We start from the raw sequence: 55,729 nt of genomic DNA, 5'->3' as shown, positions 1-55,729 counted from the left end.
GACGCTGAGCAACACCAAGCGTTTGGCATTCAGGTTGACCAGCGAAGTCTGCAAGCCATATAAGTGTTGCGCCATCTTGTAGACCAGGTACGGCGCCGCCGCCGAAGCGATTCCGCCCGCGAAGGAGCGCAAGGGATCATCGGGAAAGAAATAGAAAACGCAGGTAATCCAGGAGGCGAGCAACACGCCGATGGCGCCGGCGCCGCCGAACAGCAGCGTGCAAAGCAGGCGCATGCCGGCAGGAAGATAAATCCAGTTCACGCCCCGGACCAATTCAAACCGGTCACTATTGAACAGCCATTCATTGGCCAGGAAGACAAGAAGAAAAACAATGGCTGAACCGGCAGCCATCGACGCATTAAGCTTCAGCGATGAATTCATGACAGCATTTTTTCACGTAAAATGTTCTCAATTCATTGACTACCAGCCATGAATGATTTGCGCTGGCGGCATCGCCAGCCAAGACATTAACACTGTTCTACCGTGGAATGAAAAAAAACACGCGCCCTGCCGATATCTATTTGCGCTTCTTGCAATTGGCCGAAGCCATTCGCGGCCTGCCCTCGCTACCGCCGCTCGATCCTCTCGAAGAACGCATCCTTGCGCTGGTTGCGCGCATGTCGCAGGATAAGGAAAGACTGTCCGTGCGCGACATGATGGCAAAGGATGAGTTCGGCTCGCCGGCGACAATACACAGCCGGCTCAAGTCCATGCGCGAAAAAGGCTGGATCGTGCTGACGGATACCGAAGATACGCGCCGCAAGCAAATCGACCTGACGCAGGCTGCCCTGAGCCATTTCGACAAGCTGTCGAAATGCATGGTGAAGGCAACTCAGGGATAATTCCACCACCAGCCGCCTGCCGTCGGAAAGGCAACCCTGCCTGGGATGCCGCGACTGGCATGGAGAAGACGGCCCCGATCAACGGGCATGGCAGCTATAATCCTGCTCTTTCCCGTATTTTCGAATTGCCGCCATCATGCTTCGCGCTCCTGAATTGCTCCTGCCAGCCGGTTCGCTGGCAAAAATGCACGCCGCCTTCGACTTTGGCGCCGACGCCGTCTACGCCGGCCAGCCACGCTACAGCCTGCGCGCCCGCAATAATGAATTTTCCCGGATCGAGACACTGGCAGCCGGCATCGAGCAAGCCCATGCGCGTGGCAAGAAATTTTTCGTCGCCAGCAATATCTTCGCGCACAACGCCAAGCTGAAAACCTATCTGCGCGACATGGAACCCGTGATCGCCATGAAACCCGACGCCCTCATCATGGCCGACCCGGGTTTGATCATGATGGTGCGCGAGAAATGGCCGGAAGTGCCAATCCATTTGTCGGTGCAGGCGAACGCGGTGAACTGGGCGGACGTGAAGTTCTGGCACAAGATCGGCCTGACCCGCGTGATCCTCTCGCGCGAACTGTCGCTGGACGAGATCGAGGAAATCCGCCAGACCTGCCCTGAGATGGAACTGGAAGTGTTCGTCCATGGCGCACTGTGCATTGCCTATTCCGGCCGTTGCCTGTTGTCGGGTTACTTCAATCATCGCGACGCCAATCAGGGCACCTGCACCAATGCTTGCCGCTGGGATTACAAGGTCATGGATGCGAACGAGGATGCCAGCGGCGACATCGCGCGCATTCCGGTCGAAACCATCAAGTTCAATTACCAGCAGGCGCTGGAAGACGCGAATCAATCCTTTTCCGCGCTGGGCGACATGGCGCGCCATCCGCTGGCCGACCAGCCTTACCTGATCGAAGAAGCCGGCCGCCCGGGCGAGCTGATGCCTATCCTCGAAGACGAGCATGGCACCTACATCATGAATTCGAAGGACTTGCGCGCCGTCGAGCACGTGGAGCGACTCGTGAAGATCGGCGTCGATTCGCTCAAGATCGAGGGACGCACCAAGTCGCTGTATTACGTCGCGCGCACGGCGCAGGTATACCGCCAGGCCATCGACGATGCGGTCGCTGGCCGGCCATTCGACATCAAGCTGCTGGGTGAACTGCAGGGCCTGGCCAACCGCGGCTATACCGACGGCTTCTATCAGCGCCACCATACGCAGGAACACCAGAACTACATGAAAGGCGCTTCCGAACTCCATCGCAGTCATTACGTCGGCGATGTGCAGGCGATTGTCGATGGCTGGGCCGAAGTGGAAGTCAAAAACCGCTTCGCCGTGGGCGACCGGCTGGAAGTGCTGCATCCGAGCGGCAACCAGGTCGTCACGCTGGAACAGATGCGCACGCTCGATGGCGATGCCGTCGATGTGGCGCCAGGTGCCGGACACCGGGTGCGCATCCCGCTCGATGCGCGGTATGACAAGGCCCTGTTGTCCCGACTGCTGTAATTTACTTTAAACAAAAACTTCTGAAGCAGTTGATGCCATACAGGCATCTACTGCTTCATTGCCTGCCTGCTATTCACCGATCCCTCTCAGCGCATGAAATCGCATGATTGCTCTTTTATGCCGTTTCTTGTTCGTACCCGCAAATGCCTACCATCTTAATGGAAACATGCGGCAGATCATGAGATTTGCGCTTATTCATGGGAACGGCGGAAAAAATCATGCATCAAATTCAATTAAATACGGGAAGTAACGATTGAAGAAAAGTGGATGGATTCTTTCTGTATGCCTTCAGGAAGAAACTCATTCTTGATGTTTGATTTGTCAAAAAGGAGCTGTCATGAAAAAACTGTTTGCCTGCCTTTCCATCATCCTGACTTTGGGCCTTGCCGCTTGCGCCCCGACCAAGACCTCGCGCGGCACTGGCGAATTCATTGATGACGCTTCGCTCACCGCCCGCGTGAAAACCGAGATTGCCCAGACTCAGGGTATCGGTGAAGCTGCCGCCATCAACGTCGACACCTACCGTGGCGAAGTATCGCTGGCCGGATTTGTCGATAATCAGGAACAGGCCAACAAGGCAGTCGAAGCAGCCCGCAAGGTATCTGGCGTCACTTCGGTGAAAAACAATCTGCAAGTTAAACCGCGTAGCAGCAAGTAATAAGTCCCTTATCGAGTAAGCGGCAAGCAGCGTCCTCCACAGTCGGCGCTGCTTGCCGGCCACGACGCCAAGCGCGCGGCGTGGGCAACTCATTTTCAAATCCTTTCAGTGCGCGCACATTTACTGTGTCATTGCACTTTCGGGTAGAGCTGATAGATCGCCCCGGCGTAATCATCCGAAATCAATATATTTCCATTTGCATCCGGTATGACATCCACCGGCCTTCCCCATAGGCTTCGTGCCACCGGATCCGTGACAAATCCTGTGACCAGGTCGATTTCGCTGCCGGCATTGCCTTCCGCATCAAAGGAAAAATACACGACCTTGTATCCGGCGCTTAAAGTGGTGCAATTCCAGCAACCATGCAAGGCAATCGCTGCCCCGCTGCGGTAAGCCTCCGGCACCGTGCTTCCCTGCAAAAAGCTTAGGCCAAGCGGCGCGGAATGGGCGCGAATGCCTTTCGAGGCGCGATCTGCCGTGGTGCAGTCGAATTGCGACGAATTGCGGTTCAACATATAGTCGGGTGCCGATTCCAGGTTGCTCATTTCGGCATTAGGCAGGACATTGCAAAACGGCCAGCCATAGTTGCCGCCGTCGCGCACGCGGGTGAAAGGTTCCGGCGGATTGTTATCCACGTACGATGGCAGTATCTGCCCGGCATCGTTAGTGCCATTGCCGTCGGCATCGTTCTCGAAGGGGTACGGCACGTTGTCGCGATTATTGACTGCCACCCATAGTGCGCTGGACCCAGGCAGAAAATCCAATCCTTCGGCATTGCGCAATCCGCGTGCGTACAGCCTGCGGCCACTGCCGTCGGCGTTATATTCGTATATTGCGCCGCGAAGCGGATCGCTTTGCGTATCCTCGATACAAGCATTGCAGGATGACGCGATCGACACATACAGCTTATGCTCCGGTGACAACGCGATATTCTTTAATTCATGCGCATAGTTGCCCTGCAGCTCGGTCATATTGGAGGCATCAGGCAAGTCCGCCACCACGGTTTCGCGTGTCGCGGATCGGGTGTCGCCACTCTGATAAACGGAGCGGGTAATGCGGTTCGATTCAGCGATATAGAGATACGTCGTCGTGCCGATTGTATGAAATACCAAGTCATGTGGTTTTTGCAAACCGCTGGCGAAAGTAAAGGCTTGCGGGAGATCGTTCGAACGTTCACGCAACAGCACGACCTGCCCCGAGCCCGGTTGCGAAACCAGGATATCGCCATTCGGAGCGCGGGCCATGAATCGCGCGCCCTCTACGCGGGCCCATAAACGAATGCCGAAGCCCGGCGGCACGGTGAGCTGGCGCGGCACATCAAATGGCGGCGCAGTCAGGGAAGCAGGTATGTCGAGCGTCGCCAGGACCGAGGCGGCTGCAAGAGCCGGCGTAGCCGCGCCCTCCGCCTGTGTCGACTGTTCCGCTTGACTCGCGATGGGAGCGGCTGCGTCTCCGCCGCCGCTGCAGGCGCCGAGGTTAATCAAGCAAGCAATCGATACGAGCCACGCACAGTGTGATGTAGATTTCAGGGAAGCCATGATCCACTCCTGCAACTAGCATGATGCCGAAGTATGCAAGATCAAGGCCGGAAAACTGGCGCGACGAAAAACCGTCTGATCACGCGGCGAAGTTCAGGTGACAAAAATTAAGCGGCGAGGCAGCATGCTGTACCCGCCGTTTGCCGCAACATATTGTTTTTAGTTAGGAATTTGCACGGCAATCCGATTGTTCCGCAACGCAGCGCGGTTCCATTCACCGGCCGTGGTCTGCGGTGTCACCAGCGGATACTCGACGCCCGGCGTGCTGATGCCATTGCTGATAATGCGAATGCTGACGCGACCATCCTTCACCGCCGCCACATTTTTTTCAAAAGCCTGATATTGCAGCGTCAAGTAATCATTGACAGGGAAACGCGGATTCATATCCTTCAGCATCTTGCAGTTGGCTGCCTTGACGTCGCTGCGCGCCAGGCGCCATGAACTGGCTTCATCCTGCTCCAGGCAGAAGTTGCCGAAATTGATGTTGACGATCAGGGTGCCCCGATAGCCGCCGTCCGCCATCAATTGCACCAACTGGTGAAGATTGGATAACCGGGCGCCGCTCAATGGCGCTTCGCCGTAATCGAAATGAAAGTCCGCATGCTGCGCCCAGCTAATGGCTTGCAACAGTGAAGGATGAATGACAGCCGGCGCATCGGCCGGCACCGTCATCTTTACCGGCGATATGCCAGGCATGGATGCGGATCGCGTCATCGACTGGTCGACATTTTTCATTTCGAGCGCGGCCAGGATCCTTTTGGAGGAAGCTTCGGTATCCGCTTGCAATTCCAGCAACAGATAAGTGAACAGGGCCATTACGACAATGGTCCCGGTCAGCAGCACCCGGTTGGCCATCGAGCCCTTGCGGCGCTCCGAAGCGATCGCGGCGCTGACAACCGACTTGATGCTGGCAAGCGCATTGCCGACCAAACCGGCTTCCCGGTGTGCCGATTTATCGATGGTGGTGGAAAGACGCTTGAGAATGAATTGCGTGCTGCTATTGAGCGAAGACTTGATATCCGCACCATGCAATTCGAACAGGCGCCCGATCTGCATGCGAACCTTGTCGATATCCGCCGGATCCTCAACCGGCTTTTCACGGATGGGCACGACTTCCAGGTCATTGTCCTGCGACGCCGTGTCTTCCGCTGTCGGGTTCTGGATAGCCAGGTTCTGGATAGCTGGATTCTGGGTTGCCGCAACGGGATTGCCTCCAAGCTTGCGAATGCTTAACCGTTCCAGGACCTGTTGCAGATTGGCCGGATGCATCGCGCCTTTGGAAAGAAACCCCTGCGCGCCCAGCGCAATCGCCTGGCTAACGAACAAGTCATCGTTTTGCGAGGTGTACATGATGACCGGGATCAGCGCGGTATGCGGGTTCGCCTTGATCGTCTTGAGCGCTTCGAAGCCGGTCATGCCGGTCATTTGCTGGTCAAGGAAGATCACCGCGGGATGGTTATAGCTCAGGTAAGCCAGGGCCTCTTCGGCGGAGGAAGCGACGTCGATGCGCAGCTCGTATTCCTGCAGCATGCGTTTCAATAGATATTGCGCCGTCTTGGAATCATCGACGATGAGTGCCTGCTTGCGATTCATGGTTTCCTCACCTGGCCTTGGCGTGGTTACGCTTCAGTTTATTGTGGATATGGCGGTCATCGATATTGCCACCCAAATTAGCCCTTGCGCAATGATGTGATTTATTTACAACAAAAACCCGGGCGACCAACCCGGGCTTTGTACGACACTATTTCTGCACGAGATATAAGCCGCCCGCGCCTATGGCATCCGTCACGACCGCCGACCCATACGGAAACATCGTGCCCTGCGAGACTGTGACGCTGCTCGGGCGCACGTAGCTCGGGAATGGCGCCTTGGCGACAAATCGCCCCGTGGTGGCGTCGATCAGCGTCAGCTGCGTCGTCAGCGTCGTGGCCGGCGGCGTGCCCGGATACGCCGTTTGTACCAGGTCAGGATTCGGGTTGGTGATTTCCGGCACAGCGAGCATATTGTTGGGCAGTACCGTCACAGCATCGAAGAGATTGGTCTTCGCCGTCTGGTAGGCGATGGTCGGCAGGCCGGCGCTGCCATTGGCCAGTATGGGAATCCGGTAAATGACATTCATGCTCGGCAGGTAAAGCTGGTTGCCGCTGATCGCCGCGCCATTAGGCGAATATCCGCCCAGCAAAGCAGGCAGCCAGTTGGATTCGGTCACGCGAAATGCCAGCGGGTCGGCAATCTTGACCTTGACGACCGCCGGCACGTTAGGCACGCCATACATCATCGTGGCAATGAAGCTGGCGCTGTTGGCCATGTAGAGACTGCCCTGCCAATCGACGGCGATGCCGTTCGGCTGGAATGCCGGCGTCATCAGCGGCGTGCTGGCGATACGGCGCGGATCGCCGGGTGGCTTGCTGGTATCGACCCGGTACAGTACCGATGCCGGCATCAGCTCCTCGATGTTGGTGCAGGTCGCATACAGCATCTGGCGCACGGCAGCCAGTCCGCCGAAATAGCAGGTCCGCCCGCCCACATTCCCTTCCACCACCGGGACATTGGCGAAAGTACCGTTGGCATTCTTGCGCACTTCATAAATATAGGACTTGCCGTTGACGATGATGCCATTGGGGCCATAGCTGAACGGCTGGTTCCCGCCAATGACATACAGACGGCCATCCGGGGTGAACGCCCCGCCTTCGGACCATGCCAGCGTCGTGTTAGGGTTTGGCGCACCGTTATTGACGGTGCCGGGAATCAGCGTATCGATCTTGCAGCCCTGCAGCGCCAATGCACATAAACCTAAAGCGAGAACCTGTCGGGATCTTGTCGCAAATGTCATAGCGGGTAAGTCTCCATTTTGGGTTAAGGGAAGTGGCTTTTCGCTCTTGTGGTTGGAAAGGCAAATGCTGTGCGCAACGGGAATCGCTCATGCTCTCGTGGCTTGAGTTCAAAAAGGAAGTTGTGGGGCTTGGCTATCGGTGTTGGTAAAGCTATGACTCGATGGATTCATAACGAGGTGATGGCACATGTCTGTCTCCTGCGGAACATTAGATAAGGACGAGGCATTTGCAATGAAGTCGGCGCTTTACAAATGCATATCATTTTTATAAGTCCACGAATGATATGCCAAAACTGAAATTGTTAAACTGGCCATTCGGCCATATTTAACCTACAGGACTAAATAGGGGTTTTATTTATTTTGTTTTCACTGGAGCACGACCCAGATTGCTATTTCTCGAAGGAAATCAAAAAACGTCTTCGGCTTTCTTCCGGAATTGATGCCTAATCTCGCTACCGCTTCAGCCTTAATTCTTCCCATGAATCAATTAGTGATAGCCGGAACCTTTTCCTCAAATCATTCTCAGAGCAAGGACTAATATAGTGCCTGCAGGAAGCAATTGCCGGCCTATGAAAAAGAAAGGATCCGAGAATGCAATCACTATTCATCCGTCAACGTAGTCTGGCTATTTTGGCCTCTATCTGCACCGCCCTGCTTACCACTGCATGTGGCGGCAGTGTCGAACCAGTCGATGCCGAACAGGAAGCGTCCATGCAGCCTGTGCAGTATGCCGTCAGCGGTGCCGAACGAGCCGTCGAGGCGGACCCCAATTCCTTCACGCTAAAGTCGGCGAAGGATTTCAACGGCTTTAATCCCGAATTGTGGAACGACCACAAAACCTGGACCGAATGCGATTGCGGCAAACAGCCGCGGCACCAGCAAGCCAAGATCATGACCTGGAATCCCGTATAAGCAGCGGGAAAGCGCCAGGAAGCACCGAAAAATCGGACACACCTTTCCGGCATCCTTACTTAATGCATGGAAATACTTTTGTTAAGATAGCTGATTAAAATTTTTCATCAGCCACTTTACCGATAGACATGACCAGTAAGCGTTCCATCCTTTTTGTCTGCATGGGCAATATCTGCCGTTCGCCTACTGCGGAAGGCGTATTCCGCAACCGTGTGGCAGCCGCCGGATTAACGGATATCATTCGGATCGACTCGGCTGGAACCCATGACTATCATGTCGGCAATGCGCCGGACAATCGGTCGCAGCAATTTGCGCAGCGGCGCGGCTACGACTTGTCGATGCAGCGTGCGCGCCAGGTCCAGGCCAGCGACTTCAGCGACTTCGACTATGTGCTGGCGATGGACCGCGACAATCTCGCCCGCCTGCAAACGGCCTGCCCGCCGCAGCATCACCACAAACTTGGCTTGTTCATGCAATATGCCAGCAATTCGCCATCCGATGTCGTGCCCGATCCGTATTATGGCGGCGGCAGCGGCTTTGACCGGGTACTGGATTACATCGAAGATGCGTCCGATGGCTTGCTCGACGTCTTGCGCAAGGACCTTGCCGCGGAGCCGCAGGTCGCCTGACCATCCATGGCAATGCTGATCGTGGCAGGCTTGTGCCTGCTATTTCTCGCCTGGTTGATCGGCAAGCCATACTTCATCGAATGGCAGCGCCGGCGCTTATACAACCGGCCATTTCCCCAGGCCTGGCTGGAGATTCTGCGCAGACGGGTGCCCTATTACCGTCTGCTGCCAACAGATTTGCAGGCGCAATTGCGCGGCCATATGCAGGTCTTCATCGCGGAAAAGACATTCGTCGGTTGCGCAGACTTGCACATCACGGACGACATGCGCGTGACGATCGCCGCGCAAGCCTGCCTGCTCCTTCTGAACCGCAAGACCGACTACTATCCCAAGCTCGAACGCATCCTGGTGTATCCCGGCGCATTCAGGGTAAAAAAGCAGGAAGTCGATGAAGCCGGCGTCTTGTCGGAATACCTGGATGACTTGTCCGGCGAATCCTGGGGCGATGGGCAAGTGGTCCTGTCCTGGGAAGACGCCATCGACGATGCCCGTTTTTTTGGCGATGGGCGCAATGTCGTCATCCATGAATTCGCCCATCAGCTCGACCAGGAAAAAGGCGCAGCGACCGGGGCGCCGATACTGGCGCGCGCCGAACACTACCAACCATGGTCGGAAGCGCTGGGAGCGGAATATGCTCATCTGCGCCAGCAGGCGGATGACGAGCTCGATACGCTGTTCGATTACTATGGCGCGGAAAGCCCGGCGGAATTTTTTGCCGTGATCACGGAAGTGTTTTTCGAACAGCCGCAGGAAATGGCGGCAATGCACCCCGAACTGTACCGGCAGCTGCAAAGCTTTTACCGCGTCGACCCGTTCGGCTGGCGCTGAGCTTTCGTCCTGCTGCGCCGCTTAGTCGCTTACTCGGCGCTGTCAGCATCCTCAAGTGCCAGCCGCGCCATCTGCAACACACCTTCGTAGGAAAGCGCCGCGGCAATGAAACGGCCATTATGGCAAAACACGGCATCGGCAACGCCAGTCACTGCAGCCAGTTCCGCGCCTTGCAATCCAGCCCAGGTCGCCGGCAAGTCGCAACGCGCATCGAAGGTCTCGGCAGCGGCCGGCACCGTATGCAGCATGTAGCGGTTTTCGGTAATGCTGTAGCTGATGACAAAGAGAACTTCGGGCATTTCCTTGCGCACGATTGAACTCCATGGCAAGGCCGCATTGCCGAGGTAAAGCAAGCGCCCGCCCTCCAGCCGTTCTGCCAGACGTACCTGGCCCGCAGCCAGCATGCTACCGACACGGTAGCGCACCTGGTTGATCAGCACATCGACCATGAACTCCATCGCGCGTGAAAACTGGCGCTGGCGCATATCTTCCGCTGACGCGACACTGCCGCTGCGCTGCTCATCGAGCCAGGTGAGATTGAATCCCGATACCACTGCCGACAAGCCATAGCCGCCCGGGGCATTGCGCGCCGTGCCGGTATCGGACATGTCCAGATATTGCACGAGATCGGCGTCAATTGCGTAAGCCATGTCTTGCGCATCCTTGTCGGTGAGCGTGTGCTGCAAGTGCTGTTGCGCCAGCAGCGCCACGCAGCGCGCGCCGTATTCGCGCCAGACCAGGCCGGCGCTGGCATAGAGCACACCTGACTGCCGCGCGCCAGAAAAGCCTTTTTGATGGTGATCGAAGCGGCCTGCCTGCGGATCCCAGATGCCGCCGACATCGACGGCGAAATCCGCAGCGGCGATGCGCTCGGGGTCGCGCGTGCGCACCAGTTCGCTATCGGGGAATAGCAGGTTGAGCACCATCACAGCCCACACATCGTCGGCATGAAATTTTCCAGAATGGGTGGCAATGATCACTATGTAAATTCTTTCATACGAGTTCAATAACAAGCGTCTAAACGCTTCTGCATAGCGTTCATTGTACGGGGAATTCGCATGGGATGATGAATGGAAAGCTGAACTCAATATTTATAGAGAAGCATTGTTTGTCACACGTTACAATGCGCGCCTAGCAGCGCATGACAGCATGATGATGCGCTGAGCTTTAACATTTAATTTTCATTCAACCTCTTAGTTATCATCCATGAATCTTGATGCCTTTCTCCAAAAACTGAACGATTCTCCGGAATCGATTGCCTTTACCGACACCATGGCTGCCATCGAAGCGTCGTACGATTTCACACCTGCAGCGTTTACCAACGGCAGCCTGCGCAATGAAGCCGGCCAGAATTCCGGGTCGTGCAAGCTGTTTGCCTTTGCGCAGCTGAACCAGCTCAATGAACAGCAGACATTGGCATGCTTCGGTGCGTACTATCGCGATGACGTGCTCAAGCATCCGGAAGGCACGGATCACCAGAACATTCGCAATTTCATGAAGACCGGCTGGGGCGGCATGAAATTCGATAGCCAGCCTCTCAAGGCCAAGTAAGCTCAAATAAGCCCCTAATAAGGCGCATGCCGGCGGCAGGCAAAGCCCTGACCGGGTTTTACCCTTGTGTTAGCATCCTAAACACAAACGGTCAGTCTGCAGGGAGTATTCATGCTTCAAGCAATCGCGCCGGATATCTGGCATGCGCAACACCATTTCGTCATCAAGGGCATCCACCTTTCAACGCGCATGACAGTCGTTCGATTGCGCGATGGCCGGCTATGGCTGCACTCCCCTATTCCCTTGACGCCGGAGTTGCGCAATCAGGTCGAAGCGCTGGGCGATATCGCCTACCTGGTAGCGCCGAGCAAGGTGCACCACTTGTTCATCGGCGAGTGGGCCAAGGCTTACCCGGAGGCTCTTCTCTTTGGGCCGCGCGGATTATCCGCCAAGCGACCGGACCTGCAAGGCTTGCGCGTTCTGGCACCGTCGGGTGAACCCGAATGGATGGAAGAGCTGGGGCAGTTGCTCTTTGAAGGCATTCCAACGATCAATGAACATGCCTGGTTTCACTGGCCTTCACGCTCTGTCATCCTGACCGACCTGTGCCAATGCTGGGAAGGCGATCTGCCCATAGCAACGCGTCTGTATGCCAAGTTGACCGGCGTCCGTAACCGTCTGGCCGTGCCGCGCACGATCAGATTGATTAACCGCGACCGCGAGGCTGCGCGCGCTAGCGCCGCCAAGATACTTGAGTGGCCAACCGAACGCGTCATCGTGGCGCACAATGCCATCATCGAGCAGGATGCCCGTGCTGCACTTTCCGAAGCACTTGCATGGTTTTGATTGCGTTGATCAAAGTACGCGGGGTGAAATCGCGCCTACAATAAAACATGTGCGCAAATTACATTCCCTCCCGATCAGACCGCATTCAACAGCAATTCGGCGCCGCGCCACCACGTTACGGAACCGGCAAGGAAGCCTTTCCCGGTTACCTGGCGCCAATCGTCCGCCTGGCGGAAGACGGCAGCGGCGAACGGGAATGCGTGCCAGCCTGCTTCGGGCTCGTGCCGGCGTGGGCCGATATGAAACTGTCGCGCCATACCTATAACGCCCGCACCGAAACGGTCGGCGCCAAGCCGTCTTATCGCACTGCCTACCGCAAGCGCCAGTTTTGCATCATTCCCGCCGAAGCCATTTTCGAACCGAATTATGAATCCGGACATGCAGTGCGCTGGAAGATCAGTTCGGCGGAAGGCCTGGATCTCGGCATCGCCGGCATCTGGGACTGGCGCCCGAACGGCGGCCCCGACGATCAGCCGCTGGTTTCGTTTTCCATGCTGACGATTAATGCCGATGAGCATCCGCTGATGCAGCGCTTTCACAAGCCCGACGATGAAAAGCGCATGGTGGTGATTCTCCAGCCGGATCAATATGCAGACTGGCTGCAAGCCGATACGGAAGAAGCACGCACCTTCTTTGCCGCGTATCCTGCCGAGAAGCTGCACGCGGTGCCCGCGCCCAAGGTCGCCATGCGCAAGGCCAAGCCCAGGCAAGACAATTTGCCGCTATTGTGAATGAGCCTGAAGCCGGAGCCATTTCGCTATGTAAGTAGCCCGGCATCCATGAGTGTGGTCTAATCGCGCATTGCCAATTTGTCTACAAGAAGGAGAATGATCGTGGCCGGAGCCAGTCTGTTAACCCTGCTCGACGATATTGCCAGCGTGCTCGACGATGTCGCCACCATGACCAAGGTCGCGGCGAAAAAAACCTCCGGCGTGCTTGGCGACGATCTTGCGCTCAATGCACAGCAAGTGACGGGCGTGCGCGCCGAACGGGAATTACCTGTGGTATGGGCGGTCGCCAAAGGCTCCCTGAAAAACAAGCTGATCCTGGTACCGGCGGCCCTGGCCATCAGTGCATTCATCCCATGGCTGGTGACGCCGCTGCTGATGCTGGGCGGCGCGTATCTGTGCTTCGAAGGCGTGGAAAAGCTGGCGCACAAATTCTTGCACAGCAAGGCCGAAGACGAGGCGCATCATGATGCCATGGCTCATGCGCTGAACGATGAGAAAGTGGACATCGTCGCCTACGAAAAGGAAAAGATCCAGGGCGCCGTGCGTACCGACTTCATTCTCTCTGCTGAAATTATCGTCATTGCCCTGGGAACGGTTGCTGGCGCGTCTTTCGGCGCACGCGTAGCGGTGCTGGCGGGTATTGCCTTACTGATGACCGCGGGCGTTTATGGCCTGGTCGCCGGAATCGTCAAGCTCGACGATGCAGGGCTCTATCTGAGCCGCAAAGGCGGCATGCGCGCCGGTTTGGGCAGGCTACTGCTGGCCGCCGCGCCCTGGCTCATGAAAACGCTGTCGGTAGTCGGTACGGCCGCCATGTTCATGGTGGGTGGCGGCATCCTCGTCCATGGCATGCCGGCCCTGCACCACTTCATTGAAGGCATTGCCGACACGACGGCTGGCATCGCCGGAATCGGCGGCATCCTGGCGGCCATCTTGCCGACGCTGTTCAATGCCATTGCCGGCAATATTGCCGGCGCCATCGTGCTGGTGGTGGTCAATGTTGCCAGCCGCTTGTTCAAGGGTATGCGCAAGCAAGCCTGAGTGCGTGTTCAGTGGTGCTTGCGGCCCGAGCCCGACTTGCGGCCGCCACCGGAAATCTTGTTCTCGGTCGCCCACGCCCGGCGCTGGGCTTCTTTCTCGGGCACACCGCGCTCTACATAGCCTTCTTCGATATGCTGCGCCTGACGCTTTTGCTTGTCGGTATAAGCTGACTTGTCGCCTCGTGGCATGGTGTTTCTCCTTCCGAATATCCAAGATTCATGAACCAAGTTGGATGACATGCTACCGGCAATGGTTCCGGCCTGACTTGCCTGCATGCGGACACTTCTTGGTCAGTCAGCAGGAGTAAATAAAAAAGCCGCCCGGTTTGCACTGGGCGGCTCGTTGGAGCGTCAAAAGGATTAACGCTGCGAAATCGCGTCCACCACGCACAACGCGGTCAGGTTGACAATCCGCCGCACGGTAGCTGACGGAGTAAGGATATGCACAGGCTTGGCGCAACCGAGCAGCACCGGGCCAATCGCGATCCCGCTACCTGCCGCATTCTTCAGCAGGTTGTACGAGATATTGGCGGCATCCAGGTTCGGCAGCACCAGCAGGTTGGCATCGCCCTTCAAGGGTGAATCCGGCATGGTTTTCTTCAGCAGCGCCGAATCGAGCGCCGTATCGCCATGCATCTCGCCATCGACTTCCAGGTCCGGCGCCAGTTCATGCAGGATCGCCAGCGCGCGGCGCATCTTTTGCGCCGATTCGCTATTGCTGGTGCCGAAGTTGGAATGCGACAGCAGGGCCACGCGCGGATACAGGCCGAAACGGCGCATTTCTTCCGCCGCCAGCATCGTCAACTCGGCAATCTGTTCCGCCGTCGGATTTTCATTGACGTGCGTATCGACCAGGGCCACTTGCCGGTCCGGCAGGATGAGGATATTCATCGCGCCATAGACATTGACACCTTCGCGCCTGCCGATAATCTGGTCGATGTAATGCAGGTGCAGCGGGATGGTGCCGAAGGTGCCGCAGATCATGCCGTCGGCATAGCCCTTATGGATCAGCATCGAGCCGATCAGCGTATGGCGGCGGCGCATCTCCAGCTTGGCATAGGACTCGGTAATCCCCTTCCTGGCCGACATCGCATGGAAGGTTTGCCAGAATTCGCGATAGCGCTCATCGTACTCGGGATTGACGACCTCGAAATCGACACCCGGCCGCAGGCGCAGGCCGAAGCGCTCGATGCGCTTGAGCAGGACAGCCGGACGGCCTACGAGGATCGGCTTGGCCAATTGCTCGTCGACCACGATCTGCACGGCGCGCAACACGCGCTCTTCCTCACCCTCGGCGAACACGATGCGCTTGGTCTCCGCCGGCGCCTTCTTGGCCATGGCGAAGATCGGCTTCATGAACGTGCCGCTGTGATAGACGAATTGCTGCAGGCGGTCGACGTAAGCCTGCATGTCGGCGATCGGCCGCAATGCCACGCCCGACACTTCCGCCGCCCTTGCCACCGCCGGCGCGATCTTGATCATCAGGCGCGGATCGAAAGGCTTCGGAATCAGGTATTCCGGGCCGAACGACATGTTCTCGATGCCGTAGGCGGCGGCGACGATATCCGACTGCTCGGCCTGCGCCAGGTCGGCGATGGCATGCACGGTGGCGATTTCCATCTCGCGGCTGATGGTGGTGGCGCCGCAATCGAGCGCGCCCCGGAAGATGTACGGGAAGCACAGGACGTTGTTGACCTGGTTCGGATAGTCCGAACGGCCGGTGGCAATCACCGCATCGTCGCGCACGGCCATGACTTCTTCCGGCAGGATTTCCGGATTCGGGTTGGCCAGCGCCAGCACCAGCGGACGCGGCGCCATGGCCTTGACCATTTCCTGCTTCAGCACGCCACCGGCGGACAGGCCGAGGAAAATATCGGCGCCGGGAATGATTTCAGCCAGCGTACGGGCGCTGGTCTTTTGGGCAAAGCGCGCCTTGTCCGGGTCCATCAGCTCAGTGCGGCCTTCATAGACCACGCCGGCCAGGTCGGTAACGAAGATATTTTCGATCGGGAAGCCGAGGTCGACAATCAGATCCAGGCAAGCCAGCGCGGCGGCGCCGGCGCCGGATACCACGAGCTTGCACTCCTTGATGTTCTTGCCGACCACTTTCAGGCCGTTCAGGATGGCTGCGCCGACGATGATGGCGGTGCCGTGCTGGTCGTCATGGAAGACGGGAATCTTCATCCGTTCGCGCAGCTTGCGTTCGATGTAGAAGCATTCCGGCGCCTTGATGTCTTCCAGGTTGATGCCGCCAAAGGTGGGTTCCAGCGCGGCGATGATGTCGACCAGCTTGTCGGGATCGTTTTCATTGATTTCGATATCGAAAACATCCACGCCGGCGAACTTCTTGAACAGCACGCCCTTGCCTTCCATCACAGGCTTGGAAGCCAGCGGGCCGATATTGCCCAGGCCGAGCACGGCGGTGCCGTTGGTGATGACCGCCACCAGGTTGCCGCGCGCGGTGTACTTGAAGGCGTTGTTCGGGTCGGCGACGATTTCTTCGCAGGGCGCCGCCACACCCGGCGAATAGGCGACCGCCATGTCGCGCTGGTTGGTCAGTTGCTTGGTGGGGGTGACGCTGATCTTGCCGGGTGTCGGAAACTGGTGGTAGTACAGCGCGGACTCGCGCAATTGTTGGCGTACCTGCTCCTTGCGGCTTTTTTCGGAATCCATCGAACGGCCTTTTTCGTGCTTGCTAAAACGATGATTCTAGCAGAGCGAGCGTTTCCTCTCATGCTATTCAGGCCGTGAAGTTCATTTCCCGGCCTGCCGTGGATTCCGCCGGCATGAGGCAGCAAAAGGAAAGCTGTCGAAGACGCAATCTTGCGCCCATCCTTCGGTACAATCCTGTCATGCTTTCCGAATTCGACTTGATTGCGCGTTTCTTCACCCGGCCGCTGCGCCCAGGCAGCGCCGCCGCGCTCGGCGTGGGCGATGATTGCGCGCTGCTGGCGCCATTGACTAACCGACAACTGGCCATCTCCACCGATATGCTGGTCGAAGGCCGGCATTTCTTTCCCGGCGCCGATCCGCGCTTGCTTGGCCATAAAAGCCTTGCGGTCAATCTGTCCGACCTGGCGGCAATGGGCGCCAGGCCGCTTGCCTTTACCCTGGCGCTGGCATTGCCAGCCGCAGACGAAGCCTGGCTCGCCCCGTTTGCGCAAGGCATGCTGGCGCTGGCAGATAGTCTCGACTGTGAGCTGGTCGGCGGCGATACGACCAAGGGACCGCTGACCGTCAGCATTACCGTGTTTGGCGAACTGCCGCCGGGCATGGCCCTGCGCCGAGCTGCGGCCCGCCCGGGCGATGATATCTGGGTATCCGGAACGCTTGGCGACGCCCGTCTGGCGCTGGCAGCTCTTTCGGGCGAAATGGCGCTGGATGGTGAAAGCCTCGACGTGGCCGCGCCACGCCTGCACGCGCCGACGCCGCGCGTCGCCCTGGGGCTGGCATTGCGAGGCGTGGCGCATGCCGCCATCGATATTTCCGATGGACTGGTCGGCGACCTGGGCCATATCCTGAAACAATCCGGCGTCGGCGCTACCGTGGATGTCGACGCCCTGCCTGCCGGGCCGATACTGGCCTGCCAGCGCCCGGAATTGCAGCGGGCTTATTGCATGGCCGGCGGCGACGATTACGAGTTGTGCTTCACCGCCTCCTCTGACCGGCGCGACGACGTGCTGGCCGCGGCACAAGCCAGCGCCACCCCGGTCACCCGCATCGGCGTGATCGAAACCGCAACTGGGCTGCGCCTGGTCGATGCCGCCGGCAAACCCTGCTCACTTTCCCTGACCTCTTTCGACCATTTCGCCACACCATGACGTCACCCTCCCCTGCTTCCCAAGCCTATATTCACAGACCAGGCCCGAACTTCATGCTGGCGCATCCGTCCCACTTGCTGGCGCAGGGCTTCGGCAGCGGCCTGTCGCCGGTCATGCCGGGCACCATGGGCACGCTGCTGGCGTGGCTGAGCTTTGCCGTCCTCTCCACGCGCTGGCCGGAATTCTTCACGCCATTCAACTGGATGGTGATCATCGTCGCCGGTTTCGTGGTCGGCATCTGGGCATGCGACCGCACCGGGCGCGACATGGGCATTGCCGACCATGGCAGCATGGTCTGGGATGAAATCATCGCTTTCTGGCTCGTACTGCTGTTTATCACACCGGCCGACACCGCCACCCAGGTTTGGGCCTTTCTCTGGTTCCGATTCTTTGATATGGTGAAACCACCGCCAATCGCCCATTTCGACCGCCGCTTCAAGGGTGGCTTCGGCGTCATGTGGGACGATATCGTGGCAGCTTTCTATACCTTACTGGTGTTTGCCATCTGGCGCACGCTGTAACGCGAAAGCAAAATCAGCGGCGCCGCCTGGAAACGACATCAACGATTTCAACAGTCAAGGAGACAATATGGAAGACATCATCGATCTTGCAGCGCGTGTGGGACAGGCGTTGAAATCCCGTGGCTTGCTGCTTGCCACTGCCGAATCCTGCACCGGCGGCGGCGTCGCCCAGGCCATCACGGAGATTGCCGGCTCTTCCGAATGGTTCGACTGCGGTTTTGTCACCTATTCCAATGCTTCCAAGACCGACTTGCTGGATGTCTCGGCAGCCGCCATCGCGCTGCATGGCACGGTCAGCGAGGAAATCGCCGCAGCCATGGCCGAAGGCGCGATTGCCAACAGCAATGCCCATATCGCCGTGGCGACGACCGGCATTGCCGGCCCCGGCGGCGCGGTACCGGGCAAGCCGGTCGGCACGGTCTGTTTCGCTTGGTCGAAGGATGGCACCACGCGTACCGAGCGCCTGGTATTTGCCGGCGACCGCCAGGCCGTGCGCCAACAAACGGTAGTCCACGCCTTGCAAGGTTTGCTGAAATTCCTGGAACAGGCGTAGGAACGTCATTCCCCGCAGCGTATGGTTCTGGTCGCATGGAATGGATGCGGGCACGCGCAGCAAGTTCACCCAGTTCCTGCGCAGCCGCGGATGCGACGCGCTCAATAACGAATTGCTGGCCAATGAAATGCAGGCGTTCCTGATGCATACGCCGGACCGGCACATGTTCAGCGCCGCTGCGCTCGGCATGAGCGAAGCAGAGCTGCAAACGCTGCGCGACAGCTTCCAGGCCGGACTCTTTCCTCGGCCACCTGCTGTCGCTGCACAGCCCTATCAGTTCGAATAGATGATGGGCATTTCCAGGAAAGAGCGGGGGTAGCGCAAATCCGCCCGTAAGGCTGCCCCTAAACTTGCCGATTACATTACTGGCGGCAGCTATTAATGGCGTCGCGCGTTTCCTGCGCCACCCGCCGCGCCGCGCCGGCATAAGTCTCTTCGCCGACCTTCTTGGCATACAGGATGGCGCGCGAAGAATTGATCATCATGCCGGTGCCGGCGGCTGTCCGCCCTGCCGCGACAGTCGCAGCAATATCTCCGCCCTGCGCGCCGATGCCTGGCACCAGCAGGGGCATGTCGCCGACGATCCTGCGCACTTCTTCAATCTCTTTCGGGAAAGTCGCGCCGACCACGAGACCGCACTGGCCATTGGTATTCCATTTGTCCGCGACCAGCTGCGCCACATGCTGGTACAGCGGCTTGCCGCCGACATCGAGGAATTGCAGGTCCGATCCGCCCGGATTCGAGGTGCGGCACAAGACGATCACGCCGCGGTCTTTCCATTCCAGATACGGCGCCACCGAATCGAAACCCATGTAAGGATTGACCGTCACCGCATCGGCACGGTAACGCTCGAAAGCTTCGCGGGCATATTGTTCGGCGGTGGCGCCGATGTCGCCGCGCTTGGCATCCAGCACGATGGGGATATGCGGATACTGTTCACGGATATAACGGCAGATCGCTTCGAGCTCTTCCTCGGCGCCGAGGGCCGCGAAATACGCGATTTGCGGCTTGAAGGCACACACCAGGTCTGCCGTGTCGTCGATGATGTCCTTGCAGAAGGCATAAATGGCATCGGGTTCTTCCTGCAGCTCTTCAGGCAGCTTTTGAATATCAGGATCAAGTCCGATGCACAGCAGGGAATCATTGCCCGTCCAGGCGGCGGTAAGTTTATCGATGAAAGCAGTCACGGCAGGTCCGTTTGAAAAATAACAATGCAAACGACACATTGTAACGCCTGGAACTGATGCCTGGCCGTCCCGGACAATGGCAAACCATGTTAATTTATTTCCTGCTTCGTTAATTCAATGTCATTTTCCAAGGGGAATGTCCATATGAAAAAATGGTCCGCTTACCTGTTGATGGCCCTGCTGGCCTCCATGCTCTCCGCCTGCGGCTACAACGACTTTCAGGCCAAGGATGAGGCTGTCAAGTCAGCCTGGGCTGAAGTCGTCAACCAGTACCAGCGCCGTGCCGACCTGGTGCCCAACCTGGTCAATACCGTCAAGGGTTATGCCTCGCATGAAAAAGATACCCTCGAAGCCGTAACGCGGGCGCGTGCGGCAGCGACCAGCATCCAGGTGACGCCAGAAGTGCTGAACAATCCGGAAGCCTTCAACAAATTCCAGCAAGCGCAGGGCGAACTCTCCTCTGCCTTGTCGCGCCTGATGGCGGTGGCGGAAAACTATCCCCAGCTCAAGGCCGATGGCTTGTTCCGCGATCTGCAATCGCAACTGGAAGGCACGGAAAACCGCATTACCGTGGCGCGCCAGCGTTATATCGTTGCCGTCCAGGAGTACAACATCCTGGCGCGCAGTTTCCCGACCAATCTGACGGCGATGATTTTCAACTATGAAGTCAAACCCTCATTCACGGTCGAAAATGAAAAAGCGATTTCGACGGCGCCCAAGGTCGACTTCGGCAACGATAAGAAATAAGACTGAAACACACTTAACGATAGCGAAAAACGTCTGCACATGATGTCAGCACGCCATCTGCTTACCCTGCTGCTGTTCTGGCTGGCGCAGGCAGCCAGCGCCCAGAATTTTGTTCCGGTGCCGCCGCTGACGGCGCATGTCACCGATAACGCCGGCATGCTGACCGCACAGCAGCGGCAGGCGCTGGAAAACGTGCTCACTGATTACGAAGCACGCACCGGCAGCCAGATCGCGGTACTCCTCGTCAGCAAGACGGAGCCGGAAGCCATCGAGCAATATGGCATCCGGGTAGCCGATGCCTGGAAGCTGGGGCGCAAAGGGGTCGACGATGGCGTGATCCTGCTGGTGGCCAAGGATAATCCGCCGGCGTTGCGCCGCCTTCGCATCGAAGCCGGGCGCGGCGTGCAGGGCGTACTCACCGATGCGCAATCCAAGCGCATCCTGCAGGACGTGATCGCGCCGCATTTCCGCCAGAATGACTTCTATGGCGGGCTGACGGCTGGCGTTTCTGCGATCACGACTTTGCTCGACCAGGAAAAATTTCCCTCGCCGCAAAATGCGCAAAATCAGGTCGCGGAAGACGAAAGCATCGGCGGCTGGCTGCCGATGCTGTTTTTCCTGTTCGTGGTGTTCATGATGATGTCGCGGGCACGTTCGTCGCGCCGCCGGTTCAGCCGCAATGGCTGGGGTCAAGCTGCCGGCGTCATCCTCGGCAGCCATATCGGCCGGGGTGGCTGGGGCGATTTCGGCGGTGGTGGTGGAGGTGGAGGCGGCTTCGGCGGCGGTTTCAGTGGCGGTGGCGGTGGCTTTGACGGCGGCGGCGCTTCGGGAGACTGGTAATGAATAAGCTATCCCGCTTTTTCCGGCATGTGTTGACGACTCGCGTAACCGCGCAAAAGGCATTCCCTCCACAGGCGCTGCACGATATCCAGGCCGCGATCGCCTCAGGCGAGAAGCTGCACCGCGCGGAAATCCGGCTGATCATCGAGCCCGCACTGCCTATCACCGACATGCTGCAAGGCGCTCATTCGCGTGCCCGCGCGCGTGAATTGTTCACGCTTTACCGGGTCTGGGATACCGAAGACAACTGCGGCGTGCTGGTCTACATCAACCTGGCCGACCATAAGGTGGAAATCATCGCCGACCGCGCCAGCGGCCGCGCGCTGCAACCGAATGACTGGAAGGAAATCTGCCGGCGCATGACCGAAGGGTTTTCGCATGGTGAGTACGGGCCCAGCGTGCTGGCGGCGCTGGACTTGCTGAATCGCCTGCTGCAGCAGCACTTCCCCGGACAAGGCGACAATCTCAATGAATTATCCGACCGCCCGCTGATCGTTTGACCGGGAGCGGAGATCGCCAGTCAGCGCATTATTTTTTGGCGCGATCCGCGGCCCGCAACTTGGCGACACGCTCGCCGCCGCTCGGATGGGAACTGAAGTAGTCCAGCGGCTCCGGCTCTTCCTCTTCTTCATCCTTCCTTGACTTGCTCCTGCGCCCTTCGCCCTTCGCGTCTTGCTCATGCCGATGCGATGCTTCCCCGTTTCGGCTGGCATATTTCTCCATCCTCTCAAACAGGACGGCCATGGGCTCCAGCGGTATGCCATTCGTCTGCATCATGTCGATGGCATACTGGTCCGCTTCGCGCTCGAAATCGCGCGAATATTTTTGATCGAGCAGGACTGTCGGCACTGTCGCGACGACGCTCGACGCATCCCCCACCCACACGTTAAGCAGCACACTCACCCCCAGCGCCTGCATCAGCCTGCGCAGCGAATGACGACGCTGCAAGTGGCCCAGTTCATGCCCGAGCACGCCGAGCACGGCCTGGTCATTTTCCGCCAGCTTCACCAGCTCGTCCGTCATGACAATCACCCCGTTGGGCACGGCAAAGGCATTCGGGCCGATATGGCTACGCCGGAACTCGAGACGGTAATCAGTCTTCTCGCCGCGCGGCTGTTTAAGGTCGGCGAACAACCGTTGCAGGCGCGCCTGCACCACCGGATCAAGTTCGCTCGGCGCCATGACGCTTTTGTCGAGCAGCTTGAGCTGACCGTCGCCGATTTTCTTTTCCAGCGCAGCAGGCATGTGCAATGCCACCTGGTCAGCCACCCATGGCAAGCCCCACTGATAACCGGACAGCAGCAAGGCCACCACGGCAACCAGCGCCAGCAGCGACAGCATCCAGTTGCGCTGCCATCCCACCACGCGCGATTCGCGGTAACCGTTTGCAGCCAGCATCTTGTCCAGGCGCGGATCGCTGACATGCACGCTGCCGCCATCCGGCATGTACAGGATACGGGGCACATGCTCCAGGCGTTCCGACAAACGCAGGCGGGAAAGGCGATGGCTTTGCTTGATGCCCTCGCCGCGCATGGCAACCACGCGCTTGTGCATGATTAGCGTGACCGGCTGGCGCCTGGAGCTCTGGCCGTCGAAATAAATGGCGTCGATCATAGTGCGATATCGATATCGAAAAACTCACCGGCTTCCTGGCCGAGCGCTCCGGCGCCATCGGCCGCCTGGTCGGCAAAGAACTCATCCAATCCGGCATGCGGCAAGATGGCCAGGCTGGCGAGGCGGTATTTCACCAGGCGCACGGTGGCAAACGGCTTGTACAGGCCGGCCGTCAACATGATCAAAGCCAGGTTGGAAGCATGGATCCACAACAGATTGCGGGCGCTGACGGTGCTCTCGAAACTGACGTCGGCCAATTCGGTGTTATTCCACACCAGGTTCTGGATACGGCTTTCGACAAAGGCGCGCAGCACCATGCTGGACGCATAGGCACTCGCCACGCTGTAGAGGAAGATGAACAGCCAGCCGAATGGCGTCTTCGCCAGATAGTTGAACAGGTCGCCGGTCAGAAAACCGAAGATACTGGCGGGAATGCCGCCGACCAGGGCCAGCAACAGCGCCTGGACATAGATCTTGAAGAAGGAACCCGCCGTCGCATGAAAGAAGAACGGCGACTGGCCATAGTACGCGTTATCGTGCTGAAAACGCTTGAGCAGGTAATGCGCCAGCGGCACGCCTGCCATCAGTACGGCTACCAGCAACAGCACAGCCAGCAGAATCAATCCGATCCGAGGATGCGAATCGAAGGAAGTGAACACGCTCCAGGCGAACACGCCGATGAAGGTCAGGATGATCGGAAACAGAATCAGCATCCGATAAGCTTGTGCCACGGTGCCATGAAACCGGAAGTGCAATCCGCGATAACTGGAATTGGCCAGCTTGAAGCGGAATGCGCGCGCTAGCAGCCAAGGCATGATCCCCATCAGCACAATACCGACGATCACCAGGGCGATCATGGATATTTCAGAAGCCAGCTTATATGCCACCAGCAGCACCAGCGCCAGGATGCGCCCTTTCAGGATGGCTGTCGGATTGCCGTGGTAATCGAAGATATCGCCGGCGACACGCGTATTGCGATAGAAGTACTGCAGCCGGCGCACCTTGGCCCAGGCCGAATATACGCCCAGCGTGAGGATGGTTAGCAGCAGGTTGACTACCCAGATGCGAAAGTATTCCCCGCCGCTGCCGGTGAACTCGAAGCGCTGCGGATTCAAGGGAACGGGCTCGGCTGCCTCGTGCGGCCCGGACCTGTTCTGTTCATGCGCGACCGTCAGGGAAGGCGCCGCTTTGGCGTTGGCAGGCGTATTGGGTTGTGCGGGCACAGGTTCGAGTCGCAGCGTGCTCGTATCAGTCATGCATTCTCCGGAGGCGGCATGCGGCCTGCCTATTGTTATTGGTATGCTCGCCCTAGCCAATTCACGGCAACGTGCGTATTTGCCGAAGTATCAATGTTTTTTCTGCATCAGGCAATTGTCCGGAACGACTGTTGTAACGACACATCGCCATGCCATTGCGGCAGCGCGTCAACCGTTTTCATAGACCCACTTCAGCAGCTGGTCTTGTGCTTCAGATGCGCGCCCGGCATTCGCATGATTCACCAGAAAGACGACGACATAGCGCTTGCCGGACGCTGCCTGGACATAACCGGCAATGGCGCGTGCCTCATTCAGGTAGCCGGTCTTGATATGGGCATTGCCCGCCACCGTGTCGCCGTTGAGGCGCTTGCGCATGGTGCCGTCCTGCCCGACCAGCGGCAGCGAGGCGACGAATTCGGGCATGGTCGGCGCACGGAACGCCGCCTGCAGCAGGCGCCCCAGGCCGCCCGCCGAAACACGTCCCTCGCGCGACAGGCCAGAGCCATTGTCGAGCACCAGTTCCGGCATGGCGATGCCGCGCGAAGCCACCCATGTCTTGATCACTTCGGCGCCGCCCGCGACGGTGGCGGCCTGCCCGGTATAGCGCGCCGCCAGTGTAAGCAGTAGCTGGCGCGCCATGACATTGTTGCTGAACTTGTTGATATCGCGGACCACTTCGGCCAGGCTCACCGAATCGCGTTGCGCCAGCAGCCAGGCATCCGGCCGCACGCCGCCTTCGGTCACGACTCCCGCCAGTGAACCGCCAAGGTCGCTCCACAACCTGCGGAAAACGATTTCGAAATAGCGCGCCGAGCTCATATTCCAGGCCAGCACTTGCAGGACGCGCTCGCCGCAAGATGCCGGATACGCACCGGCGATGTCGAGCACATAAGCGTCTTGCGACATCGCCAGGTTCTTGCGCCACTCGCCGCAATCGCCATTACCGAGCCTGGGTCCGATGACATGAAAATCGGTGAAGGGCGGCTCGACAGCGAGCGCAACCTTACCTTGAGCGGGATTGGGCATAAAACGCAGGGTCAGCGTCTTGTAATTGAACAGCAGCGCATCCGGCCCGGCATTGTAGGGACGCGAGGGGTCGCCATCGAACGAAGCGGGATCGTGCCCCTCGGGAGCAAACAGGCTGCGATCGAGCACCAGGTTGCCGCGGATTTCGCGGATGCCGCGTGCGCGGATCTCGCGCAGGAACATCCACAACCCTTCCACCGTCAGCTTGGGATCGCCGCCGCCCTTGATGACGAGGTCACCCTGCAGGACATCGCCTTCCATCGTGCCGCGGGCATACGCCTCGGTTTTCCAGGCGAAGGCCGGCCCCAGCAAGTCGAGTGCCGCACCGGTTGTCACCAGCTTCATGGTGGAAGCCGGGTTGAAGGGAGTCGCCGGGTTGAGTTCGGCCAGCATTCTTTCGCCACCCGCTTCCTGCACGTGCACACCGGCAGCCTGCAGCGGAATACCGGCACGCTGAAGCGCTTGCGTCACCGTCGCCGGCAATGTCGCGGCACCGGCAACGGTCATGAAAGTCAAGCAAAACCAGATCGCAACAATATGAATGGTTCTTGATGAGTTAAACACGGTGTGATGGCACAAGAGGATTGGAAATTATTATCAGACATTATCCCATGCGATTCTTTGTGAATTTGGTGCCATCTTCATTCTTTTGATGCTCCATCAGCTAGCACTCCGATAGAAAAACCATCTCCATTTCATGGCGCCAAGGCCCGCATCACATAGCTAATATACAGCTCGCAAATAAACACATAGTCATCAAGGCTACTAGTCTCGGCTCCTCGAATGCAGAGATTTGTGTTGTGTTTCAACAATGCAAGAGGGGAAATAGGAGTATTTATGCTTCTCACAAGCACAGTTTTGTAATAGCCTAAAATTTACCTTGTATAACAATTAATAATGAAGACCAGTCTGATCACAGAGATCGGCGCAAAGACGAATCAGGAGTTTAGTGCGCGCCATGTTCGTGTATTGCGAACGCTGAGCGCTTGCAGCCGGGTAGTCATTCGTGCGACCGACGAACAAGCCTTGCTTGATGAAATCTGCCGGACCATGGTCACGGCAGGCGGCTATACCCATTCCTGGGTCGGCTATGCCATCGACGACGAATTCAAGACTGTCAAGCCGATGGCCAGGGTCGGATTTTTGGAAAACAATCTCGGCATCGATCGAGTGTCATGGTCGGCCGACAGCCCGCAGGGCCAGGGCGTATTCGGCCGCGCCATCCGCACCGGTCAGCCTGCCATCATCCGCAATGTGGAGGAATCCCCTGTCTTCATGGCGGCATGGCGGGACGCCACCAGGATCTACAACTACAAATCGCTGCTGGGCTTGCCCCTGATCGTGGAAGGCAAGGCCATCGGCGCCATCGGCTTTTACTCGGCCGAGCCGAACCGCTTCGACCCGCAGGAAGTGGAACTGCTCAGCGAAGTGGCGAGCGACCTGTCGCATGGCATTTCGGTCATCCGCATGCGCCGCGAGCGCGACGAAGCACAGTCCCAGCTGGAACACGCCAATCGCGTCCTCGAACAGCGCATCGCCAACCGCACTGCCGCGCTGAAGGCTGAAAAGGAACGCGTCACCGTCACCCTGCAATCGATTGCCGACGGCGTCATTACTACCGACGTGGCCGGGCGAGTGGAATACCTCAATCCCGTTGCCGAGCAGCTGACCGGCTGGACCAACCTGGAAGCGCATGGCCGCAGCCTGGGCGAAGTCTTCCACGTCGTTGCCGAAGCCAGCCGCAGCCCGCTGGCAGATCCGGTGCAGCGCGTGCTCGATAGCGGAGCCAGCGGTGCCACAGTCAGCTTGCAGGGCGATGCCGTCTTGCTGAGCAAGGACGGCAAGGAATACGCCATCGAGGAAACCGCGGCGCCCATCCGCGATGCCGCCGGCCATATCAGCGGCGTGGTGCTGGCCTTTCATGACGTGAGCCGCTCGCGCCAGATTGCCGCGCAATTGTCTTACCAGGCTACCCATGATGACCTGACCGGGCTGGTCAACCGCCGCGAATTCGAAAACCGCTTGCACCAGGCAGTCAAAACCGCGTCAAACGAAGGGCGGAACCATGCCTTCATCTACATGGACCTGGACCAGTTCAAGGTCGTCAACGATACTTGCGGCCATGTCGCCGGCGATGAATTGTTACGTACGCTGGCTGGCCTGTTGCAAGGCAGGCTGCGCTCCGGCGATACCCTGGCGCGCTTTGGCGGCGACGAGTTCGGCGTGCTGCTGGAGAACTGCCCTCCCGAGCCTGCGGCCAGAATCGCCGAAACCCTGCGCGAGACCGTCAGCGATTTCCGCTTCGTCTGGCAAGACACCACCTTTACCGTGAGCCTGTCGCTGGGCGTGATCAATTTCGGTGGCAGCGACATGAGCGTGTCGGACATTCTCTCCGCCGCCGATACCGCCTGCTACATCGCCAAGGAACATGGCCGCAACCGCGTCCACGTCGGCAATCGCGAAGACCGCGACATCACCATTCGTCAGGGAGAAATGCACTGGGTCAGCAGGCTGCAGCAAGCGCTGCAGGAAAACCGCTTGCAACTGTATTGCCAGAAAATCGTGCCCCTGGATGAAGCTGCGCCCAATACCGGAGCGCATTTCGAATTGCTGCTGCGGCTGCGCGACGAGGAAGGCAAGCTGGTGCCGCCGGGCGCGTTTATGCCGGCCGCCGAGCGCTTCGGCCTGATGCCTGCCATCGACCGCTGGGTAATTTCCAGCGCTTTTGCGAACTTCCACAATCTGAGCCCGGATGTGGCGGAACAACTGGAGCTGTGCGCCATCAACCTTTCGGGCGCATCGGTATCGGACCCTGAATTCCTGTCTTTCATCCTGCGCGAGATGGCAGCGCACGATATCCCGACGAGCAAAATCTGTTTCGAAATTACCGAGACGGTCGCCATCGGCAATCTGACGCAAGCCATTACCCTTATCAATGAATTGCGCGCAGCCGGCTGCAAATTTGCCCTGGACGATTTCGGCAGCGGCATGTCGTCCTTTGCCTATCTCAAGCATCTGCCGGTGGATTACCTGAAAATCGACGGCAGCTTCGTCAAGGATATGCTGACCGATGCCGCCGACGCCGCGATGGTCGAAGCGATCAACCATATCGGCCACACCATGGGCTTGCGCACCATTGCCGAGTTCGTGGAAAACGATGATATCCGTGCTCGCCTGGCTGCCTTGAAGGTAGATTTCGCCCAGGGCTACGGCATCGGCAAACCGGTGCCGTGCCGCTACGGCGACTGCGCGGCCTGAAGCTCTTAGAAATGCTGCAGTGATTGCCGCGTAGCCGCGTAGTTATCGTCATGCACTTACCGCCGTTATCTCGCGTCAGCCATCCAATGAAAAAGCCCTGCACTATCGCAGGGCTTTTTATTTCCATTTCAGGATAACGCCGCCCCAGGGACGGCCCGTGAGCATCAGTTCATCAGCAAATCAGCTTGCTTGCTGGTGGTGCCGGTTTGCAGGCCGAAGTGGCCCAGTGCATAGTCATAGGTGGCGTTCTGCGAGTCGATGTTGCTGGTATGCGCGCCCCAGACATAGCAGCTGCCAACGCAAACGACTTCATCGATCCAGCTCTTGATGGAATACATCTTGGCGCCATAGCGCTTGCCCTTGACCGACTTGATCAGCGGGCTGTCGATCGACAGGCCGGCCGAACCGCAAGTCGACGACACGACATTGTATGGATACACGCCGCAGGAATTGAGGCCATGCTGTGCACCCGCCACACCGACGAAGGTATTGACCTTGCCGGAGTAACCCAGCTCGTTGATGGCTTTCATCGCCAGGGTCACGCCCATGGAGTGGCCGATGACGTCGATCTTGCCGGTGCAGGACGCCGCCAGCGCCGATTGCAGCGAGGATTTGACGACATTGGTATTGGTCGTGTCATGCGAATTACAAGCTGCGCAAGTCTTGGAACCCCAGTTCGGACGGTACAGCTGGCTATCGGTATAGCCGCGTGACTTGAGTGTGGAAACAGTGTTGTTCCAGCTCGATGGCGACGCCGTATTACCATGCACCAGCACGACATTGTCCAGGCAGGCAGCCTGGGCGGAAAAGGCGCTGACTGCCATGGCGGCGGTGGCCAGCATACGGGAAAGGGAAAGTGTAAAGCCTGTCTTCATGGTGTCTCCTCATATTGATATAAACCAGATGTATCTGTTTTTATTTTTACAACCGGACTTCGGATTGGTATGCGCTTGTGTTGTGACGAGTCGCGCATTTGCAGTTAGCAACTCTAATTAGTTTGGACAAGCCATTCCACTATCTATTTGGATAGTCCTCCCCAAATATTATTTAATTGGCAATGACATGAATAAAGATGAAACCGGATACCACCCTTAATGATGGCAATTTATCCACTTCAATTGCAACTTTACAACTAAGCTCAAACAATGCGTTTTTACTTCGCGCAGGACTTGATCTGCCGTCAGCATGGCAGTAATGTAAGAGCGTGTTGCAGCAAGGTTCGCCTGTACCGCAGGCGTGCCGGATAATTAATCCCGCAAACAGAGGTGCCTCATGAATGACGCCAAAAGCATCGCGAATGAACCGCAGCCTGCCATGCAAGCGCTCGTCTCGACCGGAGAAATGAGCCTTGGTGCGTTGAAACCCAAAGGCGCGTGTTGGTATTGCAATGCTCCCTTGGACAATGTCCGGCGCTTCTGCAATAAAGGCTGCGCGGATGATTACCGCACCGAGGAAGAAACCTTCCGGCTTACGCAGTAAGCCAATCAAAGCCGTGTGAACCCCCTGTGCATCATGATGCCTAACAACCTATCCACATAGGAGGCATCGCGCATGCAAGCAGACCATCCATCCCGACTCATCCAGGTTTTGCAGTTATTGGGGTTACTGTGCTTATTGTTCTGGCGCTGGGCCACGCCCTTTTGGCGCTTTCGTGACGTCAATCTCGGCACGTTCGAGCAGCGCAGCGCCAATTATCGTCACAACCGCGCGCAGCGCGCCATTCTTCCTTCCTATACGCTTAAATGGCTGGGCATCGCCGCTTGCATGCTCATCTTGCTGCAGATTTATTCCGGCATGCTTGCCCAGACAATGGAAGGCACCCCCGCCTATTTTTGTGCCGCGCTGTTTTGCATCAGCAGCGGCATCGCCTTTTCCTTTGCCTGCGTGGTGATCGCCATTCTGCTCGCATGCTACTTCTTTTTTACGCATATAAAGGATTAAGGTGTTCGACGTTCACGGCGTAACGGATACCTCGCACGACAAGCCTCTGCGGCTGTTTTATGCGCTGTGGCCGGACGAGGCCGCGCGCAATGCGCTGCTGGAATTACAGATGCAGCAGCGCGGACGCCGCACCCGCCCCGGCAATCTGCATGCGACGCTTGCCTTCCTCGGCGAACAGCAGGCGACGCACTTGCCCTTACTGGAAGAAATTCTGGCCAGCCTGCCGGTCGATGCCATCACACTGCCCATAGACCGCATCGGCTATTTCAAGAAAAAGCGCATCGTATGGGCGGGAAGCCACGCCGTGCCGGACACGCTGATCGCCTTGCAGCAATCACTGGCCGACAAACTGAATGAACACGGAATCGACTTCGACCGCAAAAACGATTTCACGCCGCATATCACGCTGGCGCGCGATGCCCAGCCACCGCTTGACCGGCCATTCGAACCATTTATTTGGGGAATCAGGCAAGTCGCCCTGGTGCAATCCATGCAGGAAGGCGGGCGACTGGAGTACAACGTGCTGACGTCGATTTACTTGGCGAGTGAAACCTGAGCAGCTGCCTTCGCAGCATGAGCAAGATTTTTCAAGACTTGCGCTGCCGCGACCAACCCGAAAGAAGCCGTCACCACCATCGCAGAACCAAAACCCGCGCAATTCAAACCGGTGATACCGTCATTGCCTGCAGGCTCTTGGTCGTCGACGGAACAAGCGCCCGCCGTCTCCGGAAACCGCAACGGCTCGGTAGAAAACACGGCATCGATGCCGAACTTGTTTTTCGTTCCGCGCGGGAAGCCATGCAACTGGCGCAAGCGCTTGCGCACTTTCGACAGCAGCGGTTCTTGCTCAGTGCGTGACAAGTCGCGAATCTCGATCTTGGTCGGATCGATTTGTCCGCCTGCGCCGCCGATCGTAATCAAACGAATGCCATGCTCACGGCAATACGCAATCAGCGCCGTCTTGGCGCGCACGTTATCGATGGCATCCACGATGTAGTCGAACTTGCGCGAACCGATCATCTCGTCCAGGTTATCCGGTGTGATGAAATCCTCGACTTCCGTCACCTGGCAATACGGATTGATTTGCGCAATGCGCTCGGCCAGCGCCGTGACCTTGGCTTTGCCGAGCGTATCGGTCAGGGCATGGATCTGACGATTGATGTTGGATTCCGCGACGTTATCCAGGTCGATCATGGTGATGCGGCCGATCGCGGAGCGGGCCAGCGCTTCCGCTACCCACGAACCTACGCCGCCGACGCCAATCACGCACACATGGGCGTCACGAAATCGTTCGAGCGCGGCAGCGCCATACAGACGTGCGATCCCGCCGAAGCGGCGCTCATAGTCAATGTCGACTGCGGTATCGGTAGCGGCGAAAGAAGTTGGTTTAAGTAAAGCATGCATTCCGTCATTTTACCGGACGGAAAGCGAAATTTTTCGCCTAGAATGGATTTTTACTGAGAGATGAAAACTTGAAATGCCAAGGCTGAAACATGAAAAATTCATTATTTGAAACAGCGCCCGGATTTGACCGGCCGATCGAGGTACTGGCGCATTGCCATTCGCGCATTCGCAAGCAACTCGCCACGCTGAAAAAGCTCGTAGCCTATTTACCAAGCCATGGCGCAGATGTTGACGCGCAACAAGCTGCCCATGCAGTGCTGCGCTATTTTAACGATGCGGCGCAGCTTCATCACGAAGACGAGGAAGACAACCTGCTGCCGCAATTGGAAATGACCGCAAGCGGAACCGATGCCGACCAGCTGCAAGCCATTTTGCCGCGATTGCTCGACGAGCACCGAAAAATGGCAAGCCTTTGGCCGGTATTGGACCGCCAACTGAGTACAATTGCAAGTGGGCAATCTGCGCAACTCTCTGAAACTGATGTGGCGCAGTTTGCGCAATTGTATGAAGCCCATATGCAGATGGAAGAAAGCGTGATTGCGCCGATGGCCAAACGCCTCTTCAGCGATGGGCAAATGCAGGAGTTGGGCGATGCCATGCGGGCGCGCCGCGGAATTTCCAATACGTAAAAAGGAAACAAGATGTCAATTGCCGGTCTTCGCAAGGACTATATGCATTCCAGCTTGTCGGAATCCGAAGTGGACCAGGATCCGATCAAGCAATTCGGCAAGTGGTTCGATGAAGCGCTCAAGGCCCATGTGCCGGAAGCCAATGCCATGAGCGTGGCGACGGTGAATGCCGATGGGCGCCCTTCGTCGCGGATCGTGCTGATCAAGGAATTCGATCAGCACGGGTTTGTCTGGTTTACCAATTACGCCAGCCGTAAAGGTCGGGAATTGGAAGTCAATCCGTACGCAGCGCTGTTGTTCCACTGGATCGAACTGGAACGGCAGGTGCGGATTGAAGGCAAGGTGGAAAAGGTCGCAGCGGAAGAAAGCGATGCCTATTACGACAGCCGGCCGCTGTTGAGCAGACTGGGGGCGATTGCTTCGGAACAGAGCCGCCCGGTCGCCGATCGCGAAACGCTGGAGGCGCGCTTCGAAGAGGTGAAGAAGCAGCATGGCGACCAGCCGCAGCGGCCGTCGCACTGGGGCGGTTACCGCCTGGTGCCGGACTCGATCGAATTTTGGCAGGGCCGCAGCTCCCGCATGCATGACCGGGTTCTCTACATCCGGCAGGATGATGGAGCGTGGCGGATACAGCGGCTGCAGCCGTAAAGCGCCTGGCGCGGCGGTGGCGGCCGACAATGCCGTTTTCCTTCAAACAAAGGAGAGACCATGTTCTGGGAAAACAAGTTGGATAGTTGGGTCAACCAGGTACGCCACCAAGCCGCCCTGCCGCTACGACTGGAGCTATGGAATGGCAAGCGCTTTGACTTTTCACAGGATCCGCACGTCACCGTCAAAGTGCCGGAAGCATCGTCCCTGCCGTATCTCCTGACGCCCTCCCTGTCCAACCTCGGTACTGCCTATGTCGAAGGCAAGCTCGACATCGAAGGCAACGTCGATGAAATCATCGATGTCGGCAGCACGCTGGCGCGCAAGACACTGCAGCCAACCGGCAAGTTCGGTCGCCTGACCCGCCACATCCGCCATAATCGCAAGCTGGATTCGGAAGCCATCCGTTATCACTATGACGTCTCCAACGATTTCTATCGAATCTGGTTGGACGAGAACATGGTGTATTCCTGCGCCTATTTCGAAAACGGCAATGAAACGCTGGAAGAAGCGCAGCTGAAAAAAATCGATCACATCCTCACCAAGATTCAGCTCAAGCCGGGCCAGACCTTGCTGGACATCGGCTGCGGCTGGGGCGCACTGGTCTTGCGCGCCGCTGAAAAATTCGGCGCGCGCTGCGTCGGCATCACCCTGTCCGAAAACCAGCATGCCCTGGCTACGGAAAGGATCAAGCAGGCGGGCCTTGCCGACCGGGTGGAAATCCGCTTGCAGGATTACCGCGATGTGACCGGCACCTTTGACCGCATCACCAGCGTCGGCATGTTCGAGCATGTCGGCTTGCGCCAGCTACCCGATTATTTTTCGCGCATGCGCGCCCTGCTCGCCGACGACGGCTTTGCCATGAATCATGGCATCACCAGCACCGACATCGACAGCGGCTCGACTCCCTATGGCGGCGGCGAATTCATCGGCAAGTACGTGTTCCCGCATGGCGAACTGCCGCATATCAGCCTCGTCTTGAAATCCATGCAGGAAAGTGGTCTGGAAACGCTCGATGTGGAAAACCTGCGGCGTCATTACGCCAAGACCTGCGGCATCTGGGCATCCAATTTCGAGAACCGCGCTGACCGCATTCGCGCCGCCGTGGATGAACGGCGCTTCCGCATCTGGCGGGTTTATCTTGCCGGATGCTCGTATGCCTTTGCCAATGACTGGGTAGCGATTTTCCAGGTCTTGTGCACCAAGTCTGGCCGGCCTGCAAGCGCCCTGCCCTGGTCACGCCGCTATATGTATTCCTGAAGTATTCGTGAATGCATTCCTGAAATTACAGGGGTGCGCTATCGGGATGCATGAGTTTCCCATGGCCCTGATGGCATGGGAAACTCATCAGTGGGTCTGACTTTGCTCGACTGGAGAGCGGCAAGCTCAGGCGTGAATCTCAGGCGCTCTTCGCCTTGTCGGCAAAAATCTTGCGGAACTTCGCCACCTTGGGCGCCACGACGAACGCGCAATAACCCTGCAACGGATTCTGGCGAAAATAATTTTGGTGGTAATCCTCGGCCTTGTAATACGCGGGGAGTGGCGCAAGCTCGGTGACGATAGGCGCGTCCCAGACATTCGCCATTTCTGCGATTACTTGCCTGGCTGTCTCTTCCTGTTCAGGCGAGTGGTAAAAAATCACGGAACGATATTGAGTCCCGCAATCGTTGCCCTGGCGGTTCAGGGTGGTCGGGTCATGTATCGTAAAAAAGATTTCGAGAATCTCGCGGTAGCTGACGATGGCCGGATCGAAAGTCACGCGCACCACTTCCGCATGCCCGGTCCCGCCACTGCACACTTCTTCATAGCTTGGATTGGCCACATGGCCACCGGCATAACCGGACTCCACTTGCTGCACACCTTGCAATTCCTGATAAACCGCTTCCAGGCACCAGAAGCAGCCACCACCCAGCGTTGCGATTTCCGTTGTCATGCTGCACTCCGTTCAGAAAGTCTGCCTTGGCTTATATTTCACCATGCTTAAGCGAATTACTGTTTGATTATAAACTTCGAATTTCAATTACAGGCAAAATGTCTCTTGCGCCAAATTTACCTGTTTCCCGAGGATTGTCGCCTTGGTGTATCATTTTTCGTCTTTTCGGCCGTTGATAAACCAGATAGAACAATTGCAGGCCTTTGATGCCCACTAGTATTTCGAGCGGTGTATTCGATCCCCTGGATCCCCGCCATTTCCGTAATGCGCTCGCACAATTTGCCACCGGAGTGACTGTTGTGACGACGCTCGCCGAGCCAGGCAAGTTCATCGGCTTGACTGCTACGTCGTTCAATTCCGTGTCGCTGGCGCCGCCGCTGGTGTTGTGGAGTCTCGCCAATACCGCGCGCAGCCTGCCGGTATTCCAGTCCTGTTCGCATTACGTGATTAACGTGCTCGGCGCGGATCAGGCATTTTTAGCCGATCGCTTTGCGCGCCGCATTGAAAACCGTTTTGAAGGCGTGGAATTCGATTTATCCGCCACTGGTTTGCCGATTCTGAAAGGCGCAGCGGCGTGGTTTGAATGCCGCAACAGAAGCCAGTACCCGGAAGGCGACCATGTCATTCTGGTCGGCGAAGTGGAGCACTGTGCCGTCGATCCGCAGCCTGCGCTGGTTTTCCATGGCGGCAAATTTGTCGCCACCAATATCGAATAATCTTACCTGGCTGCCGGCAGGTCGCCGACCTTTCCTGACATGATGGCTTCTTCCCGCTCCGCTTCCGACAACAAGGCCTGCTTTCAATGGAATGATCCTCTGCTGCTGGATCAGCAACTCGACGAGAGCGAGCGCATGGTGCGCGATGCCGCGCGTGCTTATTGCCAGGACAAGCTGCAGCCGCGCGTTCTGGAAGCATTCCGGCATGAACGCATGGATGCATCCATCTTCCGTGAGATGGGTTCGCTCGGCCTGCTTGGCGCGACGCTTCCGCAGCAGTACGGCGGCGCCGGTTTGAATCAGGTTTGTTATGGCTTGATTGCGCGCGAAGTCGAGCGCATCGATTCCGGCTACCGCTCGATGATGAGCGTGCAATCCTCGCTGGTGATGCTGCCGATCTACCTCTTCGGCACCGAACAACAGCGGCAACAGTATCTGCCCAGGCTCGCAGCCGGCGAATTCATTGGTTGTTTCGGCCTGACCGAGCCGAATAGCGGCTCCGACCCTGCTTCGATGACAACGCGCGCGCGAAAGGTCTCAGGCGGCTATTCGCTCAGCGGCAGCAAGATGTGGATCACCAATTCGCCGATTGCCGATGTGTTCGTGGTCTGGGCCAAGGATGAGGCTGACGTCATCCGCGGCTTTATCCTGGAAAAAGGCATGGCGGGCCTTTCCGCGCCGGCCATCCATGGCAAGTTCGGCTTACGCACTTCCATCACCGGCCAAATCGTCATGGATGAGGTTTTCTGCCTGGACGACAATGTCTTCCCTGAGATTCGCGGCTTGAAAGGTCCCTTCACTTGCCTGGATTCGGCGCGGTACGGGATTGCCTGGGGTGCGCTGGGTGCGGCTGAATCGTGCTGGCACACTGCCCGCCAGTATGTGCTGGACCGCCATCAGTTCGGCCAACCGCTGGCTTCGAACCAGCTGGTACAGAAAAAACTCGCCGACATGCAGACGGAAATTGCGCTCGGTTTGCAGGCTTGCCTGCGTTTGGGGCGCATGAAAGATGTGGGCTCGGCGTCGGTGGAAATCACGTCCATGTTGAAACGGAATTCCTGCGGCAAGGCCTTGGACATTGCACGAGTAGCGCGCGATATGTTGGGCGGCAATGGAATTTCGGACGAGTTCGGCGTAATCCGCCATATGCTCAATCTGGAAGTCGTCAATACCTATGAAGGCACGCATGATATCCATGCGCTGATCCTGGGACGGGCGCAAACCGGCATCCAGGCGTTTCAGTAACCAGGTAAGCTCATGCCGCTCTTACTCTCATTGCCGCAAGCGCCGGGCGTGATCGCCTAAGCTCCGGCATGCACACGAGCCATGCACGCTATCCTTCTTCCCCGAAGAATCGATCAGCGCCGCAGTTTCAAGAACCCGCAATAAAAAACGCCCTGCTTGCATGATCGCTCGCAGGGCGCGTCATCACTAATGAAAGCGCCGGCAATCGAAACCGGCGCTATTCATTTATCAGAACTTGCGGCTGTATTGCACGCTGACGATATTCACGTTACTTTCGTAATTCCCGCGTACGGTCGTACCGTTACTTGCTTCAGTCTTATTGATCGAGGCATCCTTGACGAATAGATGTGCGTAGCCGAAGTCCCAGGTATCGTTTGCCGATGGCTTGTACTGGGCACCGAACGATAGCCAGGTACGGTCGGCATCCGGCACGCGGGGAGTCCGGAACTCGTCTTTGACTGGCGAGGGATCATAAGCGATACCGCCGCGCAGTTTCCACGCATCGTTATAGCGGTAGTTCGCACCGATCGCCACGCGCACGGTATTGCGCCATTCTTCCGAGGTCACACTTTCTGGCGCGCCATTGTCGAAACGCACCCGCAGTTCCTTGAAGCGGCTCCAGCGTACCCAGCTGACATCGCCGAGCAGCGCCCATTTTGAATCCAGATCGACATAGCCGCTCACGCTTAGCGATTCCGGCAACGTGACATCGGCATTGGCTCCACCATTGGCGAACCTGTTCGATGCTGCGAGCGCAGCCGGCAAACCGGCAGGCCTGTCATAGCTGGCGTCACCCTTCAAGGTATGCTTGATATGGGAACGATAGGCAATGCCGAAACGGCTGTTTTCGGTCGGCGTAAACAGGGCGCCCAAATTGAAGCCGTAACCCCAATCATGGCCTTTGATGGTTGCCTTGCCATCTCTGGTTTGCGGTATAAAACCGCTTGCAGCGCAATTGGCAGGTCCAAGTCCCGCAATAGCTGGGCCATTGAAACAGGCGGCGCCGAAATCAATGGCTTGCGAAAGTTCGACATCGATATATTGGAAACTTACCCCGGCCCCCAACGACACCATGTCGTTCAACTTGTATGCCAGTGACGGGTTGATGTTAACCGTCTTCATGTCCGAGGTCAGTGCCTGGTAGCGCCCCGCCCAGTTTGCATCATATTCCGTCTTCAAACCGAAAGGCGACTGCACGCCAATGCCGAACCGCAAATTGGGCGCGAGATCCATTGCATAGAACATTGCCGGCACCAGCGCCCACCCGCCGGCATCACCACCGTTGCCGCCGGTAAGAGGTGTTGCCCCTCCCAGATTCGAGCCTGCGTTCGTGAATTTTGCGGAGGGGCGGATGCCTGAAGCGGTGATCTGGATTTGACTTCCCGACATGCGGGTCAATCCGGCGGGGTTGAAATAAATCGTGCTGAGATCTTCGGCGGCCGCGCCGGCGCCGGCATGGGCATTACCCAATGTCGCCGCACTCATTTCATTCAATGCAAATCCACTCGCGTGGGCCATGCCGGCTGAAGCCATGCCAAGCAAGCCCACCAGCGACACCATGGGTAAAACACGCGAAGAGCCTAATTCAGTCAGCTTTTTCTTTAGCGAAAAACCAAAACGATTCGGGACAGTGATTTCTTTGGCCAGCAACGGGATCACACCGATTTGCATAACAGGTCTCCTTAATTTTTTTAGAAATAGAACGATTGTTCTATTTTGATTAAGTATCCCATTAACGATTTATTTTGCAAACATTTTTATAAAGGAAATGTTGGCGACATCTCAGAACTTAGGAAATAAAGAAAGAATCCCATTCCATTTTCCCATTTTGACATGTCAAGATATTTTCTTAATGAATGATTGATATGCAAACATTTGATTGGCGTTATATGGCTTATTTACAGACAATCGCGGAAATTGCTTATTGGCAATTACATAAGCTGTGGCGGTTGTTTTCATAAAAAACAAATTCGACTCCCGTTATACGACAGGGATACATGCCGCGGCAACTCAAAAAAATCAAAGTGTTATACGGGAGTGAAAATTGAAGAAGAAATTTGCCGCAGGGTTGGCGTTGTGTGTCGCCTCTGCATTCGCCACGGCGCAGACCACCGAATTTGACGTTAACAGCAGCCGTCTGCTGGTAAGCGCCAACACCATTTCATCAAACGTTTATTTCAGCGATGTCAGTGGCTCGACCGGCAATAACGTGCTGGGCAACATCCGCATGTATTACGACTATTCCGATACCTATTCGGGATATGCGTCGCAGCCCAATTACTGGAACTACAACTGGTCGACCTACCTGCAGGCCGGCAGCGCGCTGGGACCGCTTGGACCGCTGGGCTATACCGGTCCTTTAAGTTCGGTCGGGCCGCTGTGGGGCGGCTCCTTTTCCTGGGGCGGCATCTCCTGGTTCCCCAGCAATTACTCTTCCTGGGTCGGCAAATACTTCTGGAATGGCGATTCGCTGTTCGGCTCGTCTTCGCCATATGGACCTTCCGGCCCGCTGGGCGCCAATGGCCCGCTCTCGGAACAAGCCATCTACCGTGACATGCCGCATCTGAACGAAACGATCGGTTCGGCCCACCAGGAACAATCGAACGATTACAACGATTTCCCGCATCAACTGGATCCTTCCGGTGTATGGGGCATTCTCGGCCCGGCCGGTCCGCTCGGCGCGCTCGGCCCGCTCGGTCCGCTTGGACGCAGGGGTTACGGTTCTTCCGGCCTGGTGTCGATCGACTCCACCACCGGCGACATGATCGCCAATGGCCAGGTCAAGCGCACGCTGGAAGTCCAATACGATACCGCCAGCCCGGCCACCTATCGCCAGTATGACCTGTCCGAACTGTACCCGCGCGCCAACCTGGTGAGCCGTCAGGCCAACCCGAGCAACTTCGTCAACGACACATCGTTCTCGGTGGATGCCGTCTCGCCCAGCTGCACGCTGAGCTATCTGAACAGCGACAACCACACGTTCTATTTCAAGTCGAAATACGACCAGTTCGTCTCGATCGTGCTGACCAACACGAATGCGTACGCCGAACTCGACTTCGATGTGTACATCAAGGCCGACACGGGCAATACGTTTAATTCATCGACGAACGCCGCCACATGGTTCGGCAGCCCGACCAAGAAATTTACCGTGAATACCGCGTCGGCGCTGTATGGCGGCACGCCAGTCGGCTATCAGGACTTTGCCGTGTTCCGCGCGAAGAAAAATGACGTGGTCAAGGTCGTCGTCAAGGCGCCGTTCTACACCGGCTACGACATGTGCGGCTACCTGCTGCATGTGACGGGAAGCGGCTTCCAGACCAAGGTCACCGGCGGTTCGTACACTGACTCGACGCTGTTCGCACCGCGCCGCACCAACGCTGTCACCGGCAACAAGACCTTCAATGTCACCGGCGTGCATCAGCAAGCTCTGACTTGGTAGATCAAGCCGTTATATCAAGCGAAGTCAGTCGATGAAAATGAAATAGGGCGCAACTCAATGCGCCCTATTCTTGCGAATACAAAACAGATAGTAGACGGCATTCCTTGCTATCGCCACAGCATTGTCCAACGCCAGTCATATTGCAGCGCCGGTTTCGTTAGCGACGCTAGCTTGTTTTTTGTACCAGGCTTGCCAGCACTCCGGCGGAATCGAAGGCGGCGCGGCGCAAGCGGTCGTTGACCCCCTGCCATGCGGCATCCGTCGGCGGGGCTTCGATGAGGATAATATCGGCGCCGGCGGCATCCAGTTCGCGCAAGCCGGCATACAATCCGTGCGCATAGGCCACGGGCTCGTCAGGCAATGCGAGCTGTGCGGATGCACCTGCCAATTCACCGCTGCCACGCCGCATTACCGCTGCACGCTTACTGTTATTCCCCAACTGGCGCACGGTCTCGGCGAGCTCTTGCGACTGCACCAGTGCCACCGGCGTAGCCGGCGCATAATGCGCCTCCAGCGTGCCGGAAGCACGCGGTGCGGCAGCATCCGGCAAGGCCGGCATGCGGCCGATGACTTCGGCGATCTGCTGGGGCGAGATATGTCCCGGACGCAGCAGCACAGGGCCATGGCTGGCCATGCGCGACAGATCGAGGATCGTCGATTCGATGCCGACATCGCTTTGCCCGCCATCGAGAATCGCAGCCAGCGGTCCCTGGTCTGCCTGCGGTTCACCGAATTCATCGCGCACGTGGCGCGCGGTAGTCGGACTGACATGGCCGAACTTGTTGGCAGAAGGCGCCGCCAGGCCGCCCCAGCCGCCCTTGAATTCACGCAGTAGTGCTTGCGCCACCGGGTGCGAAGGACAGCGCAGACCGATGCTATCCTGGCCACCCGATACCGCATCCGGAATATGTGCAGCGCGCTTGAGAATCAGGGTCAACGGGCCGGGCCAGAAAGCATCGATCAGCTTTCTCGCTTCGGCGGGAATATCGGTAGCCCAGTAACGGACATCGCCTTCCGGCGCCAGATGCACGATCACCGGATGATTGGCGGGACGTCCCTTGGCGGCATAGATCGCCGCGACGGCGTGGGGATTTTCCGCATCGGCGCCGAGGCCATACACCGTCTCGGTCGGAAAGGCCACCAGCTTGCCCTCCTCGAGCAAACGGGCGGCAGCGTCAATCGCCTTGCGATCGAGGGAAATGTCAGACATCGCGGAAAACCTTAAAGCGGAATGCCGAGAATGCGGCAGGCACAGGCGAAATTTTCCTGCGCTTCTGTCAGAGTCGGCGCCACGAAAGTCACGTGTCCCATCTTGCGACCACGGCGCGGATCGTCCTTGCCGTAGAGGTGCAGGTTTGCACCCGGCAGCGCCAGCACCTTGTCCCAGGCAGGCTCGCGTGGCATGTCGCTACCCGGGCTACCATTCTCGAACCAGATATCGCCGAGGATATTGAGCATCACTGCTGGTGAATGCTGGCGCACATCGCCCAGCGGCAGCTTCGCCATGGCGCGGGCCTGTTGCGCGAACTGGCTGGTGATGCAGGCATCGATCGTGTAGTGGCCGCTGTTGTGCGGACGCGGCGCCATCTCGTTGACCACCAGCGAACCATCCTGCAGCACGAAAAATTCGATGCACAGCACGCCGACGTATTCCATCTTGCCGATGATCGCCAGCGCGGCATGCTGGGCACGGCGTGCGCATTCTGCAGACACATTCGGCCCCGGCACCGTGGTGGAAAACAGGATGCCGTCGCGATGCACGTTCTCGGCGATCGGATACACCGCCGATTCGCCATCGGCGCCGCGCGCGGCCAGCACCGAGACTTCATAGGCCAGCGGCAGCATTTTCTCCAGCACGCAGACGACGCTGCGCATGTCCTGGAAAGCCTTGCGTGCTTCATCGCGCGAGCGCACGCGCACCTGGCCCTTGCCGTCGTAGCCGAGACGGGCCGTTTTCAGGATGCCCGGAAATAGATCGTCAGGAATGGCATCGATATCGGCTTCGTTCTCGATCACCTTGTGCGGCGCCGGCAGCACATGCGAAGTGGCGGCGCATTCGGTAAAGAAGCGCTTCTCGGCGACGCGATCCTGCGCGATCGACACATTTGCCGCGGCAGGCGCGACAAAGCTGTGCGCGGCCAGTTGTGCCAGGCTTTGCGCCGGCACGTTCTCGAATTCGGTGGTGACTGCCGCACACAGGCCAGCCAGCTGGTTCAGCGCGACCGGGTCGGTGTAGCTGGCGGACAGCAGGTAATCGGCGGCCTGCCCGGCCGGGCAATCGCGCGCCGGCTCCAGCACTGCCACCTTGAAGCCCATGGCTTGCGCGGCATGCACGAACATGCGGCCGAGCTGGCCGCCGCCCATGACGCCCAGCCAGGTCGGCGGCGTCGCCGACGGCACGAAGGGAGGTTTCTGCTCGCTCATACCGGCAAGCTCATGGCTTGCGCAGCCTGGGTCTGCTTGGCGCGGAATTCCTGCAGACGGGCAGCCAGCGCATCATCCGTGGTGGCCAGGATGGCGATGGCCGTCAGCGCGGCATTGGCGGCGCCCGCTTCGCCGATGGCAAAGGTGGACACCGGAACCCCCTTGGGCATCTGCACGATCGACAGCAGCGAGTCCTCGCCGCGCAGATACTTCGATGGCACCGGCACGCCAAGCACCGGCACGATCGTCTTCGCTGCCAGCATGCCCGGCAAGTGCGCTGCGCCGCCGGCACCGGCGATGATTGCACGCAGGCCGCGCTGACGCGCTGTCTCGGCATATTCGAACATCTGATCCGGCATGCGGTGCGCGGAAATCACCTGCGCTTCGAAGGGCACGCCGAAATCCTTCAGCATCGCCACGGCATGTTGCATCACTTCCCAATCCGAGGAAGACCCCATTACCACGCCAACCAGGGGCGCCGCTTTTGCTTGTTCAGACATGACGTACTCTTAATCTTTCAGGGTTTCGCCGGTCAGGCGCTCCAGTGCTTCACGATACTTGGCGCCGGTTTTTTCGATGACATCCTGCGGCAGGGCTGGTGCCGGCGCGGTCTTGTTCCAGTCCTTCAGCGTTTCGAGGTAATCGCGCACGAATTGCTTGTCGAAAGACGGCGGCGACATGCCCGGCGCATAGGAATCCGCCGGCCAGAAACGCGAGGAATCGGCGGTCAGCACTTCATCCATCAGATGCAGCACGCCGTTTTCATCCAGGCCGAACTCGAACTTGGTATCAGCGATGATGATGCCGCGCGTGGCGGCGTAATCGGCGGCGGTCTGGTACAGCTTGATGCTGATATCGCGCATCTTCTCGGCCAATTCTTTGCCGATGCGCTTTTCCATTTCCTCAAAGCTGATGTTTTCATCGTGCTCGCCGATGTCGGCCTTGGCCGCCGGCGTGAAGATCGGCTGGGCCAGCTTGTCGGCTTGTTGCAAGCCGGCCGGCAGCGGAATGCCGCAAATGGAGCCAGTCGCCTGGTAATCCTTCCATCCCGAACCAATGATATAGCCACGTACCACCGCTTCCACCAGGATCGGCTTCAAGCGCTTGGCCACCACCGCCCTGCCGCGCACCTGCTCGACTTCTTCCGGCGCCACCACGGTTTCCGGCGCAATGCCGGTCAGGTGGTTGGGGACGATGTCGCCAAGCTTGCTGAACCAGAAATCGGACATCTGGTTCAAGACCTTGCCCTTGCCGGGAATCGGTTCATTCATCACCACGTCGAAGGCCGACAGACGGTCGGTGGTGACAATCAGGATCTTGTCTTCGCCGACTGCGTAGTTGTCGCGCACCTTGCCGCGGCCGAGGAGTTTCAGGGAAGTGATGCTGGATTGGTAGAGGCTGTTCATGGGTATCTTCTAAAAACATTTTCGGCGGATCGCCATGAAACGGCTATTTCGCCGTCCCATGGGTGATCCGCCGTATGGCAAGGCGAATGATAGTCCGCCCTACTTTCTCTTACTGTACGATCTGCGTCAGTTCGCCTTTCTTGTACTTCTCGGCCATCTTCTCGAGAGTGATCGGCTTGATCTTGGCAGCCTGGCCTTCGCAGCCGAATGCCAGATAGCGCGCCTTGCAGATTTCCTTGGCGGCTTCGCGGGCCGGCTTCAGGTATTCGCGCGGGTCGAACTTCGACGGATTCTGCACGAAGAAGCGACGAATCGCAGCAGTCATCGCCAGACGGATATCGGTATCGATATTAATCTTGCGCACGCCGTGCTTGATGCCTTCCTGGATTTCCTCGACCGGCACGCCGTAGGTTTCCTTCATGTCACCGCCGAATTCGCGGATCTCGGCCAGCAATTCCTGCGGCACGGAAGACGAACCGTGCATCACCAGGTGCGTGTTCGGGATGCGCTGATGGATTTCCTTGATGCGCTCGATGGCCAGGATATCGCCGGTCGGCTTGCGCGAGAATTTGTAAGCGCCGTGCGAAGTGCCGATGGCGATCGCCAGGGCGTCGCACTGGGTTTGCTTGACGAAGTCCGCCGCCTGGGCCACGTCGGTCAGCAACTGTTCGCGGGTCATGGTGCCTTCGGCGCCGTGGCCGTCTTCCTTGTCGCCCTTCATGGTTTCCAGCGAACCCAAGACGCCCAGTTCGGCTTCCACGGTCACGCCGATAGAGTGGGAGAACTTCACCACTTCACGCGAGACCTCGACGTTGTATTCATAGCTGGCCACCGACTTGCCGTCTTCCATCAGCGAACCATCCATCATGACCGAAGTGAAACCGGACTTGATCGCGGCCATGCAAACTGCCGGCGACTGGCCATGGTCCTGGTGCATCACCACCGGGATATGCGGATAGGCCTCGACGGCAGCTTCGATCAGGTGGCGCAGGAAGGCTTCGCCGGCATACTTGCGGGCGCCAGCGGAGGCTTGCATGATGACCGGCGCGCCGACTTCATCGGCTGCCTGCATGATGGCGGTAACCTGCTCCAGGTTGTTGACGTTGAACGCAGGCAGACCATAGCCGTTTTCAGCGGCATGGTCGAGCAATTGGCGCATCGATACGAGTGGCATGTCAGTTCTCCAAAATAATCAAATAATAGTAATAAGTTTTATCCGCGCAGTTCTATCCACGCAGTGTTATCCGTTTTCCCCGACCCGCATGATCTTCAGGGCATTGGTGCCGCCGACCTGTCCCATCGGCTCACCCCAGGTGACCACGATCATGTCACCTTTTTGCACCAGGCCCTTGGCAAGAAGCAAATCTTGCGCGGCTTTCATGACGATCTCGCTATCCAGCGAATGCGGCATTTCAAAGGTTTGCACATTGCGGAACAGCGATGCCTTGCGCTGCGTGCCCAGGATATGCGTCATGGCCAGGATCGGGATATCGATCCGGTAACGGCTCATCCAGAGCGCCGTCGAACCGGATTCGGTCAAGGCTACGATAGCCTTCACGCGCAAATGATGCGCAGTGAACAAGGCGCCGTAAGCGATCGATTGGTCGATCCGGGTAAAAGTCTTATTGAGAAAATCCGCATCCAGCGTCGACTGTTCCGATTTTTCCGCTTCCAGGCAAATCGCCGCCATGGCTTCCACAGTTTCCACCGGATAACGGCCAGCAGCTGTCTCTGCCGACGTCATCACCGCGTCGGTGCCATCGAGGACGGCATTCGCCACGTCCGATACTTCCGCGCGGGTCGGAATCGCATTGACGATCATCGATTCCATCATTTGCGTGGCAGTGATTGCCAGCTTGTTGGAAGCGCGCGCCATCTTGATCATGCGCTTTTGCAGCGCCGGCACGGCAGCATTGCCGACTTCCACCGCGAGGTCGCCACGCGCCACCATGATGCCGTCGGAGGCGTCGAGGATTTCCTGCAAAGCTGGAATCGCCTCGGCCCGCTCGATCTTGGCGATCATCATCGGCTTATGCTTGTACGGCTCGCCGGCGATGTTAGCCAACTGGCGCGCCATGATCATGTCGGAATCGTTCTTCGGGAAGGATACGGCGACGTAATCGGCCTGGATCGACATCGCGGTCTTGATGTCTTCCATGTCCTTGGCCGTCAGCGCCGGCGCAGACAAGCCGCCGCCCTGGCGGTTGATGCCCTTGTTGTTGGATAGCTCGCCGCCGATTTTCACGGTCGTGTGAATGGCGCTGCCGGCCACCTTGTCGACCACCAGCACAATCAAGCCATCGTTCAACAGCAGCACGTCATGCGCTTTCAGGTCGCGCGGCAATTCCTTGTAATCGAGGCCGACGCAGTCCTGGTTGCCCAGCTCGCAATTGGCATCGAGGATGAACTTGGCGCCCTTTTCCAGCATGATCTTGCCATGCTCGAATTTGCCGACGCGGATCTTCGGTCCTTGCAGGTCAGCCATGATCGCCACTTCGCGGCCACAGGCTTGCGCGGCTTCGCGCACCAGCCGGGCTCGCTCGATATGGTCTTGCGCCTTACCGTGCGAGAAATTCAGGCGTACCACGTCGACGCCGGCGGCGATCATGCGGGTCAAGGTATCCAGGTCGCTCGAGACTGGGCCGATAGTAGCAACGATTTTAGTGGCGCGACGCATTCAGGTATGAAGATCCAATTTAAAAATTACAGGGCGCACCGAAGTGCGCCCTCTTCGTTTAATTTGCTGCACGTTCCTGCAAAATCGCCACAGCCGGCAAGACTTTGCCTTCCAAAAATTCCAGGAAGGCGCCACCGCCGGTGGAAATATAGCCAACCTTGTCAGCGATGTTGTACTTGGCAATCGCTGCCAGGGTATCGCCGCCACCAGCGATGGAGAATGCCTTGGAATCGGCAATCGCCTGCGCCAATGTCTTGGTGCCGTTGGCGAACTGGTCGAATTCAAATACGCCGACCGGGCCGTTCCAGACGATGGTGCCGGCGGCGCTCAGTTGCTGTGCCAGTTGTGCTGCGGTTTGCGGGCCGATGTCCAGAATCATGTCGTCGTCAGCCACGTCGGCGACTGCCTTGGTCGTCGCAGCCGCGGTCGGCGCGAATTCCTTGGCGCAGACCACGTCGCCCGGGATGGGCACGGAAGCGCCGCGCGCGGCCATTTTCTCGATGATGCGCTTGGCGTCATCCAGCAGATCCGGCTCGGCCAGCGATTTCCCGATCTTCAGACCAGCCGCCAGCATGAAGGTATTGGCAATGCCGCCGCCGACGATCAGATTATCGACCTTGTCGGCCAGCGATTCCAGGATCGACAGCTTGGTCGACACCTTGGAGCCGGCGACGATCGCCACCAGCGGACGCGCCGGCTGGCCCAGTGCCTTGCCCAGCGCATCGAGTTCGGCAGCCAGCAAAGGACCGGCGCAAGCCACCGGCGCAAACTTGGCGATGCCATGGGTCGTAGCCTCGGCACGATGCGCGGTGCCGAATGCGTCATTGACGTACACGTCGCACAGCTGCGCCATTTTTTGCGCCAGCTCGTCGCTATTCTTTTTCTCGCCCTTGTTGACGCGGCAGTTTTCCAGCAAGACGACCTGGCCCGGCGCGACTTCCACGCCATCGACCCAGTTCTGGCGCAGCTCGACCGGCTGGCCCAGCAGTTCGGACAGGCGCGAGGCGATCGGCGCGAGGGTATCTTCCGGCTTCATTTCGCCCTCGGTAGGGCGGCCCAGGTGGGACGTCACCATGACGGCGGCGCCGGCGTCGAGCGCCATGCGGATAGCTGGAACAGAAGCGCGAATGCGGGTATCTTCGGTGATATTGCCGGCATCGTCCTGCGGCACGTTCAAGTCAGCGCGGATGAAGACGCGCTTGCCCTGCAGTTGCTGGTTGGCGCACAAATCGCTCAGGCGTTTGAATTGCATAGATCCCCGTGAATGGCGAAAAATGGAAAAACCAGCATTTTACCCCACCACGACCCTGCAAAAAAGCCATGCTTGATTAGCAGCATTGACGGGCGGCTCAAGCCATGACTTGCCGCAATATTGTAAACAAGGCCATTCCGACCATAATCGTGCCCAGCATATGCTTTTTGACAACAAAAAATAGCGCGGCGCCTAATCCAGCCAATAACTTCGGATTCATTAGTGCCAATGCCATATTTCCGGAAGGGTCAGGCATCATCAGCAAGTCAGGCGCGATCGTCGCCGCCAAGGCCGTCGCCGGTGCATAACGCAAGGCATGCTTTGCCCAGCCCGGCAACTTGACGGCATCGCCCAACATGAAAAAGGAGCTGCGTGTCGCCAGGGTGGCAACGAACATCAGCGCAATGGAAATCCAGACATCGGTCGCAGTCATGTCTGCTCTTTCTTTTCACGCCGCCCAATCAGCTTATCCACCGCCATCGCCGCCACCATGCCGGCAATCAGTGCTGCCAGAAGTCCGAGCCGATACGGCCAGTGCACGGTCAGTACCGCCAACGCAGCGGCGACGACGACACCGGCCAGCGCGGCAGCATTCATGGTCAAGGGAATCAGCACGGCCAGCAAGGCCAGCGTTCCGGCAAAGGCGATGCCCCAGCTTTGGGGAATCTGGCTCGCCAGGACAATGCCCAGCACCGAGCCGATTTGCCAGGCGCACCAGTTCATATAGTTGACGCCGGCAGCGTATCCTTCCTTACCGCGGCGCTCAGGCTGTGTATGCGGTGGGAAGCGCTGGGAAAACAGCGCCATGGTCAGGTCGCCGTTCAGGTAGCCGTGCCAAAGCCGCTTATACCAGGGCAGATGCGAGAGATGCGGCCCCATCGAGGCAGAGAAGATGACGAAGCGGAGATTCACCACCAGCGCAGTGGCAAAGACGATCCAGACGGAAGCATTGGCGATGATGAGCGGCAGGCAAGCCAGTTGAGCCGAGCCGGCAAACACGATGAAGGTCATGCCCAGCGCCTGCCCGGCCGTCAAGCCGGCTTTGAGCATGGCCATCGCCGTCACCATGCCCCAGGCGAAAATCCCCGCCATGGCCGGCGCGCTATCCGCCACTGCCTGGCGGAATGATTCCCGCTCTGCTGCCGGGACGAGATGATCCGGCAGCCCGATTGTCAATTTGCCCATACCTTCCAACTGCTGCGCACGGCAAGTAAAGCCAATGAGCGCAAAAATCCGACGCAACGCCGTTAGTCTCCTCCGGCATTGACATAAAAATGTTGACGTACGGAATCATTTTACCGGGGATGCCGAATTTCTGCCGGATTCTTTCAAGCCTCTATCAGGTAAAATCTGACTTTCGCAAAAATGTTATCTGGAGAATAGTCATGTCGATGGACGATCGCGACGGCAAAATCTGGCAAGACGGCAAACTGGTCGAATGGCGCGATGCCAAAATCCATGTCCTGACGCATTCTCTCCACTACGGCATGGCGGTGTTCGAAGGCGTGCGCGCCTATAAAACGGCGCAGGGCACGGCAATCTTCCGCCTGGAAGAACACACCCGCCGCCTGTTCAATTCGGCCAAGATCTTCCAGATGCAGATCCCGTTTGATTTCGAGACGGTAATGGAAGCCCAGCGCCAGGTCGTGCGCGAAAACAAGCTCGAATCCTGTTACATCCGCCCGCTGGCCTGGATCGGCTCGGAAAAGCTGGGCGTTTCCGCCAAGGGCAATACGATCCACGTCGCCGTCGCCGCTTGGGAATGGGGAGCCTACCTCGGCGAGGAAGGCTTGAGCAAGGGTATCCGCGTCAAGACTTCTTCCTATGCGCGCCACCATCCGAACGTCATGCTGGTGCGCGCGAAAGCGTCCGGCAATTACATCAATTCCATCCTGGCGAATCAGGAAGCGCTCGCCGATGGCTATGATGAAGCATTGCTGCTCGATACCGATGGCTATGTCTCGGAAGGCTCGGGCGAGAACTTCTTCATGATCAAGAACGGCAAGCTGTACACGCCGGACCTCGCTTCCTGCCTGGATGGCATCACGCGCGACGCCGTGCTGACCCTGGCGCGCGACCACGGCATTGACGTGATCGAGAAACGCATCACCCGCGACGAGGTGTACTGCTGCGACGAAGCCTTCTTTACCGGCACCGCAGCCGAGATTACGCCGATCCGCGAACTCGACAACCGCCAGATCGGCAGCGGCAGCCGCGGCCAGGTCACGGAAAAACTGCAACAGCTGTTTTTCAAAGTCGTCGCCGGCGAAGACCCGCGCTATCAGCACTGGCTGGCACATGTCTGATTAACGCTATGCAAAGCCACTCTGGCAGCGTGATGGTTACTAACTGTGTGTTCGCACTGTGATCCTTGCCATATCTTGCCATGACGGATTTGCGTAATTCCTATCTAATTCTTATCTAATTAAGCAACCTGGAGAATGTGAATGACTGAAAAGATTGACGTGACAGTAGTGGATCTGGATGACGCCAGCTACACCTCGGCCTACTGCCCCAACCCGAACATGCCGCTGTGGTCTTCGCATCCGCGCATCTTCCTCGACTTCCAGGAAAACGGCGAGGCGAAATGCCCATACTGCAGCACGGTATATCGTCTCAAACCCGGCGCGAAAGTCGGTCACCATTAAGGCATAGCGTCATGGCCAAATCACGCAAACTGCTGGGCACCGTGGAAGAAATCGAGGCTGCCTTCTACGACGCCCTCGACCACGCCGACCTCGACGCCCTGATGGCCTTGTGGGCCGAGGATGAAGAAATCGTTTGCGTGCATCCTGGCGCGCCGCGCCTGATCGGCCATGCCGCCATCCGCGCTTCGTGGGAAGTGATCTTCGAGCGCGGCGGCTTGCATATCCGCCCCGTGCAGCTACATGCGGTGCATAACATGATGACTGCCGTGCACAGCCTGGTCGAGGATGTCATGCAAGGTCCGAAGGAAGGCGAAGAACGTCACATCCTGGCGAGCAACGTCTACCTGAAGACGCCGCGCGGCTGGCGGCTGGCCATGCGCCATGCCAGCGTCGCGCCCGGCAAAATGCCGGAATCCCCCATCAACGCGCCGGTGCTGCATTGAATTCCCCTGCATACCATGCACCGTGGTGGCTACCGGGCGGACATCTGCAAACCATCTATACGGCCAAACTGATTACCAAGCCTACCGTGGCATTCAGACGGGAACGCTGGGACACGCCCGATGGCGACTTCATCGACGTCGATTTTCTCGACGGCCAGCCCGGAAAACCATTTGTTGTCTTATTCCATGGCCTGGAAGGTTCGTCATCCAGCCATTACAGCCGCGCCCTGATGGCCCATCTTGCCGCGCTTGGCTGGTCGGGCGTTGTGCCGCATTTCCGTGGTTGTTCAGGCGAATTGAACCGCGCGCCGCGCTTTTACCATTCCGGCGATGCGGCTGAAGTCGACTGGATCCTGCGGCGCACGAAAACAATTGCCGATGCGCGCGGCAGCTCGCATTTCTATGCCTGCGGCGTATCGCTGGGCGCCAACGCCTTGCTGCGCTGGATCGGTGAATCGCAGCACCAGGCGGAGTTCGTCGATGCGGCCTGCGCCGTGTCGGCCCCGCTGAACCTGGCCGGCGGTGGCAGCGCGCTCTCGCGTGGCCTCAACATGATTTACACCAGGATGTTCCTCAACACCCTGAAGCCGAAATGCCTCGCCAAACTCGATCAATTCCCCGGCCTGTTTGATCGGAAAACCTTGCTCGCTTCACGCAACCTGTACGACTTCGACAATGTCGTCACGGCGCCGCTGCATGGCTATCGCAATACCGAGGATTACTGGCATCGCGCCAGCGCCATCCATATTCTTGAAGACATCACCATCCCAACCTTGGTGATGAACGCGCAGAACGACCCGTTTTTGCCGGCGAGTTACCTCCCGCAAAAAGCTTCTTCCACCGTTACGCTGGAATTTCCGGAACATGGCGGACACGTCGGCTTTGCCACCGGACCTTTCCCTGGACGCATTGACTGGCTGCCACAGCGGATGATTCGCTTCCTGACTGAAAATACCTCTTCTGCCGAAGTTGCAGTCGCCGCTTAGGCGATTTGTTTGCCAAGGCTTTAGCCAACCGATTTTCGCGCAGTGGTGTAGGATAGCCCCATGGATGAGATCGTCAGACTAGCCATGGCCAAGTGGCCGAATGTGCCGTACTGCTACGGTTGGCTAGCGCTCGATGCGCGCGGCGGATGGCGCATGCGCGATGAACGCGCGCAGGCAAACAAGCTGCCCGGCGACCGCATCAATAATGCCGCGCTGCTCAGCTTCATCAATCGCAACTACACGCACGACGAACACGGCCGCTGGTATTTTCAGAATGGCCCTCAGCGGGTGTATGTCGATCTCGAAGCCACACCTTATATCGCCCGCCTCGATCAGCCAGGAAGGTTCTTACTGCACACCGGGGACCCGTTGGAAAAAATCGATACGGCCTGGATGAATGAAGACGGTTTGCTGATCCTGCAAGCCGGCGACATCGTTGCGCAGATCGATGATCGCGACATGGCGCAATGCCTGGGATTTTTGCGCAGCGGCGAATCCGGCGAGCTTGCCGCCAGCGACGAAGAATTGATGGAGTGGCTGACGACAACGTCGGAAGATGAGAGTCCCCTTTATTTGCGCAATGGCGACAGGATGTTGCCAATCAAGCGGATTGCACGTGCGGCGCTTTCCTCGCACTTTGGATTCAATCCGCAACCGCGGGCCTAACCATTTTCAGTTAGCGCACTGTGCAGCGCTCCTGCCTGAATGCCTGTCACTCATGAAGTCCATGTCCGCATCTCTGGTAGCCGTATGCCTGGCAGGTTAACGGCTGCGGCTTTACTTCATTTCTTCCTTGAACCGCGCCTGCCACTCCCGTTCGCGCGCATCGATCAATGACTGGTCATAGAAGGTCGCGTCCGGCGCACGGCGCGCGATATTGAGCTGGTCCAGCGCCGACGACAGACTGCCCACCATTGCATAATTCTCGGCCAGCGCGATGTGCTGCAAGGCCTGCTTGCCCTGTGCAGCATAGGCCTTGGCGAGCCGCTCCTGCAATTCCGGCTCGCGCCGGTACAACTGCGCCTGATCGCGCAGGAAGCGTACGGCATCATCGTTTCTTCCTGCCGCCGTCAATGCGTCGGCATACAAGTGGGCAATGCCGCGCGACAGCGGAAACTGTGTCCGCGCTGCCTCGGCTTCCTTTACCGCCTCTGCCGACTGGTTGGCCGCCAGTTTCAATTCAATGGCAAGGCTGGCGAGAATGGAACTGGGCTTCATCCCTTGCGGCAGCGCTGCGCGGGCTTCTGACAGCAATTCCTGCGCACGCCCGATATCGCGCTGCCTGAACGCCAGCAAAGCCTGGCCATATTTCCCGGCGATGGTTTGATTACGGGTTTTCTGGGCGAGCAAACCTTCGAATGCTTCCGCCGCTTCGCGCAAACCCTGCGCCGTACTGTCCTGCAGCAAGCGCAGGCGAGCGCGTACCAGGTGAAAATCCAGGCTGTCGGCGCGTTGCTTGTAACGCAGACCGCGGGTGCGGTCCTGGATATCGGCGATACGCTCCGTCGTCAGCGGGTGCGAACGCAGGAAGGCCGGCACGCCGTCGCTGTAGGCGCGCGTCGAATTTTGCATGCGGCCGAAGAAAGCAATCATGCCCGACGTGTCGAACCCGGCATCCTTCATGATTTGCAGGCCGACGCGATCGGCCTCGCGCTCGGCTTCACGGCTGAAATTGAGTTGGCGTTGCAAGGCGACGCCTTCGCTACCCATGAGCAGCGCAGCCGAGGCATCGCTGCTGGAGCGAGACGCCAGCGCCGCCAGGATCATGCCAGCCAACGGCAACAGCGCATCCTGACGCTGTCTTCCAAGCATGCGGGCGATATGACGCTGGGCGACATGACCGATTTCATGGGAAAGCACGGAAGCGAGTTCGGATTCCGATTGCGCGGCTAATACCAGGGCAGAATGCACGCCGATGAAACCGCCAGGTAAGGCGAAGGCGTTGAGCGATGGATCGCGCACGGCAAAGAAAAAGAAATCGTACCCGGCCTCGCCACGCGCATCCGGTCGCACCGACACAAGCGAAGAACCGAAATTGTTCAGGTATTCCAGCACGACGGGGTCATCCAGGTAATCTCTGTCACGCCGCACATCGCGCATGATTTCCTCGCCAAGGCGGCGCTCCATGATGGGCGACAGCTCTTGCCGCTCGGTGTCGCCGAGACTGGGAAGGTTCTGGGCGAAGCTGGCAGACGGCACCGTAGCTGCCTGAAAAATCGTGGCGCAAGCGAGCGTTGCGGCAGCAACGGCCCTTAACCGCCATGCGCGGCGGGGCGACTCGTGTGGGAAAATGGGAGCGGAATTCACGGTGTTATGATACCTGCACTTGGGAATCGTTCAAGCAACTTCATATTTTGTTACTTATGGACAGCAAAAAAACAGATGATGACGTGATTGAGTTAAATCAGGGCTTGACCCATTTTGACGCTAGCGGGCAGGCGCATATGGTGGATGTCGGAGCCAAGGCTGAAACTCACCGGATTGCAGTGGCATCGGGGAGTATTCGCATGAAGCCGGAGACGCTAGCGATTATTCAATCCGGTAGCGCAAAAAAAGGAGATGTGCTGGGGGTGGCGCGGATTGCGGCGATTATGGGTGCCAAGCGGACTAGTGATTTGATTCCATTGTGCCATCCGCTGGCGCTGACGAAGGTAGCCGTGGAGTTTGAGGTGGATGTGGAGACTTCGAGTGTTACATGCACTGCTCAAGTTGAAAATTACGGCAAGACCGGTGTGGAGATGGAGGCACTGACGGCGGTGCAGGTTGGGTTATTGACTATTTATGATATGTGCAAGGCGGTGGATCGGGGGATGAGAATAAACGATATCCGAGTCATGGAGAAGCAAGGGGGGAAATCAGGAAATTGGGGCAAAGCTAGTTAAAAAATTTGAGCCAAATAAACTGTAGTAGTTCTGACTTGATCTGACAGAAAGACCTTGCCAAAGGGTGGGGTTACCCGGTTTGATAGAGGTGCGAATCTTTATCAATCTGCGCTAATAGCACCAAGGAGTAACCCCATGAGTAGTGTTCCTCAGAACGTCATCAAACACAAGCTTGGCTTGCTGAATCTGGCTGCTGAGCTAGGCAATGTTGAATCGCCCCTAGTTTCGTAGACACTTCCGAGCCCTATATGGACTAGCCCCACTTCGGTAGACATTTCCGGCCTATGATTGGACTAGCCCCACTTCGGTAGACATTTCCGGCCTATGATTTGAGCATAGGAGGAAGTGAATGAACAAGCCGAGATTTACACCGGAATTTAAGGA

Annotated in this window: 58 protein-coding genes (1 of these 58 cut by a window edge); 32 read left to right on the top strand and 26 right to left on the bottom strand. The window is 58.1% G+C overall.

What is annotated here, in order from left to right; all coding sequences use genetic code 11:
* Positions 1-381: the 5' portion of a hypothetical protein gene (locus EDC30_RS11975; RefSeq protein ID WP_243656752.1), read on the bottom strand. Its footprint begins 195 nt before the window's first position; 381 of the gene's 576 nt are visible here — the first part of the coding sequence; it begins with the start codon at positions 379-381; its stop codon lies off the left edge, out of view.
* A gap of 107 nt (positions 382-488) precedes the next feature.
* Here EDC30_RS11975 and EDC30_RS11970 point away from each other — a divergent pair, with 107 nt between their 5' ends.
* The 3 genes from EDC30_RS11970 to EDC30_RS11960 all read left to right on the top strand — a co-directional run bounded on the left by EDC30_RS11970 (position 489) and on the right by EDC30_RS11960 (position 3,001).
* Positions 489-842 (top strand): winged helix-turn-helix domain-containing protein, encoded by a 354-nt coding sequence (locus tag EDC30_RS11970; protein ID WP_132259079.1) that lies wholly within the window; start codon positions 489-491, stop codon positions 840-842.
* 136 nt (positions 843-978) lie between these two features.
* A complete protein-coding gene (gene trhP / locus EDC30_RS11965) occupies positions 979-2,343 on the top strand; it encodes a prephenate-dependent tRNA uridine(34) hydroxylase TrhP (RefSeq protein ID WP_132259078.1) in 1,365 nt (454 codons plus the stop codon).
* A gap of 337 nt (positions 2,344-2,680) precedes the next feature.
* Complete coding sequence (locus EDC30_RS11960; RefSeq protein ID WP_132259077.1) at positions 2,681-3,001, top strand: BON domain-containing protein; 321 nt, start codon at positions 2,681-2,683, stop codon at positions 2,999-3,001.
* Between the two features lie 128 nt (positions 3,002-3,129).
* On the opposite strand, the gene EDC30_RS11955 is transcribed toward EDC30_RS11960, so the two are convergent.
* The 3 genes from EDC30_RS11955 to EDC30_RS11945 all read right to left on the bottom strand — a co-directional run bounded on the left by EDC30_RS11955 (position 3,130) and on the right by EDC30_RS11945 (position 7,372).
* A complete protein-coding gene (locus EDC30_RS11955; RefSeq protein ID WP_132259076.1) occupies positions 3,130-4,539 on the bottom strand; it encodes a PQQ-dependent sugar dehydrogenase in 1,410 nt (469 codons plus the stop codon).
* Between the two features lie 159 nt (positions 4,540-4,698).
* The gene (locus tag EDC30_RS11950; protein ID WP_132259075.1) at positions 4,699-6,132 is read right to left on the bottom strand and encodes a response regulator; all 1,434 of its coding nucleotides are present in this window, start codon (positions 6,130-6,132) and stop codon (positions 4,699-4,701) included.
* Positions 6,133-6,280: 148 nt separating this feature from the next.
* A complete protein-coding gene (locus EDC30_RS11945; RefSeq protein WP_132259074.1) occupies positions 6,281-7,372 on the bottom strand; it encodes an SMP-30/gluconolactonase/LRE family protein in 1,092 nt (363 codons plus the stop codon).
* Positions 7,373-7,963: 591 nt separating this feature from the next.
* Between EDC30_RS11945 and EDC30_RS11940 the strand changes: the two genes are divergently transcribed.
* From EDC30_RS11940 to EDC30_RS11930, 3 genes are all read left to right on the top strand, one after another.
* Positions 7,964-8,284, top strand: coding sequence for a hypothetical protein (locus tag EDC30_RS11940; RefSeq protein ID WP_132259073.1), 321 nt, complete (start codon positions 7,964-7,966; stop codon positions 8,282-8,284).
* A gap of 128 nt (positions 8,285-8,412) precedes the next feature.
* Positions 8,413-8,913: a low molecular weight protein-tyrosine-phosphatase gene (locus EDC30_RS11935; RefSeq protein ID WP_132259072.1), complete on the top strand. Its 501-nt coding sequence runs from the start codon at positions 8,413-8,415 to the stop codon at positions 8,911-8,913.
* A gap of 6 nt (positions 8,914-8,919) precedes the next feature.
* Positions 8,920-9,741, top strand: a complete 822-nt coding sequence (locus EDC30_RS11930) for a M90 family metallopeptidase (protein WP_132259071.1) — start codon at positions 8,920-8,922, stop codon at positions 9,739-9,741.
* Positions 9,742-9,770: 29 nt separating this feature from the next.
* Here EDC30_RS11930 and EDC30_RS11925 read toward each other — a convergent pair whose 3' ends face one another.
* Positions 9,771-10,721, bottom strand: a complete 951-nt coding sequence (locus tag EDC30_RS11925) for an MYG1 family protein (protein ID WP_132259070.1) — start codon at positions 10,719-10,721, stop codon at positions 9,771-9,773.
* 226 nt (positions 10,722-10,947) lie between these two features.
* Here EDC30_RS11925 and EDC30_RS11920 point away from each other — a divergent pair, with 226 nt between their 5' ends.
* The 4 genes from EDC30_RS11920 (at position 10,948) to EDC30_RS11905 (ending at position 13,850) form a co-directional block, all read left to right on the top strand.
* Positions 10,948-11,292 carry a HopJ type III effector protein gene (locus EDC30_RS11920; protein WP_132259069.1) on the top strand — a complete coding sequence of 115 codons (345 nt, stop codon included), beginning with the start codon at positions 10,948-10,950 and terminating at the stop codon, positions 11,290-11,292.
* Positions 11,293-11,403: 111 nt separating this feature from the next.
* Positions 11,404-12,078, top strand: a complete 675-nt coding sequence (locus EDC30_RS11915; RefSeq protein ID WP_132259068.1) for a DUF4336 domain-containing protein — start codon at positions 11,404-11,406, stop codon at positions 12,076-12,078.
* Between the two features lie 47 nt (positions 12,079-12,125).
* A complete protein-coding gene (locus EDC30_RS11910; RefSeq protein ID WP_132259067.1) occupies positions 12,126-12,809 on the top strand; it encodes an SOS response-associated peptidase in 684 nt (227 codons plus the stop codon).
* Positions 12,810-12,911: 102 nt separating this feature from the next.
* A complete protein-coding gene (locus EDC30_RS11905; protein ID WP_132259066.1) occupies positions 12,912-13,850 on the top strand; it encodes a DUF808 domain-containing protein in 939 nt (312 codons plus the stop codon).
* Positions 13,851-13,858: 8 nt separating this feature from the next.
* Here EDC30_RS11905 and EDC30_RS11900 read toward each other — a convergent pair whose 3' ends face one another.
* Both EDC30_RS11900 and EDC30_RS11895 read right to left on the bottom strand, forming a co-directional pair.
* Positions 13,859-14,038, bottom strand: coding sequence for a hypothetical protein (locus EDC30_RS11900; RefSeq protein ID WP_132259065.1), 180 nt, complete (start codon positions 14,036-14,038; stop codon positions 13,859-13,861).
* A 171-nt stretch (positions 14,039-14,209) separates the two neighbouring features.
* Complete coding sequence (locus EDC30_RS11895; RefSeq protein WP_132259064.1) at positions 14,210-16,522, bottom strand: NADP-dependent malic enzyme; 2,313 nt, start codon at positions 16,520-16,522, stop codon at positions 14,210-14,212.
* Between the two features lie 179 nt (positions 16,523-16,701).
* Between EDC30_RS11895 and thiL the strand changes: the two genes are divergently transcribed.
* The 4 genes from thiL to EDC30_RS11875 all read left to right on the top strand — a co-directional run bounded on the left by thiL (position 16,702) and on the right by EDC30_RS11875 (position 19,030).
* A complete protein-coding gene (thiL, locus tag EDC30_RS11890; RefSeq protein ID WP_132259063.1) occupies positions 16,702-17,670 on the top strand; it encodes a thiamine-phosphate kinase in 969 nt (322 codons plus the stop codon).
* 53 nt (positions 17,671-17,723) lie between these two features.
* Complete coding sequence (locus EDC30_RS11885; RefSeq protein WP_132259198.1) at positions 17,724-18,191, top strand: phosphatidylglycerophosphatase A family protein; 468 nt, start codon at positions 17,724-17,726, stop codon at positions 18,189-18,191.
* Between the two features lie 67 nt (positions 18,192-18,258).
* On the top strand, positions 18,259-18,744 hold the full coding sequence (locus EDC30_RS11880; protein ID WP_132259062.1) for a CinA family protein: 486 nt from the start codon (positions 18,259-18,261) through the stop codon (positions 18,742-18,744).
* Positions 18,745-18,784: 40 nt separating this feature from the next.
* Positions 18,785-19,030, top strand: coding sequence for a hypothetical protein (locus tag EDC30_RS11875; RefSeq protein WP_132259061.1), 246 nt, complete (start codon positions 18,785-18,787; stop codon positions 19,028-19,030).
* 76 nt (positions 19,031-19,106) lie between these two features.
* On the opposite strand, the gene pyrF is transcribed toward EDC30_RS11875, so the two are convergent.
* Positions 19,107-19,931 carry an orotidine-5'-phosphate decarboxylase gene (gene pyrF, locus EDC30_RS11870; RefSeq protein WP_243656750.1) on the bottom strand — a complete coding sequence of 275 codons (825 nt, stop codon included), beginning with the start codon at positions 19,929-19,931 and terminating at the stop codon, positions 19,107-19,109.
* 144 nt (positions 19,932-20,075) lie between these two features.
* On the opposite strand from pyrF, the gene EDC30_RS11865 reads away from it, so the two are divergent.
* The 3 genes from EDC30_RS11865 to EDC30_RS11855 are packed head-to-tail and all read left to right on the top strand — an operon-like array spanning position 20,076 to position 22,018.
* Positions 20,076-20,678 (top strand): LemA family protein, encoded by a 603-nt coding sequence (locus EDC30_RS11865; protein WP_132259059.1) that lies wholly within the window; start codon positions 20,076-20,078, stop codon positions 20,676-20,678.
* A 39-nt stretch (positions 20,679-20,717) separates the two neighbouring features.
* A complete protein-coding gene (locus EDC30_RS11860; RefSeq protein WP_132259058.1) occupies positions 20,718-21,518 on the top strand; it encodes a TPM domain-containing protein in 801 nt (266 codons plus the stop codon).
* A complete protein-coding gene (locus EDC30_RS11855; RefSeq protein WP_132259057.1) occupies positions 21,518-22,018 on the top strand; it encodes a TPM domain-containing protein in 501 nt (166 codons plus the stop codon). The genes EDC30_RS11860 and EDC30_RS11855 overlap by 1 nt, the downstream gene beginning before the upstream one ends.
* Before the next feature lie 28 nt (positions 22,019-22,046).
* On the opposite strand, the gene EDC30_RS11850 is transcribed toward EDC30_RS11855, so the two are convergent.
* The 3 genes from EDC30_RS11850 to dacB all read right to left on the bottom strand — a co-directional run bounded on the left by EDC30_RS11850 (position 22,047) and on the right by dacB (position 25,921).
* Complete coding sequence (locus EDC30_RS11850) at positions 22,047-23,132, bottom strand: M48 family metallopeptidase (RefSeq protein ID WP_132259056.1); 1,086 nt, start codon at positions 23,130-23,132, stop codon at positions 22,047-22,049.
* Positions 23,129-24,388, bottom strand: coding sequence for a YjgN family protein (locus EDC30_RS11845; RefSeq protein ID WP_132259055.1), 1,260 nt, complete (start codon positions 24,386-24,388; stop codon positions 23,129-23,131). The genes EDC30_RS11850 and EDC30_RS11845 overlap by 4 nt, the downstream gene beginning before the upstream one ends.
* 168 nt (positions 24,389-24,556) lie before the next feature.
* The gene (dacB, locus tag EDC30_RS11840) at positions 24,557-25,921 is read right to left on the bottom strand and encodes a D-alanyl-D-alanine carboxypeptidase/D-alanyl-D-alanine endopeptidase (RefSeq protein WP_132259054.1); all 1,365 of its coding nucleotides are present in this window, start codon (positions 25,919-25,921) and stop codon (positions 24,557-24,559) included.
* Between the two features lie 390 nt (positions 25,922-26,311).
* On the opposite strand from dacB, the gene EDC30_RS11835 reads away from it, so the two are divergent.
* Positions 26,312-28,672: an EAL domain-containing protein gene (locus EDC30_RS11835; RefSeq protein ID WP_132259053.1), complete on the top strand. Its 2,361-nt coding sequence runs from the start codon at positions 26,312-26,314 to the stop codon at positions 28,670-28,672.
* A gap of 164 nt (positions 28,673-28,836) precedes the next feature.
* Here EDC30_RS11835 and EDC30_RS11830 read toward each other — a convergent pair whose 3' ends face one another.
* Positions 28,837-29,547 carry an alpha/beta fold hydrolase gene (locus EDC30_RS11830; RefSeq protein WP_207907266.1) on the bottom strand — a complete coding sequence of 237 codons (711 nt, stop codon included), beginning with the start codon at positions 29,545-29,547 and terminating at the stop codon, positions 28,837-28,839.
* 172 nt (positions 29,548-29,719) lie between these two features.
* Positions 29,720-30,160 (bottom strand): hypothetical protein, encoded by a 441-nt coding sequence (locus EDC30_RS19495; RefSeq protein ID WP_165973804.1) that lies wholly within the window; start codon positions 30,158-30,160, stop codon positions 29,720-29,722.
* 63 nt (positions 30,161-30,223) lie between these two features.
* Here EDC30_RS19495 and EDC30_RS11820 point away from each other — a divergent pair, with 63 nt between their 5' ends.
* On the top strand, positions 30,224-30,613 hold the full coding sequence (locus EDC30_RS11820) for a hypothetical protein (protein WP_132259051.1): 390 nt from the start codon (positions 30,224-30,226) through the stop codon (positions 30,611-30,613).
* A gap of 1 nt (position 30,614) precedes the next feature.
* Complete coding sequence (thpR, locus tag EDC30_RS11815; RefSeq protein WP_165973803.1) at positions 30,615-31,169, top strand: RNA 2',3'-cyclic phosphodiesterase; 555 nt, start codon at positions 30,615-30,617, stop codon at positions 31,167-31,169.
* Here thpR and tcdA read toward each other — a convergent pair.
* Positions 31,148-32,017 (bottom strand): tRNA cyclic N6-threonylcarbamoyladenosine(37) synthase TcdA, encoded by an 870-nt coding sequence (gene tcdA / locus EDC30_RS11810; protein ID WP_132259049.1) that lies wholly within the window; start codon positions 32,015-32,017, stop codon positions 31,148-31,150. The genes thpR and tcdA overlap by 22 nt on opposite strands.
* Positions 32,018-32,106: 89 nt before the next feature.
* On the opposite strand from tcdA, the gene EDC30_RS19760 reads away from it, so the two are divergent.
* Genes EDC30_RS19760 through EDC30_RS11800 form a run of 3 tightly spaced genes read left to right on the top strand, consistent with a single transcriptional unit; the run spans position 32,107 to position 34,554 of the window.
* On the top strand, positions 32,107-32,646 hold the full coding sequence (locus EDC30_RS19760) for a hemerythrin domain-containing protein (protein WP_243656749.1): 540 nt from the start codon (positions 32,107-32,109) through the stop codon (positions 32,644-32,646).
* A 12-nt stretch (positions 32,647-32,658) separates the two neighbouring features.
* Entirely contained in the window at positions 32,659-33,294 is a 636-nt protein-coding gene (pdxH, locus tag EDC30_RS19755) for a pyridoxamine 5'-phosphate oxidase (protein WP_243656748.1), read from the top strand.
* Between the two features lie 60 nt (positions 33,295-33,354).
* The gene (locus EDC30_RS11800) at positions 33,355-34,554 is read left to right on the top strand and encodes an SAM-dependent methyltransferase (protein ID WP_132259048.1); all 1,200 of its coding nucleotides are present in this window, start codon (positions 33,355-33,357) and stop codon (positions 34,552-34,554) included.
* A gap of 139 nt (positions 34,555-34,693) precedes the next feature.
* Here EDC30_RS11800 and msrA read toward each other — a convergent pair whose 3' ends face one another.
* The gene (msrA, locus tag EDC30_RS11795; RefSeq protein WP_132259047.1) at positions 34,694-35,227 is read right to left on the bottom strand and encodes a peptide-methionine (S)-S-oxide reductase MsrA; all 534 of its coding nucleotides are present in this window, start codon (positions 35,225-35,227) and stop codon (positions 34,694-34,696) included.
* Positions 35,228-35,433: 206 nt separating this feature from the next.
* Between msrA and EDC30_RS11790 the strand changes: the two genes are divergently transcribed.
* Positions 35,434-35,943, top strand: a complete 510-nt coding sequence (locus EDC30_RS11790; protein WP_132259046.1) for a flavin reductase family protein — start codon at positions 35,434-35,436, stop codon at positions 35,941-35,943.
* Positions 35,944-35,982: 39 nt separating this feature from the next.
* Entirely contained in the window at positions 35,983-37,188 is a 1,206-nt protein-coding gene (locus EDC30_RS11785) for an acyl-CoA dehydrogenase (protein ID WP_243656747.1), read from the top strand.
* Between the two features lie 228 nt (positions 37,189-37,416).
* Here EDC30_RS11785 and EDC30_RS11780 read toward each other — a convergent pair whose 3' ends face one another.
* Positions 37,417-38,859, bottom strand: a complete 1,443-nt coding sequence (locus tag EDC30_RS11780; RefSeq protein ID WP_243656746.1) for an OmpP1/FadL family transporter — start codon at positions 38,857-38,859, stop codon at positions 37,417-37,419.
* Between the two features lie 373 nt (positions 38,860-39,232).
* Between EDC30_RS11780 and EDC30_RS11775 the strand changes: the two genes are divergently transcribed.
* On the top strand, positions 39,233-40,627 hold the full coding sequence (locus EDC30_RS11775) for a hypothetical protein (RefSeq protein ID WP_132259045.1): 1,395 nt from the start codon (positions 39,233-39,235) through the stop codon (positions 40,625-40,627).
* Between the two features lie 166 nt (positions 40,628-40,793).
* Here the strand turns inward: EDC30_RS11775 and EDC30_RS11770 are convergent, their stop codons facing one another.
* The 9 genes from EDC30_RS11770 to EDC30_RS11730 all read right to left on the bottom strand — a co-directional run bounded on the left by EDC30_RS11770 (position 40,794) and on the right by EDC30_RS11730 (position 49,571).
* Positions 40,794-41,837, bottom strand: a complete 1,044-nt coding sequence (locus EDC30_RS11770) for an L-threonylcarbamoyladenylate synthase (protein ID WP_132259044.1) — start codon at positions 41,835-41,837, stop codon at positions 40,794-40,796.
* Between the two features lie 11 nt (positions 41,838-41,848).
* Complete coding sequence (locus EDC30_RS11765; RefSeq protein WP_132259043.1) at positions 41,849-43,051, bottom strand: 5-(carboxyamino)imidazole ribonucleotide synthase; 1,203 nt, start codon at positions 43,049-43,051, stop codon at positions 41,849-41,851.
* Positions 43,048-43,551 (bottom strand): 5-(carboxyamino)imidazole ribonucleotide mutase, encoded by a 504-nt coding sequence (gene purE / locus EDC30_RS11760; protein WP_132259042.1) that lies wholly within the window; start codon positions 43,549-43,551, stop codon positions 43,048-43,050. The genes EDC30_RS11765 and purE overlap by 4 nt, the downstream gene beginning before the upstream one ends.
* A 9-nt stretch (positions 43,552-43,560) precedes the next feature.
* Positions 43,561-44,457, bottom strand: coding sequence for a phosphoribosylaminoimidazolesuccinocarboxamide synthase (locus EDC30_RS11755; RefSeq protein WP_132259041.1), 897 nt, complete (start codon positions 44,455-44,457; stop codon positions 43,561-43,563).
* A 109-nt stretch (positions 44,458-44,566) separates the two neighbouring features.
* Positions 44,567-45,631 carry a class II fructose-bisphosphate aldolase gene (gene fba, locus EDC30_RS11750; protein WP_132259040.1) on the bottom strand — a complete coding sequence of 355 codons (1,065 nt, stop codon included), beginning with the start codon at positions 45,629-45,631 and terminating at the stop codon, positions 44,567-44,569.
* A 66-nt stretch (positions 45,632-45,697) separates the two neighbouring features.
* Positions 45,698-47,134: a pyruvate kinase gene (gene pyk, locus EDC30_RS11745; protein WP_132259039.1), complete on the bottom strand. Its 1,437-nt coding sequence runs from the start codon at positions 47,132-47,134 to the stop codon at positions 45,698-45,700.
* 58 nt (positions 47,135-47,192) lie between these two features.
* A complete protein-coding gene (locus EDC30_RS11740; protein WP_132259038.1) occupies positions 47,193-48,386 on the bottom strand; it encodes a phosphoglycerate kinase in 1,194 nt (397 codons plus the stop codon).
* A 97-nt stretch (positions 48,387-48,483) separates the two neighbouring features.
* Positions 48,484-48,819 (bottom strand): AzlD domain-containing protein, encoded by a 336-nt coding sequence (locus EDC30_RS11735; RefSeq protein ID WP_132259037.1) that lies wholly within the window; start codon positions 48,817-48,819, stop codon positions 48,484-48,486.
* Positions 48,816-49,571, bottom strand: coding sequence for an AzlC family ABC transporter permease (locus EDC30_RS11730; RefSeq protein WP_132259036.1), 756 nt, complete (start codon positions 49,569-49,571; stop codon positions 48,816-48,818). The genes EDC30_RS11735 and EDC30_RS11730 overlap by 4 nt, the downstream gene beginning before the upstream one ends.
* 200 nt (positions 49,572-49,771) lie before the next feature.
* On the opposite strand from EDC30_RS11730, the gene EDC30_RS11725 reads away from it, so the two are divergent.
* The 5 genes from EDC30_RS11725 to EDC30_RS11705 all read left to right on the top strand — a co-directional run bounded on the left by EDC30_RS11725 (position 49,772) and on the right by EDC30_RS11705 (position 53,129).
* Complete coding sequence (locus tag EDC30_RS11725; protein ID WP_132259035.1) at positions 49,772-50,692, top strand: branched-chain amino acid transaminase; 921 nt, start codon at positions 49,772-49,774, stop codon at positions 50,690-50,692.
* A gap of 141 nt (positions 50,693-50,833) precedes the next feature.
* Positions 50,834-51,034, top strand: a complete 201-nt coding sequence (locus tag EDC30_RS11720) for a zinc-finger domain-containing protein (protein ID WP_132259034.1) — start codon at positions 50,834-50,836, stop codon at positions 51,032-51,034.
* Positions 51,035-51,045: 11 nt separating this feature from the next.
* A complete protein-coding gene (locus EDC30_RS11715; protein ID WP_132259033.1) occupies positions 51,046-51,477 on the top strand; it encodes a YybH family protein in 432 nt (143 codons plus the stop codon).
* Positions 51,474-52,463 (top strand): YheT family hydrolase, encoded by a 990-nt coding sequence (locus tag EDC30_RS11710; protein ID WP_132259032.1) that lies wholly within the window; start codon positions 51,474-51,476, stop codon positions 52,461-52,463. Before EDC30_RS11715 ends, EDC30_RS11710 begins: the two co-directional genes overlap by 4 nt.
* 60 nt (positions 52,464-52,523) lie before the next feature.
* Positions 52,524-53,129 (top strand): DUF2946 family protein, encoded by a 606-nt coding sequence (locus EDC30_RS11705; protein WP_132259031.1) that lies wholly within the window; start codon positions 52,524-52,526, stop codon positions 53,127-53,129.
* 111 nt (positions 53,130-53,240) lie between these two features.
* On the opposite strand, the gene EDC30_RS11700 is transcribed toward EDC30_RS11705, so the two are convergent.
* Positions 53,241-54,770, bottom strand: a complete 1,530-nt coding sequence (locus EDC30_RS11700) for a beta-barrel assembly-enhancing protease (protein ID WP_424446915.1) — start codon at positions 54,768-54,770, stop codon at positions 53,241-53,243.
* A gap of 56 nt (positions 54,771-54,826) precedes the next feature.
* Between EDC30_RS11700 and moaC the strand changes: the two genes are divergently transcribed.
* Positions 54,827-55,345, top strand: a complete 519-nt coding sequence (moaC, locus tag EDC30_RS11695; RefSeq protein ID WP_132259030.1) for a cyclic pyranopterin monophosphate synthase MoaC — start codon at positions 54,827-54,829, stop codon at positions 55,343-55,345.
* Positions 55,346-55,729: the final 384 nt, after the last annotated feature.

Source organism: Paucimonas lemoignei (assembly GCF_004342585.1).
Lineage (GTDB): Bacteria > Pseudomonadota > Gammaproteobacteria > Burkholderiales > Burkholderiaceae_D > Paucimonas > Paucimonas lemoignei.
Note: the sequence above shows the minus strand (reverse complement) of the source record. Positions and strands in the feature narration are given on the sequence as shown.

Excerpts from the sequence above, each read along its gene's own strand:
- EDC30_RS11970 (WP_132259079.1), top strand. The coding sequence starts at position 489 with ATGAAAAAAAACACGCGCCCTGCCGATATCTATTTGCGCTTCTTGCAA.
- trhP (WP_132259078.1), top strand. The coding sequence starts at position 979 with ATGCTTCGCGCTCCTGAATTGCTCCTGCCAGCCGGTTCGCTGGCAAAA.
- EDC30_RS11960 (WP_132259077.1), top strand. The coding sequence starts at position 2,681 with ATGAAAAAACTGTTTGCCTGCCTTTCCATCATCCTGACTTTGGGCCTT.
- EDC30_RS11955 (WP_132259076.1), bottom strand. The coding sequence starts at position 4,539 with ATGGCTTCCCTGAAATCTACATCACACTGTGCGTGGCTCGTATCGATT.
- EDC30_RS11950 (WP_132259075.1), bottom strand. The coding sequence starts at position 6,132 with ATGAATCGCAAGCAGGCACTCATCGTCGATGATTCCAAGACGGCGCAA.
- EDC30_RS11945 (WP_132259074.1), bottom strand. The coding sequence starts at position 7,372 with ATGACATTTGCGACAAGATCCCGACAGGTTCTCGCTTTAGGTTTATGT.
- EDC30_RS11940 (WP_132259073.1), top strand. The coding sequence starts at position 7,964 with ATGCAATCACTATTCATCCGTCAACGTAGTCTGGCTATTTTGGCCTCT.
- EDC30_RS11935 (WP_132259072.1), top strand. The coding sequence starts at position 8,413 with ATGACCAGTAAGCGTTCCATCCTTTTTGTCTGCATGGGCAATATCTGC.
- EDC30_RS11930 (WP_132259071.1), top strand. The coding sequence starts at position 8,920 with ATGGCAATGCTGATCGTGGCAGGCTTGTGCCTGCTATTTCTCGCCTGG.
- EDC30_RS11920 (WP_132259069.1), top strand. The coding sequence starts at position 10,948 with ATGAATCTTGATGCCTTTCTCCAAAAACTGAACGATTCTCCGGAATCG.
- EDC30_RS11915 (WP_132259068.1), top strand. The coding sequence starts at position 11,404 with ATGCTTCAAGCAATCGCGCCGGATATCTGGCATGCGCAACACCATTTC.
- EDC30_RS11910 (WP_132259067.1), top strand. The coding sequence starts at position 12,126 with ATGTGCGCAAATTACATTCCCTCCCGATCAGACCGCATTCAACAGCAA.
- EDC30_RS11900 (WP_132259065.1), bottom strand. The coding sequence starts at position 14,038 with ATGCCACGAGGCGACAAGTCAGCTTATACCGACAAGCAAAAGCGTCAG.
- EDC30_RS11895 (WP_132259064.1), bottom strand. The coding sequence starts at position 16,522 with ATGGATTCCGAAAAAAGCCGCAAGGAGCAGGTACGCCAACAATTGCGC.
- thiL (WP_132259063.1), top strand. The coding sequence starts at position 16,702 with ATGCTTTCCGAATTCGACTTGATTGCGCGTTTCTTCACCCGGCCGCTG.
- EDC30_RS11885 (WP_132259198.1), top strand. The coding sequence starts at position 17,724 with ATGCTGGCGCATCCGTCCCACTTGCTGGCGCAGGGCTTCGGCAGCGGC.
- EDC30_RS11880 (WP_132259062.1), top strand. The coding sequence starts at position 18,259 with ATGGAAGACATCATCGATCTTGCAGCGCGTGTGGGACAGGCGTTGAAA.
- EDC30_RS11875 (WP_132259061.1), top strand. The coding sequence starts at position 18,785 with ATGGATGCGGGCACGCGCAGCAAGTTCACCCAGTTCCTGCGCAGCCGC.
- EDC30_RS11865 (WP_132259059.1), top strand. The coding sequence starts at position 20,076 with ATGAAAAAATGGTCCGCTTACCTGTTGATGGCCCTGCTGGCCTCCATG.
- EDC30_RS11860 (WP_132259058.1), top strand. The coding sequence starts at position 20,718 with ATGATGTCAGCACGCCATCTGCTTACCCTGCTGCTGTTCTGGCTGGCG.
- EDC30_RS11855 (WP_132259057.1), top strand. The coding sequence starts at position 21,518 with ATGAATAAGCTATCCCGCTTTTTCCGGCATGTGTTGACGACTCGCGTA.
- EDC30_RS11850 (WP_132259056.1), bottom strand. The coding sequence starts at position 23,132 with ATGATCGACGCCATTTATTTCGACGGCCAGAGCTCCAGGCGCCAGCCG.
- EDC30_RS11845 (WP_132259055.1), bottom strand. The coding sequence starts at position 24,388 with ATGACTGATACGAGCACGCTGCGACTCGAACCTGTGCCCGCACAACCC.
- dacB (WP_132259054.1), bottom strand. The coding sequence starts at position 25,921 with ATGACCGTTGCCGGTGCCGCGACATTGCCGGCGACGGTGACGCAAGCG.
- EDC30_RS11835 (WP_132259053.1), top strand. The coding sequence starts at position 26,312 with ATGAAGACCAGTCTGATCACAGAGATCGGCGCAAAGACGAATCAGGAG.
- EDC30_RS11830 (WP_207907266.1), bottom strand. The coding sequence starts at position 29,547 with ATGAAGACAGGCTTTACACTTTCCCTTTCCCGTATGCTGGCCACCGCC.
- EDC30_RS11820 (WP_132259051.1), top strand. The coding sequence starts at position 30,224 with ATGCAAGCAGACCATCCATCCCGACTCATCCAGGTTTTGCAGTTATTG.
- tcdA (WP_132259049.1), bottom strand. The coding sequence starts at position 32,017 with ATGCATGCTTTACTTAAACCAACTTCTTTCGCCGCTACCGATACCGCA.
- EDC30_RS19760 (WP_243656749.1), top strand. The coding sequence starts at position 32,107 with ATGAAAAATTCATTATTTGAAACAGCGCCCGGATTTGACCGGCCGATC.
- pdxH (WP_243656748.1), top strand. The coding sequence starts at position 32,659 with ATGTCAATTGCCGGTCTTCGCAAGGACTATATGCATTCCAGCTTGTCG.
- EDC30_RS11800 (WP_132259048.1), top strand. The coding sequence starts at position 33,355 with ATGTTCTGGGAAAACAAGTTGGATAGTTGGGTCAACCAGGTACGCCAC.
- msrA (WP_132259047.1), bottom strand. The coding sequence starts at position 35,227 with ATGACAACGGAAATCGCAACGCTGGGTGGTGGCTGCTTCTGGTGCCTG.
- EDC30_RS11790 (WP_132259046.1), top strand. The coding sequence starts at position 35,434 with ATGCCCACTAGTATTTCGAGCGGTGTATTCGATCCCCTGGATCCCCGC.
- EDC30_RS11785 (WP_243656747.1), top strand. The coding sequence starts at position 35,983 with ATGATGGCTTCTTCCCGCTCCGCTTCCGACAACAAGGCCTGCTTTCAA.
- EDC30_RS11780 (WP_243656746.1), bottom strand. The coding sequence starts at position 38,859 with ATGCAAATCGGTGTGATCCCGTTGCTGGCCAAAGAAATCACTGTCCCG.
- EDC30_RS11770 (WP_132259044.1), bottom strand. The coding sequence starts at position 41,837 with ATGTCTGACATTTCCCTCGATCGCAAGGCGATTGACGCTGCCGCCCGT.
- EDC30_RS11765 (WP_132259043.1), bottom strand. The coding sequence starts at position 43,051 with ATGAGCGAGCAGAAACCTCCCTTCGTGCCGTCGGCGACGCCGCCGACC.
- purE (WP_132259042.1), bottom strand. The coding sequence starts at position 43,551 with ATGTCTGAACAAGCAAAAGCGGCGCCCCTGGTTGGCGTGGTAATGGGG.
- EDC30_RS11755 (WP_132259041.1), bottom strand. The coding sequence starts at position 44,457 with ATGAACAGCCTCTACCAATCCAGCATCACTTCCCTGAAACTCCTCGGC.
- fba (WP_132259040.1), bottom strand. The coding sequence starts at position 45,631 with ATGCCACTCGTATCGATGCGCCAATTGCTCGACCATGCCGCTGAAAAC.
- pyk (WP_132259039.1), bottom strand. The coding sequence starts at position 47,134 with ATGCGTCGCGCCACTAAAATCGTTGCTACTATCGGCCCAGTCTCGAGC.
- EDC30_RS11740 (WP_132259038.1), bottom strand. The coding sequence starts at position 48,386 with ATGCAATTCAAACGCCTGAGCGATTTGTGCGCCAACCAGCAACTGCAG.
- EDC30_RS11735 (WP_132259037.1), bottom strand. The coding sequence starts at position 48,819 with ATGACTGCGACCGATGTCTGGATTTCCATTGCGCTGATGTTCGTTGCC.
- EDC30_RS11730 (WP_132259036.1), bottom strand. The coding sequence starts at position 49,571 with ATGGGCAAATTGACAATCGGGCTGCCGGATCATCTCGTCCCGGCAGCA.
- EDC30_RS11725 (WP_132259035.1), top strand. The coding sequence starts at position 49,772 with ATGTCGATGGACGATCGCGACGGCAAAATCTGGCAAGACGGCAAACTG.
- EDC30_RS11720 (WP_132259034.1), top strand. The coding sequence starts at position 50,834 with ATGACTGAAAAGATTGACGTGACAGTAGTGGATCTGGATGACGCCAGC.
- EDC30_RS11715 (WP_132259033.1), top strand. The coding sequence starts at position 51,046 with ATGGCCAAATCACGCAAACTGCTGGGCACCGTGGAAGAAATCGAGGCT.
- EDC30_RS11705 (WP_132259031.1), top strand. The coding sequence starts at position 52,524 with ATGGATGAGATCGTCAGACTAGCCATGGCCAAGTGGCCGAATGTGCCG.
- moaC (WP_132259030.1), top strand. The coding sequence starts at position 54,827 with ATGGACAGCAAAAAAACAGATGATGACGTGATTGAGTTAAATCAGGGC.